Here is a 57671-nt window from a genome sequence, read left to right on the forward strand (position 1 = left end):
TTGATGTTTTCAGCTTCTAATTCGTTGAAGTATCTCAGCGTTTTAACTTTCAGCTCCATGGTGGATGGCTCATCGCACACCACGACGGCTTTCGGATGCAGCTGCAGACAGCTGATGGTCCACATATGGTTGACGTTGCCTTCCACTGCCGCCTGCAGCGCCAGCGCTTTGACGCCGCCCAGCACCAGGATCATCACTTCTTCTGCGTCCAGCAGCGTGCCCACGCCCACGGTCAGCGCATATTTTGGCACCTGATTAACATCGCCATCAAAGAAACGTGAGTTTGCCACACGGGTGTCATGCGTCAGGGTTTTGATACGAGTACGGGATGCCAGAGAAGAGGCCGGTTCGTTAAACGCGATGTGACCATCGTTGCCTACGCCGCCCATAAACAGGTGGATTTTGCCATAAGCACGGATTTTTTCTTCATAATGACGGCATTCAGCATCGATATCCGGGGCATTTCCGTCCAGCAGATTAATATTTGCCGGCTGAATATCAACGTGATCAAAGAAATTGCGGTGCATGAAGCTATGGTAGCTTTCCGGATGATCCTTTGGCAGGCCAACATATTCGTCCATGTTGAACGTAACAACGTGTTCGAAGCTAACCTGGCCCGCTTTATGCATCTCCACCAACGCTTTATACGCAGTGAGAGGCGTGCCGCCGGTCGGCAGACCGAGCACGAAAGGACGATCGGCTGTTGGTTTGAACGCGTTGATACGGTTTACAATATGGCGAGCAGCCCATTTACCGACTTGTTCTGCAGTTGCCAGGGGGATCAGTCTCATTATTCACCTCTGAAGATTAAGTAAAAAAGTGGGCGGATTGAATATCTGAGTATGATGTAAGCCTAACCTGGTTCACACCGTAAGGGATCAATCCGTCTTGATTTTTCGTATCATAAAATAAGTTTTCACTGTTTGCCAGTCTGAGGGAGGGTCTGAAACGATATTTGGTGACAAAAATCACAAAAAATACGCTTTTAATTTGCGATACGAATTAATTTTCCACACACTCAGAAAGCCAGTGAATCATCAACTGTATATATAAGTTAGTGACACAATAAAAACACAGCTGAGAACACACCTTAAAACGGGGTCTCAAAGGGGGAAGAAAGTGAGCATTTTAGGTTATTTACAAAAGGTTGGCCGCGCCTTAATGGTGCCGGTTGCCACGCTGCCAGCGGCGGCAATTCTGATGGGTGTCGGTTACTGGATTGACCCGGTGAGTTGGGGTGGAGACAACGCGTTAGCGGCGTTATTCATCAAATCCGGTGCTGCCATTATCGACAACATGTCTGTACTGTTCGCCATCGGTGTGGCTTACGGTATGTCCAAAGATAAAGACGGTGCTGCGGCACTGACCGGTTTTGTTGGCTTCCTCGTATTAACCACGCTCTGTTCGCCGGCCGCGGTTGCCATGATCCAGAAGATCCCGGCAGACCAGGTACCTGCTGCGTTCGGTAAAATCAGCAACCAGTTCGTCGGTATCCTCGTGGGTATTATCTCCGCTGAACTGTACAACCGCTTCAGTAGCGTAGAGTTGCCAAAAGCGCTCTCCTTCTTCAGCGGCCGTCGTCTGGTGCCGATTCTGACCTCCTTCGTGATGATCTTTGTCGCTTTCATCCTGATGTACGTCTGGCCGATGATTTTCGACGGTCTGGTGAACTTTGGTGAGCACATCCAGAAGTTGGGCTCCGCCGGTGCGGGCGTGTACGCGTTCTTCAACCGCTTACTGATCCCGGTTGGTCTGCACCACGCGCTGAACTCCGTATTCTGGTTTGACGTTGCAGGTATTAACGATATCCCTAACTTCCTCGGCGGCGCACAGTCCATCGAAGCAGGTAAAGCGGTTGTCGGTATCACCGGTCGTTACCAGGCGGGCTTCTTCCCAATTATGATGTTCGGTCTGCCGGGTGCAGCACTGGCTATCTACCACTGCGCGCGTCCTGAGAACAAAGCGAAGGTGCTGGGTATTATGATGGCGGGCGCATTCGCGGCCTTCTTCACCGGTATCACCGAGCCGCTGGAATTCTCCTTCATGTTCGTGGCACCGGTTCTGTATGTGATCCACGCCGTGCTGACCGGTATCTCGGTCTTCATCGCGGCATCCATGCACTGGATTGCCGGCTTCGGTTTCAGTGCGGGTCTGGTGGATATGGTGCTGTCGTCACGTAACCCGCTGGCAACACACTGGTACATGCTGATTCCACAAGGCCTGGTGTTCTTCGCTATCTATTACGTGGTGTTCCGCTTCACCATTACTAAATTCAACCTGATGACCCCGGGTCGTGAGCTGGCGGTTGCCGGTAGCGAAGCGGATGGTGAGGACGTCAATGTCAGCGCGGGCAACGCGGATGATGTTTCCGGTCTGGCACGTCAGTACATCGCCGCCATCGGTGGTTCCGATAACCTGACCGGTATCGATGCCTGCATCACCCGTCTGCGTCTGAACGTAAAAGACTCTTCGCTGGTTAACGAAGCGATGGCGAAACGCCTGGGTGCGTCTGGCGTGATCCGTCTGAACAAAACCAGCGTGCAGATTATCGTCGGCTTTGTGGCGGAGAAAATTGCTAACGCCATGAAAACCACCGGTCCTGTTGCCGCAGCAGATGTTGCGCCGGTCGCAGCTGTTGCACCAGCGGCGGTTAAACCGCAGGCTGTGGCCAATGCCACGACTATCGCGGCGCTGGTTTCTCCGGTAACGGGTGAGGTTGTGGCACTGGAACAGGTTCCTGACGAAGCCTTTGCCAGTAAAGCTGTCGGTGACGGCGTTGCGGTAAAACCAACCGATAAAACCGTGGTTTCTCCGGCTGCGGGCACCATCGTTAAAATCTTCAACACCAACCACGCGTTCTGTCTGGAAACCGAAAAAGGTGCAGAGATCGTTGTCCACATGGGTATCGATACCGTTGCGCTGGGTGGTCAGGGCTTCAAACGCCTGGTAGAAGAGGGCGCTGAAGTGGTGGCAGGTCAGCCGGTTCTGGAAATGGATCTCGACTTCCTGAACGCCAATGCGCGCTCGATGATTAGCCCGGTTGTCTGCAGCAATATCGACGACTTTAGCAGCCTGGTCATTAAGGCGCAGGGTCAGGTTGTGGCCGGTCAAACGCCGCTGTATGAAATTAAAGGCAAATAAGTGCTCCTGAGTTAGCGTTAATGCCTGAGCGGCGGGGATAATCCCCGCCGCTTTTTTTTGCAGCAATCGCCCCGATTATTCTCTGCGAAGACGTTTTTATACGTAACTAAGGGTTGTCACTACGCCCGGCTTATAAGATCATGTCCCGTTATACGTCGTTTACGCTTTGAGGAATCCACGATGAGTGAGGCAGAAGCCCGCCCAAGCAACTTTATTCGTCAGATCATCGATGAAGATCTGGCCACTGGTAAGCACACCACTGTTCATACCCGTTTTCCGCCGGAGCCGAACGGCTACCTGCACATTGGTCATGCGAAATCGATCTGCCTGAACTTTGGTATCGCGCAAGACTACCAGGGTCAATGCAACCTGCGTTTCGATGACACTAACCCGGTAAAAGAAGACATCGAGTACGTAGAGTCCATTAAGAACGACGTGCAATGGTTGGGCTTCAACTGGTCTGGCGACATCTGCTACTCCTCTGACTATTTTGACCAGCTGTATGCTTATGCCGTTGAGCTTATCAACAAGGGCCTGGCTTTCGTTGATGAACTCTCTGCTGATGAGATCCGTGAATACCGCGGCTCGCTGACTGCGCCGGGTAAAAACAGCCCGTACCGCGATCGCAGCGTAGAAGAGAACCTGGCGCTGTTCGAAAAAATGCGCGCCGGTGGCTTCGAAGAGGGCAAAGCGTGTCTGCGTGCCAAAATCGATATGGCATCGCCGTTTATCGTGATGCGCGATCCGGTGCTGTATCGCATTAAATTTGCCGATCACCACCAGACTGGCAGCAAGTGGTGCATCTACCCGATGTACGACTTCACCCACTGCATCAGCGATGCGCTGGAAGGCATTACGCACTCCCTGTGTACGCTGGAGTTCCAGGACAACCGTCGTCTGTATGACTGGGTTCTGGATAACATCACCATTGCGGTGCATCCACGTCAGTACGAGTTCTCTCGCCTGAATCTGGAATACACCGTCATGTCCAAGCGCAAGCTGAACGAGCTGGTAACCGACAAGCACGTCGAAGGCTGGGACGACCCACGTATGCCGACCATCTCCGGTCTGCGTCGTCGTGGCTACACAGCTGCGGCCATTCGTGAGTTCTGCAAACGCATTGGCGTGACCAAGCAGGACAACACCATCGAGATGGCGTCGCTGGAATCCTGTATCCGCGAAGACCTGAACGACAATGCGCCACGCGCAATGGCCGTTATCGACCCGGTTAAGCTGGTTATCGAAAACTACCCGCAGGGCGAAAGCGAACTGGTGACCATGCCGAACCATCCGAACAAGCCGGAAATGGGCAGCCGTGACGTGCCGTTCAGCGCTGAAATCTGGATCGATCGTGCAGACTTCCGCGAAGAAGCCAACAAGCAGTACAAGCGTCTGGTGATGGGTAAAGAAGTACGCCTGCGTAATGCCTATGTGATCAAAGCTGAGCGCGTAGAGAAAGACGCCGAAGGCAACATCACCACGATCTTCTGCACCTACGACGCTGAGACCCTGAGCAAGGATCCGGCGGACGGTCGCAAGGTAAAAGGCGTTATTCACTGGGTGAGCGCTGCACACGCGCTGCCGGTTGAAATCCGTCTTTACGATCGCCTGTTCAGCGTGCCAAACCCGGGTGCGGCAGACAATTTCCTCGAAACCATTAACCTGGATTCGCTGGTTATCAAGCAAGGTTTTGCCGAGCCGTCCCTGGATGCAGCCGTTGCCGGTAAAGCTTATCAGTTCGAACGTGAAGGTTATTTCTGCCTCGACAGCCGCTATGCAACCGCGGACAAGTTGGTGTTTAACCGCACCGTCGGTCTGCGCGATACTTGGGCTAAAGTCGGCGAGTAAGCGACACTCTCCCTGCTAAACGCCGCATAATGCGGCGTTTTTTTTGTTTATCATTCAAGCCATTACTGTTCCAAATCTTCGCGATGCGAATTAATTGCATTTCCCTCTGCTGTTTACCTTCCCTTACCTGAATTAAATTAATCGCGTTCTGTCGCGTATTCATTCAACCACTAAAAATAACTGGCTAATTTTGAAGATTATTTTAAGTGAATATTCTATCTGGTGCGCCTTGTTACAACTGGCAATCAAATATGTGCACTTCGTCATAATCCTGACTTTTGATCGCTAAAAAGGATTGATAATTCGCGTCGCGAAAAATAGTCTACAGGCAGTAGATGTAAACGAGTATTTCCGCTTACGTCGACTTTTTACTTTTTGTTTTTTCGCCGTTTTAGGCGCTTTTAATACGTCAAAGAGGATTAACTATGCGTACGTTTAGTGGCAAACGTAGTGCGCTTGCATTGGCTATTGCCGGTGTAACAGCAATGTCTGGCTGGATGGTCTCACCGAAGGCCCAGGCCGAAGGTTTTGTCGATGATTCAACGCTGACGGGCGGTGTCTATTACTGGCAGCGTGAGCGTGACCGTAAAGATGTCCAGGAAGATAAATATAAAACCAACCTGGCGCACTCCACCTGGAACGCCAACCTTGATTTCCAGTCCGGCTATGCCGCAGACATGTTCGGTCTTGATCTGGCCGCCTTCACCGCGATCGAAATGGCGGAAAACGGCGACAGCGGACACCCGAACGAAATTGCTTTCTCCTCCAGCAATAAAGCCTACAAAGAGGACTGGTCCGGCGATAAGAGCGGGATCAGCCTGTACAAAGCGGCAGCAAAATTTAAATACGGTCCGGCCTGGGCGCGCGCGGGTTGGCTTCAACCAACCGGTCAGACCCTGTTAGCACCGCACTGGAGCTTTATGCCGGGTACTTACCAGGGCGCGGAAGCCGGGGCGAATTTTGACTACGGCGATAGCGGGGCGTTGAGTTTCTCCTACATGTGGACCAACGAATACAAAGCGCCGTGGCACCTCGAGATGGACAAGTTCTATCAGAATGACAGAAAGACCCGCGTCGATTATCTCCACTCCCTCGGCGCGAAGTACGATTTCAAAAACAACCTGATTCTGGAAGCGGCATTCGGTCAGGCCGAAGGCTATATCGACCAGTACTTTGCCAAAGCCAGCTATAAGATGGATGTGGTGGGCGGCCCGCTCTCAACCAGCTACCAGTTCTACGGTACCCGTGATAAAGCCAACGATAACACCGTCAATGATATCTACGACGGCACCGCCTGGCTGCAGGCGCTGACCCTGGGCTACAAAGTGGGGCAAGTGGATTTACGCCTCGAAGGGACCTATGTCAAAGCGGAAGGACAGCAAGGCTACTTCCTGCAGCGTATGACCCCAACCTATGCCTCTTCTAACGGTCGTCTGGATGTCTGGTGGGATAACCGCTCCGACTTTAACGCCAACGGCGAAAAAGCGGTCTTCTTTGGCGCAATGTACGATCTGAGCAACTGGAACCTCGCAGGCTGGAGCGTCGGTGGCTCATATGCTTACGCCTGGGATGCGAAGCCCGCAGACTGGTTTATCAACAGCGCCGGCCAGCGTGAAGACAACCCGTCGAACAAAATCAAAGAGTCGGCTTACAGCCTTGACGCGATCTACGTCCTGCAGGACGGTCGCGCGAAAGGTACCATGTTTAAACTGCACTTCACCCAGTACGACAACCACTCCGATATCCCAAGCTACGGCGGGGGTTACGGCAACATCTTCCAGGATGAGCGCGACGTGAAGTTTATGGTTATCGCCCCATTCACTATCTTCTGATGATGCTTCTGGCGGGGCGAGCCCCGCCAGAACGGAGACCGCTATGTTGAAAAAAATCCTGCTTGTCGCGGCAATAGCCGCAGGGCTTACCGCTTGCGCAGAGCCGCAGACCCAGAAAGAAGATTCACGTCTGAAAGAGGCCTACAGCGCCTGCATTAATACCACCGAAGGATCGCCGGAGAAAATCGAAGCCTGCCAAAGCGTGCTCAACGTGCTGAAGCAAGAGAAGGCGCACCAGCAGTTTGCGACCCAGGAAACGGTCAGAGTGGCGGATTACCAGGCCTGTATTCAGGCGCGTAAAACCGGTAACGATCAGGAAGTCACAAAGCGCTGTGACCAAATCTGGAAGGAAATTCGCAGTAATAACAGCAAATAATCAGCTGTGTCTAAGCCCGGTATGCGTTTGCGCTGCCGGGCTTTTTTTATAAAAAAAAAGCCAACCGTCAGGTTGGCTCAGAGTGTGCGGATGATTTACTTCGCGTCGTGCGCGTGGTCATCTTCAGTACAGTCACCTTCGGCGCAGTGGCCGTACAGGTACAGACTGTGGTTGGTCAGACGAATGCCGTGACGTGTAGCAATTTCACGCTGACGGGATTCGATAGAGTCGTCGCTGAATTCAATCACTTTGCCACAATCCAGGCAAATCAGGTGATCGTGATGATGCTGCTGCGTCAGTTCAAAAACGGATTTCCCGCCTTCGAAGTTGTGACGCGTGACGATGCCAGCGTCATCAAACTGGTTCAGTACACGGTAGACCGTAGCCAGACCAATCTCTTCGCCCATGTCGATCAGACGCTTGTATAAGTCTTCCGCACTGACATGATGGTTATCCGGACCCTGAAGCACTTCCAGAATTTTTAACCGTGGAAGCGTGACTTTCAGCCCGGCCTTCTTTAATGCGGTATTGTTGTCAGTCATGCGGAATCTGTCCTGTTGCTAAACGATTCACTTCTATAGAAGAAGTGACAGAAAGTGCACCTGAGAGAATGCGTCTCATTATAGAATTGCCATGGCTGAATGAAAACTGCAAGTCTCAAGCAAAGTATGCTTATAAAAACGTGGTACCGCCAACAAACTTGTTACAGGGTGACCCGTTTGAACCTGGTTGATTGTACAGGTATGACAGCAAAAGTTAAAAATTTGTAGCAATTATTTTGATTGATAATACCTATCAATGCGGCGCAACCAGAGGTTACGCCGCCACAACATCAGGCGTTGAGGATGTCGTCGAGGTGCAGCTCTTCGCGGATCTGCTTAACCCATTTGTCCACGCGCTCTGCGGTCAGCTCCGGCTGGCGATCTTCGTCAATGGCCAGGCCTACGAAGTTATTATCATCAGCCAGACCTTTAGAGGCTTCGAAGTGGTAGCCAGCGGTTGGCCAGTGGCCCACGATCACTGCGCCACGCGGTTCAATGATGTCGCGAATGGTGCCCAGCGCATCGCAGAAGTACTCTGCGTAGTCTTCCTGGTCGCCACAGCCGAACAGGGCAACCAGTTTGCCATTGAAGTCGATCTCTTCCAGAGACGGGAAGAAGTCGTCCCAGTCGCACTGCGCTTCGCCGTAGTACCAGGTCGGGATGCCCAGCAGCAAGATATCGTAACCTGCGATGTCTTCTTTGCTGCTTTTCGCAATGTCATGCACATCGGCAACGTCTTTACCAAGCTGTTTTTGAATGTTTTTCGCGATGTTTTCGGTGTTACCGGTGTCGCTGCCGAAAAAAATGCCGATGATTGCCATGAGTAAAATAACCTCTTGAAACTTAATAGTATGGTGGCGCAATTTAGCCACGGATAAGGGCAATCATAGCAGAACAGAGAAGCCTGCGGAAACTGCTATCGCGCAGGACTGCACTCTGTGCTACATGAAAGCAACAAGAAGGGGAGTTTTCTGACTTACGCTTTGTCGTGCCATTTCTCGAGCTGCAGGATCAGCATCTCTTCGATAAGCTCACTGCGGCTGATGTCGCGGGCATTTGCCAGCTCGTTCAGCGCATCGACGGCGTCCGCATTGAGTTTCAGCTCGACGCGTTTAAGCCCACGACTTTTATCGCGTTTGAGCTGATTGCGCTTATTTATGCGCAGCTGTTCATCACGCGAATGCGGATTGGTTTTCGGTCGTCCCGGGCGCCGCTCATTCGCGAACAGATCTATTGTTGTGCGGTCCGTGTTTTCTTTGGCCATGATTCTGAGACTTCGGGGGAAACAAGACGCCCTGCTAAAGCCCGGGCGATAAGCGCGCCATCATACATCACCGAAAACGGCACGCCAACGACTGGTGGCCCGCAGGCGACCAGTCGCTCTCTTTTTAATCAATTTTCGATGTCAGCGAGGTAACGGCGGATGGCGCGCAGGACGGCGTCGGGTTTTTCGGCATGCACCCAGTGTCCGGCACCGGCAATCACGTGCGCCCGCGCCTGCGGGAATTGCGCCAGCAGCGCGTCCCGATACGCTTCGGTAACGTAGGGAGAATTGCCGCCGGGAATGAACAGCGCCGGGTGCGACCAGGCGGGGACCGGCTGCCAGCCAACGATGTTGTTGTACTGATCCCACAGCGCCGGCACGTTAAAGCGCCACTCACCGTCAACAAAGGATTTCAGTAAAAACTGCACCACGCCTTCTTCATCCAGATGCTCGCGCATAACAGCAGCGGCCTGCTGGCGGCTACTGACCCCGGCATCCGTCACGGCGTTGATGGCGGCGAAGATCTCATCGTGGCGGCGCACGGCGTAATCCACCGGGGCAACATCGATCACCACCAGACCGTCAATACGCTCTGGCGCGAGTGCGGTCAGCGCCATCACCGCTTTACCGCCCATGGAGTGGCCAATCAGCGTCGCCTTTTCAATATTGTTGGCGTCCAGCGTATCCAGCAGATCCTGGGCCATATCGGCGTAGGTCATCTGCGCCGAGCGCGGTGACTGACCGTGGTTACGCATATCCACCTGCAGGAGAGCGTGGTCCGTCATCAGATCCCGTGCCAGCACGCCCAGGTTGTCCAGGCTGCCAAACAGGCCGTGAACCAGCACAATGGGAGAATTATTGTGCGGCGATTGTGCAGATTGCGCTCGGGTATTCAATTTCATGGCAAAGTTCTTTTTTTACGTATGTCAGGTTAGGGTATTATGGTGACCATTCTGCCGCCCGGCTGCAAGGAAACAGTTAAATCTGACTTTTGCCGCCATCCTGGTTTGACGCTATCCGCTGTTGGGTTTAGACCTTATACTCCCAACGACTTGTATTCAGATAAGATATCGCACTGGATTAAGATGAAAACAATCGAAGTTGATGACGAGCTCTATCACTATATTGCCAGCCAAACCCGGCATATCGGCGAGAGCGCGTCCGACATTTTACGGCGCATGCTGAAAGTTTCCGCCGCCTCACAGTCCGCCGCGCCTGTTGCCAAAGACGTGCGCCAGCCCACCGTTGTCGCGCAGGAAAAGCCGCTGAACCCGGCAAAAGACAAGGTGCGTGCGATGCGCGAGCTGCTGCTGTCTGACGAATACGCGGAACAGAAAAAAGCCGTTAACCGCTTTATGCTGGCGCTGTCTACACTCTATTCACTGGACAACAAAGCGTTTGCTGACGCCACCGAGTCCCTGCACGGTCGTACTCGCGTTTATTTCGCCGTCGATGAGCAGACGCTTTTACAGAATGGTAATCAAACTAAACCCAAACAACTGCCTGGTACAACGTACTGGGTGATCACCAATACCAATACCGGGCGCAAGCGCGGCATGATCGAACACATCATGCAGTCGATGCAGTTCCCGGTGGAATTGACTGATAAGGTTTGCGGTACAATTTAACCCTTGCATCAGAAGGACCAGGCAATGGCAAATCACAATCGTGCGGGTCAACCTGCACAACAGAGCGATTTGATTAACGTCGCCCAGCTTACCGCTCAGTACTACGTGCTGAAGCCAGAAGTGGGCAATGCAGAACACGCAGTGAAGTTTGGTACGTCTGGTCACCGTGGCAGCGCGGTTCGCCAAAGCTTTAACGAGCCGCACATTCTGGCCATTGCCCAGGCCATCGCGGAAGAGCGCGCCAAAAATGGCGTCACCGGACCGTGCTACGTCGGTAAAGATACCCATGCCCTGTCAGAGCCTGCTTTTATTTCCGTACTAGAAGTGCTGGCGGCCAACGGCGTCGATGTGGTGATTCAGGAAAACAACGGCTACACGCCGACCCCTGCCGTGTCCAACGCGATTCTGGTGCATAACCAGAAGGGCGGTGCGCAGGCCGATGGGATTGTGATCACTCCGTCGCACAACCCGCCGGAAGATGGCGGCATCAAATATAATCCGCCAAACGGCGGCCCGGCGGACACCAACGTCACCAAAGTGGTCGAAGACCGTGCTAACGCTCTGCTGGCCGATGGCCTGAAAGGCGTGAAGCGAATGACGCTGGGCGAGGCGATGGCCTCAGGTCATGTTAAAGAGCAGGATCTGGTCCAGCCGTTTATTGAAGGGCTGGCAGATATCGTCGATATGGCCGCGATCCAGAAAGCCGGTCTGAAACTGGGCGTTGACCCGCTCGGTGGCTCCGGTATCGAATACTGGCAGCGTATCGCGGCGCACTACAAGCTGGATCTGACCATCGTTAACGATCATGTCGACCAGACCTTCCGCTTTATGCACCTTGATAAAGACGGCGCGATCCGTATGGATTGTTCCTCCGAGTGTGCGATGGCCGGTCTGCTGGCGCTTCGCGATAAGTTCGACCTCGCGTTTGCCAACGACCCGGACTATGACCGCCACGGTATCGTCACCCCTGCGGGCCTGATGAACCCGAACCACTATCTGGCTGTTGCCATTAACTACCTGTTCCAGCATCGTCCACAGTGGGGCAAAGACGTGGCCGTCGGCAAAACGCTGGTCTCCTCGGCGATGATTGACCGGGTGGTTAACGATTTGGGCCGTAAACTGGTTGAAGTGCCGGTTGGTTTCAAGTGGTTTGTTGACGGTCTGTTCGACGGCAGCTTCGGTTTTGGCGGCGAAGAAAGCGCGGGTGCCTCCTTCCTGCGCTTTAACGGCACGCCGTGGTCCACTGACAAAGACGGCATTATCATGTGCCTGTTAGCAGCAGAAATCACTGCGGTAACCGGTAAGAATCCGCAGGAGCATTACAACGAGCTGGCTGCCCGTTTCGGTGCCCCGAGCTACAACCGTCTGCAGGCATCGGCCACTTCTGCCCAGAAAGCGGCCCTGTCTAAGCTCTCTCCAGAAATGGTGAGCGCCAGCACCCTGGCCGGTGACCCCATCACCGCACGCCTGACGGCAGCGCCGGGTAACGGCGCGTCGATTGGCGGTCTGAAGGTGATGACTGACAACGGCTGGTTCGCGGCGCGTCCGTCCGGTACGGAAGATGCGTACAAAATTTACTGTGAAAGCTTCCTCGGCGAAGAGCACCGTCTGCTGATCGAGAAAGAAGCGGTTGAGATTGTCAGTGAAGTATTGAAGAACGCATAACAGCGATTCTGGTGCGGGCTGATGCCCTCACCCCGGCCCTCTCCCGCGGGGAGAGGGCGCAAACACAACAAAACGGCAACCTTCGGGTTGCCGTTTTGTTTTCCGTCATCAGAGCATAAAGCGATAGCCAATCCCGGTTTCAGTGAGTAAATGCCGAGGGCGCGCGGGATCGACTTCCAGCTTCTGGCGCAGATGCCCCATATAAATGCGCAAATAGTGGCTATGCTCCACCGCGTTCGGTCCCCAGACCTGGCTTAACAGCTGGCGCTGGGTGAGCACTTTGCCGTGATTGTTAAGCAGGACCGCCATCAGACGAAACTCAATCGGCGTCAGGTGAATTTCTGCTTCGCCATGCAGGATGCGGCGCGCGGCCAGATCAACGCGAATATCCGAAAAGGTAAACACCGGTTCGGAAGGCGCGGCGACGCTGTGACGGCGCAGAGCGACCCGCAGGCGGGCCTGCAGTTCGCCAATGCCAAAGGGTTTGCTGAGATAGTCGTCGGCACCGGCATCAAGGGCGGCAATTTTGTCTGTCTCTTCGAGACGCGCAGAGAGCACAATAATCGGCATCTGGCTCCACTGGCGCACCTCGCGGATAAAATCGAGGCCATCGCCGTCGGGCAGGCCGAGATCGAGGATCACCAGGTCCGGTTTGCGGGTCGCGGCTTCAATCAGGCCACGCTGGAGCGTACCGGCATCGTGGACGCGCAAGCCTTCACCTTCCAGCGCGGCGCGCAGAAAACGGCTGATAGCGAGTTCATCTTCAACAATCAGAACGTTAATCACAAATCCTCTGCAAATTCATCGAGTTCGGGCGGCGAATCGAGCGGCAGTGTAACACGAAAAACGGCGCCCCCTTCGGTGCGGTTATGGGCCGCAATGGTACCGCCGTGCACCTCCACAATCGCCTGGCAGATAGCCAACCCGAGGCCAACACCGGGGATAGCCGACTCTTTATGCCCACGGGCGAACTTATCAAAGATAGCCTGTTCTTGTCCTGCCGGTATGCCGGGCCCATTATCCCAGACCTCAAGCTGCAGGTGCTGCGTTGACACGCTGGCCTGAATGCCGATTTGTGCTTTACTGCCCGCATATTTGGCGGCGTTTTCCAACAGGTTAATCAGCACCCGCTCGAACAGCGGACCATCCACGTGGATCAGTGCCAGCGGGGCAGGCATATCCAGCGCAATATGGCGACCGCCCAGCCCCGGTTCCAGCGTTCTTAAGGCACTGCCTATGACCTCTTCCAGCGTCAGCCACTCTTTTTTGAGATTAAAACCGCCGGACTGGATCCGCGCCATATCCAACAGATTATTAACCAGCCGGGTGGTGTTGAGCACATGCTGACGGATTTCGCTGGCCTGCAAAGCGTGACGGGAGCCTTCTGCCGCCAGGTCCAGCGTCAGGATCTCCGACTGGCCAAACAGCACCGTCAGCGGTGTGCGCAGGTCGTGAGAAAGTGCCGCCAGCAGCGAATTGCGGATGCTCTCGCGCTCACTGGCTAGCCGCGCATGCTCTTCACTGGCGGTCAGCGCCAGTCGCTCCAGCGCGCTGGCAACCAGCAGGGTAAAGGTCTCCAGCAGGCGCTGCTGCTCGGGGATCATTAGCTGGCGTAAGTTTGAAGGCTCGACAATCACCACCCCCTGATTTTGCAGCGGCAGTATCTGATAGGGCACGCCGGGCAGGGTGTCGGTCCCGGCCCCGGCGGGCAGCCCTTTGTCAAAACTCCAGCGGGCGATGGCTTCATCCCACGGCGTGATCCCGGAGGTCGGGGTCAGCGGGCGCAGTTTGCCGTCATCGTCCGGGAGCAGGATCAGGCTGCGGGCATGAAAGGTGGAGTGAATAAACTGCTGGCTGGTCTGGACGATATCCTGCGGCGTGCGCCCAACCGCCAATGCTTTCGACATCTCATACAGATGGCGGGTGCGCTGCTCGCGATAGCGGGCAATTCGTGCCTGATAGCGCACGCCGGCCGTCAGATTACCGATTAATAATCCCACCGCCAGCATCACGGCGAAGGTCAGGAGATACTGCACATCCGACACGGCCAGCGTGCCGCGCGGGGCAATAAAAAACAGATCGAAGCTAGCAACGTTGATCACCGTCGCCAGCACCGAGGGCCAGCGTCCGTAAAACAGCGCCACGATCACCACCCCAAGCAGGTAGATCATCACCAGGTTGGCGGCATCAAAGTCGGGCAGCCACTGGCTGGCGATAACGGTAATTAACGCACAGAGCAGGACCGCCACCAGACAGCCGCGCAGCTGGACGCGCCATTTATCGCTGAAGGTGCGGGCATCCGGGGTTTTAGCCGGCAGGGCAGTGGGTTTGTCATCCAGGGCGACGATCAGCAGATCGAGGTCGGGCGCGCGCTGTGCCAGCCTGTCGGCAAAGGTCTCCCGGCTGAACCAACGACGACGCGCCCGTCGACCTATCACAATTTTGCCAAGGTTATGCTCCCGGGCGTAGCGCAGGATGGCCTTGTCTTCCGCCTGATCGGCGAGGGTCGCGGTTTCGGCGCCCAGCTCCTGGGCCAGACGCAGCGCGCTCAGAATGGCGCGGCGCTGGTTTTCCGGCAGGCGGTGCAGCTCGGGTGTTTCGACATACACCGCATGCCAGACGCTGCCAAACTTTGCCGCCAGCCGGGCGGCGGTGCGCACCAGCTTTTCATTGCCGCTGCCATGACCAATGCACAGCAGGATGGCGTCGCGGGTATGCCACACTTTTTCCTGCCCCTGGCTGTCGCGCCAGGCCCGCATCTGATCGTCAACCCGATCGGCGGTGCGGCGCAGGGCCAGCTCGCGCAGGGCGATTAAATTGCCTTTACGGAAAAAGTGCTCAATCGCCCGTTCGGCCTGCCCGGCGATATAGACTTTGCCTTCGTGCAGGCGCTGGCGCAGATCGTCCGGGGGCAGATCCACCAGCACCACCTCATCGGCGGCGTCGAAAAAGGGATCCGGGACGGTTTCCCGCACCTGAATCCCGGTCACACCGCTGACCACATCATTCAGGCTTTCCAGATGCTGGACGTTGACGGTGGTAAACACGTCGATCCCGGCTTCGAGCAACTCCTCCACATCCTGCCAGCGTTTGGGGTGGCGCGAGCCGGACGCATTGCTGTGCGCCAGCTCGTCCATCAGGATCAGTGCCGGGCGGCGGGCAAGTGCGCCGTCGAGATCAAATTCGGTTACCAGACGCCCACGGGAATGGCTACGTCGGGGCGGCAGAGCGGCCAGTCCGGTCAATAATGCGGCCGTCTCCTGACGACCGTGGGTTTCAACGACCCCAATGATGATATCGAGCCCCTGGGCGCGCAGTCGCTGCGCTTCAGCCAGCATGGCGAAGGTCTTCCCGACGCCAGCGCAGGCGCCGAAGAAGATTTTCAGCTTGCCGCGATGGGTGCTCGCGGTTTGCTCCAGCAGCCGGTCCGGGTCCGGGCGCAAAGGCTCATTGGTCATCAGGGTTTCCTTAGCGCGTCCAGCGCCAGATTCAACTCAACAATATTCACTATCGGCATGCCGAAGACGCCAGTCGGCGGTTTTTGCGTATGTTCGGCCACCAGTTGACTGAGCTGGCTGGTGGTTAACTGACGCGCCTGCGCCACGCGCGGGATCTGCCAGATAACGGCGTCAGGTGCCAGGCTGTAATCCAGCCCGCTGGCTGAGGTGGTCACCAGCTCAACCGGCACGCTGCGGCTGGCCTGCGGGTTGGCTGCGCGTAACGCCTCGACGCGGGCACGAACGACCCTATCCAGCTCAGGATTGCTGCCCGCCAGGTTACTGCCGCCGGAGGCCAGCGGATTATACGGGCTTTCTGCCGTGGCGGAAGGACGCCCATGGAAGTAGCCCGCACCGGTAAAGTTCTGCCCAATCAGGCGCGAGCCGCGGATCTCGCCCTGCTGGCGGATAAGGGAACCGTTGGCCTGATCGGCAAACCACCACTGGCCCAGCGCGGTGGTCACCAGAGGATAAAGGCCGCCGGTGATCAGGGCCAGCAGGATAAACAACAGTATAGCGGGACGTAATATAGCCATTTGATTTTCCTCTTAAACCAGCCCAAGCACAGTCAACAGCAGGTCGATGGCTTTAATGCCGATAAACGGCACCACCAGCCCACCGAGGCCGTAAATCCACAGATTGCGGCGCAGCATCGCTGCGGCGGTGAGCGGTTTGTAGCTCACCCCTTTTAGCGCCAGCGGGATCAAGAAAATGATGATCAGCGCGTTAAAAATCACCGCGCTCAGGATCGCTGAGGCGGGGGAGTGCAAGTGCATCACGTTCAGGGCGTTCAGCTGCGGATAGGTAGCGGCAAACGCTGCCGGGATGATGGCAAAATATTTCGCCACGTCGTTGGCGATACTGAAGGTGGTGAGCGAGCCACGGGTCATCAGCATCTGCTTGCCGATGTGCACCACTTCAATCAACTTGGTCGGGTTCGAGTCGAGATCGACCATATTGCCCGCCTCTTTTGCCGCCTGGGTACCGGAGTTCATTGCCACCGCCACGTCCGCCTGGGCCAGCGCCGGGGCATCGTTGGTGCCGTCGCCGGTCATCGCCACCAGCCGCCCCTCTGCCTGATACTGGCGGATCAGCGCCAGTTTGGCCTCCGGGGTCGCCTCTGACAGGAAATCGTCCACCCCTGCTTCGGCAGCAATGGCGGCGGCGGTCAGCCGGTTGTCGCCGGTGATCATCACCGTTTTAATGCCCATTTTACGCAGCTGGGCAAAGCGCTCTTTAATCCCGCCCTTCACCACATCCTTCAGGGCGATCACCCCCAGCACCGTCGCGCCTTCTGCAACCACCAGCGGCGTAGCGCCCTGACGAGCCACGTTCTCGACCAGCGTATCCACCTGCGGCGGGAAGTGGCCATTATTGGCTGCAATGTGGCGGCGAATGGCGTCCACCGAGCCTTTGCGGATTAATCGATCCTGAATGTTGATCCCGCTCATCCGCGTCTGCGCCGTAAAGGGCACGAAAGTGGCGTGCAGGCTCTGGACATCGCGCTGGCGCAGGTTAAAGCGCTGTTTGGCGAGGATCACGATGCTGCGGCCCTCCGGGGTTTCATCTGCCAGCGAGGCCAGCTGCGCCGCGTCGGCCAGCGTCTTCTCCTCTACGCCCGGCGCGGGCAGAAAGTCGGACGCCTGGCGGTTGCCCAGCGTGATGGTGCCGGTTTTATCCAGCAGCAGCACATCGATGTCGCCTGCCGCCTCGACCGCCCGGCCGCTGGTGGCAATGACGTTGGCGGCCAGCATCCGGCTCATGCCCGCCACGCCGATCGCCGACAGCAGGCCGCCGATGGTGGTTGGGATCAGACACACCAGCAGGGCGACCAGCACCGTGACGCTGACCGCCGTGCCGCCGTACGCTGAGAAGGGCCACAGGGTGGCGGTTGCCAGCAGGAAGACGAGGGTCAGCGCCACCAGCAGAATAGTCAGAGCGATTTCGTTAGGCGTTTTGCGGCGCTGCGCGCCTTCGACCATGGCGATCATCCGATCGAGAAAGGTCTCGCCCGGATTGACGCTGCACTGGATCACCAGCCAGTCGGAGAGAATGCGCGTCCCGCCGGTAACCGACGCAAAATCGCCGCCGGATTCACGAATAACCGGTGCCGATTCACCGGTAATGGCACTCTCATCGACCGAGGCCCCGCCTTCGATCACCTCCCCGTCGCAGGGGATAATGTCACCCGCCTCCACCAGCACGATGTCGCCTTTACGCAGCGTATCCGCCGGAACCGCATCCGTAGCGGCCCCGTATTGTGGCTCACGCAGCTTGCGGGCAAAGGCGGTTTTCTGTACGCCCTTCAGGCTGTTGGCTTGCGCTTTACTGCGCCCTTCGGCCAGCGCTTCGGCAACGTTGGCAAACAGCACGGTAAACCACAGCCACAGGCTGATGGCCGCGGTAAACGCCGCACTGCCCGCCAGCTGCCCGCTGGCCATGGCGAGGGCAAGCCCGGTGGTCAGCAGGCTGCCCAGCCAGACAATAAACATCACCGGATTGCGCCACTGCACGCGTGGATCTAATTTTTTAACCGCATCCATCAGCGCCTGGCGAACCAGAGACGGTTCGAGCAGGGCCAGTTGTTTACGACTCATGACGAATACTCCGCAAAATCAGCGTAAAGAGAGATGTTCCGCGACCGGGCCTAAAGCGAGGGCGGGAATAAAGGTGAGGGCGCCGACCAGCAGCACGGTACCGATTAACAGGCCGATAAACAGCGCCCCACAGGTTGGCAGCGTGCCGCTTGAGGCGGGTTGGATTTTCTTGCTGACCAGTGCACCGGCAATCGCCATCACCGGCACAATCACCCCAAAGCGACCGACCAACATGCAGAACGCCAGAAGGCAGTTCCAGAACGGCGAGTTGGCGCTCAGACCGGCGAAGGCGCTACCGTTGTTATTGGCGGCGGAGGAGACGGCGTACAACACTTCGCTAAAGCCGTGGATGCCGGGGTTGAAGATGCCGCTGCGTCCGGCTTCGGTCATCAGCGCCAGCGCGGTGCCGAGCAGCACCAGTGCCGGCGTGACGAGGATCGCCAGCGCGGTCAGCTTCATTTCACGGACGTCGATTTTTTTGCCCAGATACTCTGGCGTGCGACCAATCATCAGCCCGGCGATAAACACCGCCAGCAGCACAAACAGCAGCATCCCGTACAGACCCGAACCGACGCCGCCAAACACCACTTCGCCGATCTGCATCAGCCACATCGGGATCATGCCGCCCAATGCCGTGAAGGAGTCGTGCATTGCGTTTACGGCCCCGCAGGAGGCAGCAGTGGTGACCACGGCATACAGGCTGCTGGCGAGAATGCCGAAGCGGCTCTCTTTGCCTTCCATATTGATAGTGCTGTCCGCCCCGAGCAGGGTGAAATGGCTATTACCCTGCCACTCGGCCCACATCACCAGCGCGGCGCAGACCACGAAGATGAACGACATCGCCCACAGGATCGCATGTCCCTGGCGGCGATCGTTCACCGCATCGCCAAAGGCAAAGCACAGCGCAGTGGGGATCAGGAAGATCGCCAGCATCTGCACGGCATTGGTCAGCGCGGTGGGGTTCTCAAATGGATGGGCGGAGTTGGCGTTGAAAAAGCCCCCGCCGTTGGTGCCGAGCATCTTAATCGCTTCCTGGGAGGCCACCGGCCCCATCGGCAGCAGCTGTTTTGCCCCTTCCAGTGAGGTGAAAGGCTGATACGGCAGCAGGTTTTGCAGCACGCCCTGCTGCACAAACAGCAGCGCAATCACCAGCGACAGGGGCAGCAACACCCACAGCGTTATGCGGGTAATATCAACCCAGGCGTTACCCAGGGTCGTGACATTCTGGCGGGCGAAGGCGCGGGTCAGGGCGAAAATCACTGCGATGCCGCTGGCGGCAGAGAGAAAGTTTTGCACCGTCAGGCCCACCATCTGGCTGAAATAGCTCAGGGTGGTTTCACCGGCATAGGACTGCCAGTTGGTATTGCTGACAAAACTCACCGCCGTATTCAGCGCCAGATGCCAGGACAGGCCAGGCAGCTGCTGCGGATTGAGCGGTAAAGATCCCTGCAACATCAGCAGGGCAAACAGCACCACCAGGCCGATCCCATTCAGCAGCAGAATGGCACCCAGGTAGTGACGCCAGCCCATCTCCTGGGTGGGAACCCCTAACAGGCGCAGCAAACCGCTGTCGACGGATTGCAGTCCCGGCAGCGGCAGGCCGTTTATCATTCGTGAAAGCAGTAACCCCAACGGCCGGGCGAGCACGAACAGCACCAGCAGAAAGCCAGCGATAAGCAGAAATCCTTGTGCGGCCATCAGAATGCCTCCGCGTTAATCAGGGCATAAATCAGATAGCCCATTAACAGCAACACCAGCACGATGCCAGCAATTACACCTGCACTCACAATTCACCTCCCGGTGACATTAGTCATGCTGCAAAGGTAGGACTTTGGGCGCAAAGATTTTGCAAAAATCAGGCGGGGAGATATAAAAAAAGTATAAAAATGCCAAAGCCACGATTTAACTAATGGTTAGTATTAATTTAACTTTTATGTAACTTAGTTACGGAGGAAGTGTAAATATTCACTAAACCAATCAAAAAGAGTGGTCGGATGAGTAGTAAAATTACAGCCAAAGCGCTATTATTTTCGCCAGATAACCAGTTTCATTTCCCGGAGAGTGTTTCCGGCCAGAGAAAGGGGAGAAAATGATGGAATATTACAAAGAGTATCCGGCACATATCGTTTTTATTCGCCGCACCTTCGCCGTGATGGCCGGTGTTCTGGCGTTACCAGTGATGCTTTTCTGGAAAGATCGTGCTCGTTTTTATAGCTATTTACACCGCGTATGGGCGAAGACCAGTGAAAAACCGGTGTGGATGGATCAGGCTGAAAAAGCCACCTGTGATTTTTATTAAGTAAAGACTGCACACAGCAACAGTCATAAAAAAACCGCCAGCAGCAATGTTGGCGGTTTTTTTTTATCCCTCGGGATTCGCGGTCCGTTGGGATGGGCTACCAGGCTCTTCCAGAGAAAAACATCTTATACTTAACCGCCCTCAGGCGAAATGTGCGCAATCTAAATGAATTCTGAAAGGCCTGTGGCGGTCTGCCTATGACCCATGATGTTAACTATGATGTGTCGTCCCTTTTCGCTATCTCGCAAATGGGCACCGGTCCCGGGAAAGGTGTTTTCACAACCGTAAATCAGGTTCTTCCAGAACTTGTGTCTGCCGGATTATCACCGGTGGTGAACGGTAGAGCGGTTAGTTTGCAGGGACCGCATAATGAGACGCTATCTGTGTATCGCGTTCATTGTCGCCAGCGTTTTTGTGATTAAAGGTGACGATCCGGCTGGATACGTTGCTGTTACCCCATTCACGCAGGACAAGTAGCGTTAAGGCCGCCGTCAGGGCGGCCTTTTTTATTGCGTTATGGCGACACTTGTTAAGAAGAAGTATCCTCGGTGACTTGCATATGTTACTGACGATAGTCCCGGAGTGTTATGTCCACCCATCTGGTCTGGTTTCGCGCTGATTTACGCATCCACGATAACCTGGCGCTTGCCGCCGCCTGTCGCAGTCAAAACGCGCGCGTGCTGGCGCTGTTTATCGCCACGCCGCAGCAGTGGACGCAACACCATATGGCGCCGCGTCAGGCGGCCTGTCTGTATGCCCATCTCACAGATTTACAGCAGCAACTGGCCGACAAAGGTATCCCGCTAATTTATGCCCAGGTGAGCGATTTCGCCGCCCAGCGTCAGCAGGTTGTGCAGATTTGCGACCAGCACGACGTGACGCACCTCTTCTATAACTACCAGTATGAATTCAATGAGCAGCAGCGCGACCGGCAGCTGGAGCGCGAGCTGGAGACGGTTGTCTGTCAGGGATTTGATGACAGCGTGATGTTGCCGCCCGGCAGCGTGATGACCGGCAATCACGAGATGTACAAAGTCTTTACGCCCTTTAAAAATGCCTACCTGCGCCGCCTGAAAGAGGGGCTACCGGAGTGTGCGTCCGCTCCTGCGGTGCGCGAGGGCGAGAAGGTCGTGCCCGCTACGTTGGATTTTGACTACCCGCAGCAGGCGTTTGATCGCGACCTGTTCCCGGCCAGCGAAAAAGCGGCTATCGCCCAGTTGCGCCGTTTCTGCCAGCAGGGGGCGGGGGAGTACGAATCGCAGCGCGATTTCCCGGCCATTGAAGGCACCAGTCGGCTTTCCGCTTGCCTGGCGCTGGGGGTCTTATCGCCGCGTCAGTGCCTGCATCGTCTGCTGGTCGAACAGCCTCAGGCGCTGGAGGGCGGGCCCGGTGCGGTTTGGCTTAACGAACTTATCTGGCGTGAATTTTACCGTCACCTGATGACGTATCATCCTGATTTATGTAAATATCGCCCATTCATTCGTTGGACTGATAATGTCAGCTGGCAGCACGACGACGCGCTGCTGGAGGCCTGGCAAACCGGGCAGACCGGCTACCCGATTGTCGATGCAGCAATGCGTCAGCTGAATGGCACGGGTTGGATGCATAACCGTCTACGGATGATTACCGCCAGCTTTCTGGTGAAAGATCTGCTTATCGACTGGCGGAAAGGGGAGCGCTATTTTATCTCTCAGCTGATCGACGGCGATCTGGCCGCCAACAACGGCGGCTGGCAGTGGGCTGCGTCGACCGGAACCGATGCAGCGCCCTATTTTCGAATTTTTAACCCGACAACCCAGGGACAGAAGTTTGACGCCAGCGGCGAGTTTGTGCGCCGCTGGTTGCCGGAACTGAACGATGTGCCTGACAAGGCGCTGCACGAGCCATGGATCTGGGCGGATAAGCACGGCGTGACGCTGGATTATCCCCGCCCGGTTGTCGATCATAAACAGGCGCGCGTTGCCACTCTGGCAGCGTATGAAGCCGCCCGTAAAGCGTAAGGGAATCATGATGAAAAACAGCGAACTGGAAAGCCTGATTAACGACAAACTGAACAGCAGCAGCTTCAGTGATTATGCCCCGAATGGCCTGCAGGTCGAAGGGCGTGAAAAGATACACAAGATTATCACTGGCGTGACCGCCAACCAGGCGCTGCTGGATGAAGCCGTGCGCCAGCAGGCAGACGCCGTGATCGTCCACCACGGTTACTTCTGGAAAGGCGAATCCCCGGTTATCCGTGGCATGAAGCGCAATCGTCTGAAGACGCTGCTGGAAAACGACATCAATCTGTACGGCTGGCACCTGCCGCTGGATGCGCATCCGGAACTCGGCAACAACGCGCAGCTGGCCGCACTGCTGGGCATCACGGTGATGGGCGAAATCGAACCGCTGGTGCCGTGGGGCGAGCTATCAATGCCTGTCTCGGGCCTTGAGCTGGCCTCGTGGATTGAAGCGCGCCTGGGGCGTCGCCCGCTGTGGAGCGGCGATACCGGGCCAGATACGGTGAAGCGTGTGGCCTGGTGTACGGGCGGCGGGCAGAGTTTTATCGACAGCGCGGCGCGTTTTGGCGTCGATGCGTTTATTAGCGGCGAAGTTTCTGAGCAAACCATTCACTCTGCCCGGGAGCAGAACCTGCATTTTTATGCCGCAGGCCACCATGCCACCGAACGCGGCGGGATTCGTGCCCTCAGCGAATGGCTGACCGAAACCACTGACCTGGATGTCACTTTTGTGGATATCCCTAATCCAGCCTGATGAGAGGTGCGTAAGTGCAGCGAGCACGTTGTTATCTGTTAGGCGAAACCGCCGTAGTGCTGGAACTGGAGCCGCCGGTCACGCTGGCGACGCAAAAAAGGATCTGGCGTTTAACCCAGCGACTGGGCGAGATCCCCGAAGTGGTGGAAGCCATTCCGGGGATGAATAATATTACCGTGGTGCTGCGTAATCCGCACTCGGTGGCGCTGGATGCGATTGAGCGTTTGCAGCGCTGGTGGGAGGAGAGTGAGGCGCTGGAGCCGGACTCTCGCGCTATCGACATCCCCGTGGTGTATGGCACCGCAGCCGGGCCGGATCTCGGTGAGGTCGCCCGACATGCCGGATTGAGCGAAAAACAGGTCGTTGAGCTTCATTCATCGATCGATTATGTGGTCTGGTTTTTGGGTTTTCAGCCGGGCTTCCCGTATCTGGGTGGTCTGCCTGAACAGCTGGCAACCCCGCGCCGGGACGAGCCACGTTTGCAGGTGCCTGCGGGATCGGTGGGTATCGGCGGGTCGCAGACCGGTATTTACCCGCTGGTCACGCCGGGCGGCTGGCAGCTGATCGGTCACACGCCATTGCCGCTGTTTGATCCGAAACGAGACGAGCCGGTGCTGCTGCGTCCGGGCGATACCGTGCGGTTTATTCCGCAGAAGGAGGGGGTATGTTAAAAATCATTCGCGCGGGACTCTACACCTCGGTACAGGACGGCGGCCGGATCGGCTTTCGCCAGTCGGGGATCAGCTACTGCGGTGCGCTGGATAAACCGGCGTTGCAGATCGGCAACCTGCTGGTTGGCAATGACCCGGACGATGCCGCGCTGGAGATAACGCTCGGTCAGTGTACGTTTGAATTTGAGCGTGACGGCTGGTTCGCGCTGACCGGGGCTGGCTGTGATGCCCGTCTCGATGGCGCGGCGGTGTGGACCGGCTGGCGCCTGCAGGTGAAAGCAGGCCAGCGGCTGACCCTTAACCGCCCGGTGCATGGGATGCGCAGCTACCTGGCGATTGCGGGCGGGTTTGATGTGCCGCGGGTAATGAACTCGCTGAGTACCGACCTGAAGGTGGGGCTTGGCGGGCTGGAAGGGCGGTTGCTGAAAGACGGCGACCGGCTGGACGTGCGTGCTGGCGGGCGTGAATTCCTCGAAGCGCAGGGGATCAAACAGCTGCTGTGGGGCAACCGGGTGCGCGCGCTGCCGGGGCCGGAGTATCACGAATTCGATCAGGCCTCGCAGGATGCGCTCTGGCGTCTACCTTGGCAGCTCAGCCCGCAAAGTAACCGCATGGGTTATCGCCTGCAAGGGCAAAAACTGCAGCGCACCACCGACCGTGAAATGGTCTCGCACGGGCTGCTGCCTGGCGTAATCCAGGTGCCGCATAACGGGCAACCTATCATTCTGATGAATGACGCCCAAACCACCGGGGGCTACCCGCGCATTGCCTGCGTCATTGAGGCGGATATGTACCATCTGGCACAGGTGCCGCTCGGACAACCGATCCACTTTATTCCCTGTACGCTGGAAGAGGCGCTGGAGGCGCGGCGGGTGCAGAAGCACTACATCGAGCAACTGGCATGGAGGTTACATGATCGCCATTGATTTAAATGCAGATTTGGGCGAAGGCTGCGGCAGCGATGCCGCCCTGTTACAGCTGGTATCATCAGCGAACATCGCCTGCGGCTTTCACGCCGGGGATGCCGAAACTATGCTCGCGAGCGTGCGCGAGGCGCTGAAAAACGGCGTCGCCATCGGGGCGCATCCCAGCTTCCCTGACCGGGAGAATTTTGGCCGCACCGCCATGACGCTGCCGCCCGAGACGGTGTATGCCCAGATGCTGTACCAGATTGGCGCCCTGGCGGCCATCGTCCGTGCCGAAGGGGGGCAACTGCGCCACGTTAAACCCCATGGTATGCTCTACAACCAGGCGGCGAAAGAGCCGGCGCTGGCGGATGCCATTGCCCGCGCGGTGAGTACTGTTGATCCTGATTTGATCCTGGTAGGACTGGCGGGCAGCGAGTTGATCCGCGCCGGGACGCGCTTTGGCCTGATCACCCGGGAAGAGGTCTTCGCGGATCGCGGCTATCAGGCGGACGGCAGTCTGGTGCCACGCACCCAGGCCGGGGCGCTGATTAGCGATGAAAACCAGGCCCTGGCGCAAACGCTGGAGATGATCCAGCGCGGTCGGGTGAAAAGTATCACCGGTGAGTGGGCCCGCGTGCATGCGCAGACGGTGTGCATTCACGGTGACGGCGAACATGCGCTGGCCTTTGCGCGTCGTCTGCGCCATGAATTTGAAGTAAACAACATAAAAATCAGTGCGTAACGCACGGCTGTAAACACAACATACGTAACACAACAACAGGAACATTATCATGGCAGAGACGCTATCCCTCTGGCCACTCATCGGTATCGCGGTGATTGTGGTTGGATTTCTATTACGTTTTAACCCGGTGCTGGTGGTTATTGTCGCCGGGATCGTCACCGGCCTGGCGGCGCATATGCCTCTCGCCACCATTCTGGAAAAGCTGGGCGAAGGGTTCCTGAATACCCGTAACCTGCCCTATATCCTGCTGATCCCGCTGGCGGTCATCGGCCTGCTGGAGCGCCACGGTCTTAAAGAGCGCGCCCAGGCGTGGATTGCCAAAATTCGCAGCGCCACCTCAGGACGCCTGCTGATTGTCTACCTGTTCGTGCGTGAAGCCTCGGCGGCGATGGGGCTGACCAGCCTTGGCGGTCATCCGCAGATGGTGCGTCCGCTGCTGGCACCGATGGCTGAAGGGGCCGCAGAGCAGAAGTATGGCGAACTGCCAGGGGCCGTGCGCTATCGCCTGCGCGCGATGTCCGCCGCGACCGATAACGTCGGGCTGTTCTTTGGTGAGGATATCTTCGTTGCCTTCGGGGCGATCATCTTTATGCACAACTTTATGCTGGAGTCCGGCGGGATCCAGACCGAGCCGCTGCACATTGCCCTGTGGGGGATCCCAACGGCGATCTGCGCCTTTATTATTCACGCGACACGTCTCTGGCGACTGGATAAACATCTGGAACGCGAGCTGGGCAAAGTGCAGGGAGCGGTGAAATGAATTTCCAACAGAGTTACCTTTACTGGCTGGCAGGGCTGGTGCTGCTGATTGTCGCGCTGATGTCGTTCCGCGATAAGGCTAACCCGCGCCGGGTGACCACCGGGTTGTTCTGGGGCATTTACGGGCTGATGTTTTTACTCGGCGACTGGACCTACGCGCTGGTCGGGGACAAGCGCAGCGTGCATATCGCCGTCGGCGTGGCGGTGGTGGGGCTGGCGCTGATCGCCGGCTTTGGCGGCGTGCGCCTCGGCAGCTATCACCAGCGTCAACCGCAGGAGCGTGAGGCCAGTGCGAAGCGCCTTGGCAACCGACTGTTCTACCCGGCGCTGGCTATCCCGGTGGTTACCGTGGTGGGCGTTTTGATGTTTAACCATATTCCCGGTCTGCAGGAAGGTTTGTTCGGCCCGGGGAACCACTCGACGCTGGTCACCCTGTTCTCGATGACGGTCGGCTCGCTGATTGGCCTCGGGATGGCAGTCAAGATGACGCATGAGAAAGTGCATCAGCCGATCCAGGAAGCGCGTCGTCTGCTGGACTCCATCGGCTGGGCATTTATCCTGCCGCAAATCCTGGCCACCCTGGGGCTGCTGTTTACCGCCGCGGGCGTAGGCGACGGCATCTCCTGGCTGACCACAACCTATCTGGCGGTGGACAGTCGCTTTATTGCGGTGGCGGTTTATGCCATCGGTATGGCGCTGCTGACGATGGTGATGGGCAACGCCTTTGCCGCGTTCCCGATTGTTACCGCCGGGATCGGCATCCCGATCCTGGTGCTGCAGCACGGCGGTAATCCGGCAGTGATGGCGGCTATCGGCATGTTCTCGGGCTACTGCGGTACGCTGATGACGCCAATGGCGGCTAACTTTAACATCGTGCCCGCAGCGCTACTGGAGCTGCCGGATAAAAATGCGGTGATCAAAGCCCAGGTGCCGACCGGCGTGCTGCTGCTGATTACCAACGTGTTCCTGCTTTACTTCCTGATGTTCCTGTAAGGAGAGATGATGCGAACCGTATTAATGACCGGTTTTGACCCTTTTGGCGGTGAGAGCGTTAACCCTTCCTGGGAAGTGGTCAAACAGCTGGAAGGGATGCATATTGACGGCTGTCGTGTGGTGACGCGCCAGCTGCCGTGCGTGTTTGGTGAGGCGCTGACGGTGCTGAATGCGGCGATTGACGAACTCGACCCGACGCTGGTGATTGCCGTTGGGCAGGCAGGTGGCCGGGTTGACGTCACCGTCGAGCGCGTAGGGATCAATGTCGACGACGCGCGTATCCCGGACAATATCGGCCAGCAGCCGGTCGACGTTGCTATTGTGGCGGACGGCCCGGCGGCGTGGTTCAGCACCTTGCCGATTAAGGCAATGGTGGCGGCGCTGCGCGACGCTGGCGTTCCGGCATCGGTGTCCCAGACCGCCGGAACCTTTGTCTGTAATCACGTGATGTACGGCCTGCTGCACAAACTGGCCGACAAGCCGGGTGCGAAGGGCGGATTTATCCATATTCCGTACCTGCCGGAACAGGCTGCTGCCCATCCCGGTGCCCCGAGCATGGCGGCGCAGACGGTTAAGCAGGCGCTGGAGATCGCCATTGCGGTTGGGTTACGTCAGACGACGGACATCAAAGCGACTGGCGGTGCCACACATTAGATAAGGATGTAAACATGCCAGAAGGTCCGGAGATCCGCCGTGCGGCGGATAGCCTGGAGGCGGCGATCAAAGGCAAACCGCTCACAGACGTGTGGTTTGCCTTCCCGCAGTTAAAACCCTACCAGTCGTCGCTTGTTGGCCAGACGGTGACGCAGATGGAAACGCGCGGCAAAGCGCTGCTGACCCACTTTTCGAATCAGCTGACGCTCTACAGCCATAATCAGCTGTACGGCGTCTGGCGGGTGGTGGAGACCGGCGATGAACCGCAAACCACGCGGGTGCTGAGGGTGAAGCTGCAAACCGCAGAGAAAACCATCCTGCTGTACAGCGCCTCGGACATTGAAATGCTCACCCCCGAACAGCTCACCACCCATCCCTTTTTACAGCGGGTTGGGCCGGACGTGCTGGATTATCGGCTAACGGCAGAGGATGTCAAAGCCCGGCTGCTGTCGCCCCGATTCCGCAATCGGCAGTTTTCCGGCCTGCTGCTGGACCAGGCGTTTCTCGCCGGATTGGGTAACTACCTGCGGGTGGAGATCCTCTGGGCGGTGGGGCTGGCGGCGCAGCATAAAGCCGCTCAGCTAAGCGAGGCGCAGCTTGATGCGCTCGCCGATGCGCTGCTGGCGATCCCGCGTCTGTCGTATACCACGCGCGGCGCGGTGGATGACAATAAGCATCACGGGGCACTGTTTCGCTTTAAGGTTTTCCACCGGGAGGGCAAGCCGTGCGAGCGGTGCGGCGGGACGATTGAGCGAACCAACCTGTCGTCACGACCGTTTTACTGGTGCCCTGGGTGTCAGACATAAAAAAGGCCGGGTTAATCCCGGCTTGCTTCTGGAATTGCTCGGCGGCGCTGCGCTTGCACGGGCCTACTGGATGTGTAGGCCGGTTAAGCGCAGCGCCACCCGGCAAAAATGCGTAATCAGGCGTTAGCCACTGGCTTAGGTGCTTCTTTCACCTGGGCATTCGCCAGCATCCGGCGCACCGGAACTATCAGCACAATCAGCACCGCGGCGCAGATCAGCAGCGCAATGGAGCAGCGGGCGAACAGGTCAGGCAACATATCCAGTTGATCGGCCTTCACGTGACCGCCGATCAAGCCCGCAGCCAGGTTGCCGAGCGCACTGGCGCAGAACCACAGACCCATCATCTGACCGCGCATTCTCTCCGGTGCCAGCAGGGTCATGGTGGCCAGCCCAATCGGGCTCAGGCACAGCTCGCCGAGGGTCAGCATCAGAATACTGCCCACCAGCCACAGTGGCGATACGCCCGCACCTGCGCCATTGAGGACGTTTTGCGCGGCCAGCATCATCAGGCCAAAACCACCGGCAGCGAATAAAATACCGATAACGAACTTGGTGATGCTACCCGGACGCACGTTTTTACGCGCCAGCGCTGGCCAGGCCCAGCTGAAGATCGGTGCCAGAATAATAATAAACAGCGCATTAATAGACTGGAACCACACCGCAGGGATCTCAAAATCGCCGATCATGCGGTTGGTGTAGTCGTTGGCAAACAGGTTAAACGAGGTCGGTTTCTGTTCGAATGCCGACCAGAAGAAGGCGGCGGAGACCAGCAGGATAAAGCATACCAGCAGCCTGGCGCGCTCTTTACGGTTCAGCCCGGCAAACACAAACAGCCAGATAAAGTACAGCGCCACCGAGACGGCAATCACGTACACCAGCACGCTGGCAACCGCCACCGGGTTGATGACAATCACGCCCTGGGCAATCAGCGTTACAATCACCGCCACGCCGACGGCCAGCGCCAGCAGCCATGCGCCGACGCCGTTTTTCTTCGCCACCGGGTTATTCCAGGTCGAGTCGAGGCCCACTTCGCTGTCGTAGCGTTTCATCGCCGGAACGGCAAACAGGCGGAAGATGACTAACGCCACCAGCATCCCGATGCCGCCAATGCCAAAGCCCCAGTGCCAGCCGTGGGATTTAATCAACCAGCCGGAGATCAGCGGCGCGATAAACGACCCCATGTTAATGCCCATATAAAACAGCGAGAAACCGCCGTCGCGACGGGCATCGTCTTTCTTGTACAGCGTGCCGACCATCACCGAAATACAGGTTTTGAACAGACCGGAACCGAGCACGATAAACATCAGGCCGATAAAGAACAGGCTACTGCCCATAAAGGCGGAGAGGGCAATCGACAGATGGCCGAGTGCAATCAGAATCGAGCCGTACCACACCGCTCGCTGCTGGCCGAGCCAGTTATCCGCCAGCCAGCCGCCCGGCAGCGCGGCCAGGTACATGCTGCCGGCAAAGATCCCGACGATAGCCGAGGCGTTTTCGCGTGCCATTCCCATGCCGCCATCGTATACGGTTGCCGCCATAAACAGGATTAGCAGCGGGCGAATGCCGTAGAACGAGAACCGCTCCCACATCTCTGTGAAGAACAGCGAGCCCAGCGGATAAGGATGGCCGAAGAACGTTCGGCTTTCGTGTTGACTGGCAGAGGTTTGCATAAATACTCCCTAAAGGTTTGCCGTGATGTTGGTAGGCACTGAAGTGTTATTGACCATGGTTATAGGTCTTTCTTTTACATTCAGCGATATATTATTTAACCATTTGATAACTTGCTGGTGGTTTTGTCTAGTACCACCCGGGGGACTTTAAGACGAAAATCCAATAGATGTCTAGTTTTACGGATTTTATGCTAATGCGCCGTGAAAAGTGATTGACGGGCTTTATTGCCAGAATGGTGCAAAAAAACAAAAAAATGGCCGCCCATTGCCGGGCGGCCATTATGGTATTCAGATAGCACATGCCGGGGCATTCCCCGGCATTAAAGCTTAGCGTTTAGTGACGTTAGTTTTGAAATCGCGCTGATCGTAGCCGGTATACAGCTGACGTGGACGCGCAATTTTCATTCCGTCGGTGTGCATTTCGTTCCAGTGCGCAATCCAGCCCACGGTACGGGCCATCGCGAAGATCACGGTGAACATGGAAGACGGAATACCCATCGCTTTCAGGATGATGCCTGAATAGAAATCGACGTTCGGGTACAGTTTCTTCTCGATGAAATACGGGTCGTTCAGCGCGATGTGTTCCAACTCCATCGCCACCTGCAGCAGGTCGTCTTTGGTGCCCAACTCTTTCAGCACTTCATGACAGGTTTCACGCATCACGGTCGCGCGCGGATCGTAGTTTTTGTAAACACGATGACCGAAGCCCATCAGGCGGAAGGAGTCGTTTTTGTCTTTCGCGCGACGCACGAATTCTGGAATGTGCTCAACGGAACTGATCTCTTCCAGCATCTTCAGAGCCGCTTCGTTGGCGCCACCGTGTGCCGGTCCCCACAGGGAGGCAATGCCCGCTGCGATACAGGCGAACGGATTCGCGCCAGATGAGCCTGCGGTACGTACGGTAGAGGTAGAAGCGTTCTGCTCGTGATCGGCGTGCAGGATCAGAATACGATCCATCGCGCGTTCCAGAACCGGGTTGATTTCATACTCTTCGCACGGCGTGGCGAACATCATACGCAGGAAGTTACCTGAGTAGGAGAGGTCGTTGCGCGGATAAACGAACGGCTGACCAATAGAATATTTGTAGCACATCGCCGCCATGGTCGGCATTTTCGACAGCAGACGGAATGCGGCGATATCGCGGTGACGCTGGTTATTAACATCCAGTGAATCGTGATAGAACGCGGCCAGCGCGCCGGTAATACCGCACATCACGGCCATCGGATGTGAATCGCGACGGAACGCATGGAACAGACGGGTGATCTGCTCATGAATCATGGTGTGACGGGTTACGGTGGTTTTGAACTCATCGTACTGTTCCTGGTTCGGCTTTTCGCCGTTCAACAGGATGTAGCACACTTCCAGATAGTTGGACTCAGTGGCTAACTGATCGATGGGAAAACCGCGGTGCAGCAGGATACCTTCGTCACCGTCGATATAGGTGATTTTAGATTCACAAGATGCGGTAGAGGTGAAACCTGGGTCGAAGGTGAAGACACCTTTTGAACCCAGCGTACGGATATCAATAACATCCTGACCGAGCGTGCCTTTTAGCACATCCAGTTCAATAGCAGCGTCACCTTCGCGGGTGAGTTTTGCCTTTGTATCAGCCATTTACGGTCTCCTTAGCGCCTTATTGCTTAAGACTGCCCGTATACCGGATTTGCATTCAGCTGTTTAATCATTGTTACCAGTTTGTTATTGGGCTCGCCGCTCAGCTCACGAGGAGGAAACCTGGGTACAGAGCAATGGCGCTAGCAGGTAAACAAATGAGAAATCAGAGAAGTAACAGCAAATCAGTGTTTGCGCAGTCCGAATTATTCAAACCTGTATATCACTAATAACTGTCCTGATAACTTCGGTCAATACCGTCACACTGTTACATAACTTATTCTCAGGTGAAAGAGAGACCTCATAACTTTTGCGCATTATATGCCTTTTCTGGTGATGTTTGTAACAATAATGTTTAACATTTGTCAAATCAGATGATTAAAATTTAAAAAGATGTTGTTATCGTGACTCTGATCACTGTTCGGCATAAAACCCGACAAACTGTATGTAGGTTAATTGTAATGATTTTGTGAACACCCTATACTGCCGCCAGGTCTCCGGAAAACCCTGCAATCCCGAGCCAACCAGCGTTGTAATGCGTCTTTTTGACATCTGGAAGCGATGTTATACATGACGCGCAGTTATATAAAAGGCACGCTGTCTGACCCGCACGCAGTCCGGAGGAGGGAAACAATAAGAACAGCATGTGGGCGTTATTCATGATAAGAAATGTGAAAAAACAAAGACCTGTCAATCTGGATCTGAAAACGATCCGATTCCCAGTAACGGCAATAGCGTCAATCCTTCATCGTGTATCCGGTGTGATCACGTTTGTTGCGGTGGGTATCCTCTTGTGGTTGCTCGGTACCAGCCTCTCGTCTCCGGAAGGATTCCAGCAGGCCTCTGCCATCATGAACGGTTTCTTCGTGAAATTTATCATGTGGGGCATCCTGACCGCGTTGGCCTACCACGTCGTCGTGGGTGTTCGTCATATGATGATGGACTTTGGCTATCTGGAAGAGACGTTCGAAGCCGGCAAACGAAGCGCTAACATTTCATTTGTCATCACTGTCGTGCTTTCACTTCTCGCAGGAGTCCTCGTATGGTAAGCAACGCCTCCGCATTTGGACGCAACGGCGTACATGACTTCATTCTGGTCCGTGCTACCGCCATCGTTCTCACGCTCTACATCATCTACATGATCGGTTTCTTTGCCACCAGCGGTGACCTTACGTGGGAAATCTGGACCGGCTTCTTCGGTTCTGCTTTCACCAAAGTCTTCACGCTGCTGGCGCTGTTCTCCATCCTGATCCACGCATGGATTGGTATGTGGCAGGTACTGACCGATTACGTTAAACCGCTGGCTATTCGCCTTCCTCTGCAGCTGGCTATTGTCGTTGCACTGGTGGTTTACGTTATTTATGGATTCGTTGTGGTGTGGGGTGTGTGATGAAACTGCCAGTCAGAGAATTTGATGCAGTCGTAATTGGTGCCGGTGGCGCAGGTATGCGCGCGGCGCTGCAAATTTCCCAGAGCGGCCAGACCTGTGCGCTGCTCTCTAAAGTGTTCCCGACCCGTTCCCATACCGTTTCTGCGCAGGGTGGCATCACCGTGGCGCTCGGTAATACCCATGAAGATAACTGGGAATGGCACATGTACGACACGGTAAAAGGCTCCGACTACATCGGTGACCAGGACGCTATCGAATATATGTGCAAGACCGGCCCGGAAGCGATTCTGGAGCTGGACCATATGGGTCTGCCTTTCTCCCGTCTGGAAGACGGCACCATTTATCAGCGTCCGTTTGGCGGCCAGTCGAAGAACTTCGGCGGCGAGCAGGCGGCACGTACTGCGGCGGCAGCGGACCGTACCGGTCACGCACTGTTGCACACCCTGTATCAGCAAAACCTGAAAAACCATACCACCATCTTCTCCGAGTGGTATGCGCTGGATCTGGTGAAAAACGACGATGGCGCAGTGGTGGGTTGTACCGCCCTGTGTATCGAAACTGGTGAAGTGGTCTACTTCAAAGCCCGCGCGACCGTGCTGGCAACCGGCGGCGCAGGCCGTATTTACCAGTCCACCACTAACGCCCATATCAACACCGGTGACGGCGTCGGTATGGCGATCCGCGCTGGCGTGCCGGTGCAGGATATGGAGATGTGGCAGTTCCACCCAACCGGTATCGCCGGTGCGGGCGTGCTGGTGACCGAAGGTTGTCGCGGTGAAGGTGGCTATCTGCTGAACAAACATGGCGAGCGCTTTATGGAGCGTTATGCCCCGAATGCGAAAGACCTGGCGGGTCGTGACGTGGTGGCGCGTTCCATCATGATCGAAATCCGTGAAGGTCGTGGCTGCGACGGTCCATGGGGCCCGCATGCCAAACTGAAACTCGACCATCTGGGTAAAGACGTTCTTGAATCCCGCCTGCCGGGCATTCTCGAGCTGTCCCGTACCTTTGCCCACGTTGATCCGGTGAAAGAGCCGATTCCGGTTATCCCAACCTGCCACTACATGATGGGCGGTATTCCGACCAAAGTGAGCGGTCAGGCGCTGACCGTGAACGAGCAGGGCGAAGACGTGGTCATCCCGGGCCTGTTCGCGGTAGGCGAAATTGCCTGCGTATCGGTCCACGGGGCTAACCGCCTGGGCGGCAACTCACTGCTCGACCTGGTGGTGTTTGGTCGTGCGGTCGGTCTGCATCTGCAGGAATCTATCGCTGAGCAGGGTGACCTGCGTGATGCCACCGAAACCAATATCGATGCTTCTCTGGAACGTCTGAATCGCTGGAACGGTAACCGTAACGGTGAAGATCCGGTGGAAATTCGTAAAGCGTTGCAGGCGTGCATGCAGAATAACTTCTCGGTATTCCGCGAAGGTGATGCGATGGCGAAAGGGCTTGAAGAGCTGAAAGTGATCCGCGAGCGCCTGAAAAACGCCCGTCTGGACGATACCTCCAGCGAGTTCAACACCCAGCGCGTCGAGTGCCTGGAGCTGGATAACCTGATGGAAACCGCTTACGCGACGGCTGTCTCTGCAAACTTCCGTACCGAAAGCCGTGGCGCGCATAGCCGCTTCGACTATCCGGATCGTGACGATGCTAACTGGCTATGCCATTCCCTGTATCTGCCAGTATCGGAATCCATGACGCGACGTGAAGTCAACATGGAACCGAAACTGCGTCCGGCGTTCCCGCCGAAGATTCGTACTTACTAATGCGGAGACAGGATAATGAAACTCGATTTCTCAGTTTATCGTTATAACCCGGATGTAGATGACGCTCCGCATATGCAGGATTACACCCTGGAAGCGGAAGAAGGCCGTGACATGATGCTGCTGGATGCGTTAATGCAGCTGAAAGAAAAAGATCCGACACTGTCATTTCGTCGTTCCTGCCGTGAAGGGGTATGTGGCTCCGACGGTCTGAACATGAATGGCAAAAACGGTCTGGCCTGTATCACGCCAATCTCTGCCCTCACGCGTGCGGGACAGAAGATTGTGATCCGACCTCTGCCTGGTCTGCCGGTCGTTCGCGATTTGGTGGTGGACATGGGGCAATTCTATGCACAATATGAGAAGATTAAGCCTTACTTGTTGAATAATGGGCAAAATCCACCCGCTCGTGAGCATTTGCAATCGCCTGAGCAGCGTGAAAAACTCGATGGCCTGTATGAGTGTATTCTTTGTGCATGTTGTTCGACGTCCTGCCCGTCATTCTGGTGGAACCCGGACAAGTTTGTCGGCCCGGCCGGCCTGCTGGCCGCGTATCGCTTCCTGATTGACAGCCGCGATACCGAAACCGACAGCCGCCTTGAAGGGTTAAGTGATGCTTTCAGCGTATTCCGCTGCCATAGCATTATGAACTGCGTCAGTGTATGTCCGAAGGGGCTGAACCCGACGCGTGCCATCGGCCATATTAAGTCTATGTTGTTGCAGCGCAGTGCGTAAGTAACAAGAGGGGAGCGCGTTTCCCCTCACCCTAACCCTCTCCCCACAGGGGAGAGGGGATAGATTGCAGAAACCTTTAAAAACTGCCCTGAACGACTCTGAAGTGCAGACAGTTTCTAAAGGTTCCTTCGCGGGCCAAACGAAAAGAGCTCGCAGGTGAACCCCGGCACATACACGCGGTGTATGTGGTAGTTTCTACGGCGAAATAAGCATAAACATGCTTAAGGGATCACGATGCAGAACGGCGCAATGAAAGCCTGGCTGGACTCTTCTTTCCTCTCTGGTGCAAACCAAAGCTGGATCGAGCAGCTCTATGAAGACTTCTTAACCGACCCTGACTCAGTGGACGCTAACTGGCGTTCCATGTTCCAGCAGTTACCTGGAACGGGAGTCAAACCGGATCAATTTCATTCAAAAACACGTGATTATTTCCGTCGTCTGGCGAAGGATGCCTCACGTTACTCTTCCGCAATCTCCGACCCTGACACCAATGTAAAGCAGGTTAAAGTCCTGCAGCTGATCAACGCCTATCGTTTCCGTGGCCATCAGCATGCAAACCTCGATCCGCTGGGATTGTGGCAGCAGGATCGCGTGGCGGATTTAGATCCGTCTTACCACGATCTGACCGAGGCCGATTTCCAGGACAGCTATAACGTGGGCTCTTTCGCCATCGGCAAAGACACCATGAAGCTGGGCGAACTGCTGGAAGCGCTGAAGCAAACCTATTGCGGCTCCATCGGCGCGGAATACATGCACATCACCTCAACCGAAGAGAAACGCTGGATCCAACAGCGCATCGAGTCGGTTGCCGGTAAATCCACCTTTAATGCCGACGAGAAGAAACGCTTCCTCAGCGAACTGACCGCAGCAGAAGGGCTGGAGCGCTATCTTGGCGCCAAATTCCCGGGCGCAAAACGCTTCTCGCTGGAAGGCGGCGATGCGTTAGTACCGATGCTGAAAGAGCTGATTCGTCATGCGGGCGGCAGCGGCACCCGTGAAGTGGTGCTGGGTATGGCACACCGTGGCCGTCTGAACGTATTGATCAACGTGCTGGGTAAAAAGCCGCAGGATCTGTTCGACGAGTTTGCGGGCAAACATAAAGAACACCTCGGTACCGGTGACGTGAAGTACCATATGGGCTTCTCATCGGATATCGAAACCAAAGGCGGCCTGGTTCACATGGCGCTGGCGTTTAACCCGTCGCACCTTGAGATCGTAAGCCCGGTAGTTATCGGCTCGGTACGTGCACGACTGGATCGTCTGGACGAACCAAGCAGCAATAAAGTGCTGCCAATCACCATTCACGGTGATGCGGCGATCACCGGCCAGGGCGTGGTTCAGGAAACCCTGAACATGTCTAAAGCGCGCGGGTACGAAGTGGGCGGTACCGTTCGCATCGTGATCAACAACCAGGTGGGCTTTACTACCTCCAACCCTCTGGATGCGCGCTCTACGCCTTACTGCACCGACATCGGTAAGATGGTTCAGGCGCCGATTTTCCACGTGAATGCGGATGACCCGGAAGCGGTGGCGTTCGTTACGCGCCTGGCGTTGGACTTCCGTAATACCTTTAAGCGTGATGTGCTTATCGATCTGTTCTGCTATCGCCGTCATGGCCATAACGAAGCGGACGAGCCAAGTGCAACCCAGCCGCTGATGTACCAGAAGATCAAAAAGCACCCGACCCCGCGCAAAATCTATGCTGACAAGCTGGAAGCGGACAAGATCGTGACGCTGGAAGATGCGACCGAAATGGTCAATCTGTACCGCGATGCGCTGGATGCAGGCGAATGTGTGGTGAAAGAACTGCGTCCAATGAATATGCACTCCTTTACCTGGTCGCCGTACCTCAACCACGATTGGGATGAAAGTTACCCGAACAAGGTTGAAATGAAGCGCCTGCAGGAGCTGGCAAAACGCATCAGCACCGTACCTGACGCCATCGAAATGCAGTCCCGTGTGCAGAAAATCTACTCTGACCGTCAGTCGATGGCAGCAGGCGAGAAACTGTTCGACTGGGGCGGCGCAGAAAACCTGGCATACGCCACTCTGGTTGATGAAGGTATTCCGGTACGTCTGTCGGGCGAAGATGCGGGCCGCGGCACCTTCTTCCACCGTCATGCCGTGGTGCACAACCAGAGCAATGGTTCAACCTACACCCCGCTGCAGCACGTACATAACGGTCAGGGCCAGTTCAAGGTCTGGGACTCCGTGCTGTCTGAAGAAGCGGTACTGGCATTCGAATACGGTTACGCCACCGCAGAACCGCGCACCCTGACCATCTGGGAAGCGCAGTTCGGTGACTTCGCCAACGGTGCGCAGGTGGTTATCGATCAGTTCATCAGCTCCGGCGAGCAAAAGTGGGGCCGTATGTGTGGCCTGGCGATGCTGCTGCCGCACGGCTACGAAGGGCAGGGCCCGGAGCACTCCTCCGCGCGTCTGGAGCGTTATCTGCAGCTTTGCGCCGAGCAGAACATGCAGGTTTGTGTTCCATCTACCCCGGCACAGGTTTACCACATGCTGCGTCGTCAGGCGCTGCGCGGGATGCGTCGTCCGCTGGTGGTGATGTCACCGAAATCGCTGCTGCGTCATCCGCTGGCTGTGTCTACGCTTGATGAGCTGGCAAATGGCACCTTTATGCCTGCGATTGGTGAGATTGACGAACTGGATCCACAGGCTGTGAAACGTGTGGTGATGTGTTCTGGTAAGGTCTATTACGATCTGCTTGACCAGCGCCGCAAGAATGGCCAGAAAGATGTCGCGATCGTGCGTATCGAGCAGCTGTATCCGTTCCCGCATCAGGCGATGCAGGACGCATTAAAACCTTATGCTCACGTGCATGATTTTGTCTGGTGCCAGGAAGAGCCGCTCAACCAGGGCGCATGGTACTGCAGCCAGCATCATTTCCGTGAAGTGATTCCATTTGGGTCCGCTCTGCGTTATGCAGGTCGCCCGGCCTCTGCCTCTCCGGCGGTAGGATATATGTCCGTTCACCAGAAGCAGCAGCAAGATCTGGTCAATGACGCGCTGAACGTCGATTAATTAAAGGATAAATAATGAGTAGCGTAGATATTCTTGTTCCCGACCTGCCTGAGTCCGTTGCCGATGCAACCGTTGCGACCTGGCACAAAAAACCGGGCGATGTCGTCAAGCGTGACGAAGTGTTGGTAGAAATCGAAACTGACAAAGTGGTACTGGAAGTACCGGCTTCGGCGGATGGCATTCTGGATGCGGTACTGGAAGATGAAGGCACTACCGTGACCTCTCGTCAGATCCTCGGTCGCCTGCGTGAAGGTAACAGCGCAGGCAAAGAGTCCAGTGCTAAAACTGAAGAGAAAGCGTCTACGCCGGCCCAGCGCCAGCAGGCTTCTCTCGAAGAGCAGAACAACGATGCCCTGAGCCCGGCGATCCGTCGCCTGCTGGCAGAGCATAACCTCGACGCGGCGGCCATTAAAGGCACTGGTGTCGGTGGCCGTCTGACCCGTGAAGATGTGGAAAAACATCTGGCTAAAGCACCGGCGCAATCCGAAGCCAAAGCCCCGGCTGCAGCACCAGCCCCAGCGACTGCGCAGCCTGCACTGGGCGCACGTAGCGAAAAACGCGTCCCGATGACCCGTCTGCGCAAGCGTGTGGCTGAGCGTCTGCTGGAAGCGAAAAACTCCACCGCGATGCTGACTACTTTCAACGAAGTCAACATGAAGCCAATCATGGATCTGCGTAAGCAGTACGGTGACGCGTTTGAAAAACGTCACGGTATCCGTCTGGGCTTTATGTCCTTCTACGTGAAAGCGGTGGTTGAAGCGCTGAAACGCTATCCGGAAGTTAACGCCTCCATTGATGGCGAAGATGTTGTCTATCACAACTACTTCGACGTGAGCATGGCGGTGTCTACCCCGCGCGGTCTGGTGACCCCGGTTCTGCGTAATGTGGATACTCTGGGCATGGCCGACGTCGAGAAAGGCATTAAAGAACTGGCCCTGAAAGGCCGTGATGGCAAGCTGACCGTTGAAGACCTGACCGGCGGTAACTTCACCATTACCAACGGCGGCGTTTTCGGTTCGCTGATGTCTACCCCGATCATTAACCCACCGCAGAGCGCGATCCTGGGCATGCACGCCATCAAAGATCGTCCGATGGCGGTTGACGGTAAAGTAGAGATCCTGCCGATGATGTATCTGGCACTCTCTTACGATCACCGTCTGATCGACGGCCGTGAGTCTGTAGGCTTCCTGGTGGCGATTAAAGATCTGCTGGAAGATCCGACCCGTCTGCTGCTGGACGTCTAGTTTTAGTAGTCTTGCCCGGCGGCACTTTGCCAGCCGGGCCTATAAAAGCATGACCTAACGATTACCTGAAGGATGGATAGAACACATGAACTTACATGAATATCAGGCTAAACAGCTGTTTGCCAGGTCAGGCTTACCGGCTCCGGTGGGTTATGCCTGCAATACCCCACGTGAAGCAGAAGAAGCTGCATCTAAAATCGGTGCGGGTCCTTGGGTAGTGAAATGTCAGGTCCACGCTGGTGGCCGCGGTAAAGCAGGCGGCGTAAAAGTTGTTCATAGCAAAGAAGAGATCCGCACATTTGCTGAGCATTGGCTGGGCAAACGTCTGGTGACCTACCAAACAGACGCAAGCGGCCAGCCGGTTAACCAGATCCTGGTTGAAGCGGCGACCGACATTGCAAAAGAACTGTACCTCGGCGCAGTGGTAGACCGTAGCTCCCGTCGCGTGGTGTTTATGGCTTCTACCGAAGGCGGTGTGGAAATCGAAAAAGTGGCGGAAGAGACCCCGCACCTGATTCACAAAGTAGCAATCGATCCGCTGGCAGGCCCAATGCCTTACCAGGGACGCGAGCTGGCATTCAAACTCGGTCTGGAAGGCAAGCTGGTCCAGCAGTTCACCAAGATCTTCATGGGTCTGGCGAACATCTTCCTGGAGCGTGATCTGGCGCTGATCGAAATCAACCCGCTGGTGATCACCAAGCAGGGCGATCTGATCTGCCTCGACGGCAAACTGGGCGCTGACGGCAATGCGCTGTTCCGCCAGGCTGACCTGCGCGAAATGCGCGACCAGTCACAGGAAGATCCGCGTGAAGCGCAGGCTGCACAGTGGGAACTGAACTACGTTGCACTCGATGGCAACATCGGTTGCATGGTTAACGGTGCGGGCCTGGCAATGGGCACCATGGACATCGTTAAACTGCACGGCGGTGAGCCGGCAAACTTCCTTGACGTGGGCGGCGGCGCAACCAAAGAGCGCGTGACCGAAGCCTTCAAAATCATTCTCTCCGACGACAACGTGAAGGCCGTACTGGTTAACATCTTCGGCGGTATCGTACGTTGCGACCTGATCGCTGACGGTATCATCGGCGCGGTAGAAGAAGTGGGCGTTAACGTCCCGGTTGTGGTGCGTCTGGAAGGGAACAACGCTGAACTCGGCGCGAAAAAACTGGCTGACAGCGGCCTGAATATTATTGCAGCGAAAAGTCTGACGGATGCCGCTCAGCAGGTAGTTGCCGCAGTGGAGGGGAAATAATGTCCGTTTTAATTAATAAAGATACCAAGGTTATCTGCCAGGGCTTTACCGGCAGCCAGGGTTCATTCCACTCTGAGCAGGCGATTGCATACGGTACGCAGATGGTTGGCGGCGTTACCCCAGGCAAAGGCGGCACCACGCACCTGGGCCTGCCAGTATTCAACACCGTGCGTGAAGCAGTAGATGCAACAGGCGCAACCGCGACGGTTATCTACGTTCCGGCACCGTTCTGCAAAGACTCCATTCTGGAAGCGATCGACGCAGGCATCAAACTGATCATCACCATCACCGAAGGCATCCCGACGCTGGATATGCTGACTGTGAAAGTGAAGCTGGATGAAGCCGGCGTGCGCATGATTGGCCCGAACTGCCCAGGTGTGATCACCCCAGGCGAATGCAAAATCGGCATCATGCCGGGTCACATTCATAAGCCGGGCAAAGTGGGCATCGTCTCCCGCTCCGGTACGCTGACCTATGAAGCGGTTAAGCAGACCACCGACTACGGTTTCGGCCAGTCCACCTGTGTGGGCATCGGCGGCGACCCTATCCCGGGCTCTAACTTCATCGACATCCTTAAGCTGTTCCAGGAAGATCCGCAGACTGAAGCCATCGTGATGATCGGTGAAATCGGCGGTAGCGCAGAAGAAGAAGCGGCTGCATACATTAAAGATCACGTCACCAAGCCGGTTGTAGGCTATATCGCGGGTGTAACGGCGCCGAAAGGCAAACGTATGGGCCATGCGGGCGCCATCATCTCGGGCGGCAAAGGCACTGCGGATGAGAAATTCGCGGCGCTGGAAGCGGCAGGCGTGAAAACGGTTCGCAGCCTGGCGGATATCGGCGAAGCGCTGAAATCCATCATTAAGTAAATCCTCTCTGCTCCCCGTGCGGGGAGCTTTGACATAATAATGTCCGTTTCGACATGGTTGGCCATCGTAAGGTGGCCTTTTTTATTTTTTGTCGTCTAACAAAATGATAACAATGCGGTGTTAAATGCAGTGGAATTAAAAGTAAAATATTTGTTATTAAATTTTCGAATGTAAAGTGGCTTGATAGTTACTGCGGAGTTACTACGCTTAATGGTTTGCCAATTATTAAAATTCCTCGCCCACCTCACGTTAATTTAAATCACTTTTATTTATATTTCACAGCTGATTCAATAACTATTGGCCAATGGCGCCAACATAAAATTAACAAAAAAATCATCAGATTCACCATCAGGAAACACCTTTAACACCCCGGCTCGAGATTGATTTATATCAATATTTAATGCCTGGAAAAGGGCTCCAAAAGACGTTAAATTGTTCCCGATCAAACTGGTTGAAAAGTGATAAATTCGCTATAAGTTGATCACTGTCGTAAAACGTCAATCTCTTTCAATAAAAACCTGTTTATTGTAAGGGCTTTGCAGCGTAATATATTTGCGGGATCAATTTGAGTTTTAATTAACGCATCCGTAACCTTTCATCATGGCTTTTTCCTCCTGCGAAGATTAAGTAACGAAGAAAGGGTGCTGATAACTTTTGTATTGGGGCATGTGTGTGGATCCTTTCTAACGGGGTTCATTCTCGGAGTCTTCATGCGATGAGCAAGGAGTCATGATGTTAGATGTAGTCGAACTGTCGCGCTTACAGTTTGCCTTGACCGCGATGTACCACTTCCTTTTTGTGCCACTGACGCTCGGTATGGCGTTCCTGCTGGCCATCATGGAAACGGTGTACGTCCTTTCCGGCAAACAGATTTATAAAGATATGACCAAATTCTGGGGCAAGTTGTTTGGTATCAACTTCGCTCTGGGTGTGGCAACCGGCCTGACCATGGAGTTCCAGTTCGGGACTAACTGGTCATACTATTCCCACTACGTGGGGGATATCTTCGGTGCGCCGCTGGCCATTGAAGGTCTGATGGCCTTCTTCCTCGAATCCACCTTTGTAGGTCTGTTCTTCTTCGGCTGGGATCGTCTGAGTAAAGTCCAGCACATGGCCGTGACCTGGCTGGTCGCATTGGGCTCCAACCTGTCCGCACTGTGGATCCTGGTGGCCAACGGCTGGATGCAGAACCCGATCGCCTCTGACTTTAACTTTGAAACCATGCGTATGGAGATGGTCAGCTTCTCCGAGCTGGTGCTGAACCCGGTAGCGCAGGTGAAATTTGTTCACACTGTGGCTTCGGGCTATGTCTGTGGCGCGATGTTCGTGCTGGGCATCAGCGCCTACTACATGCTGCGTGGCCGTGACTTCGCCTTTGCAAAACGCTCCTTCGCCATCGCCGCGAGCTTTGGTATGGCAGCCATCCTCTCCGTTATCGTGCTGGGTGATGAATCCGGTTACGAAATGGGTGACGTGCAGAAAACCAAACTGGCCGCTATCGAAGCCGAATGGGAAACCCAACCGGCTCCGGCTGCGTTCACCCTGTTTGGTATTCCTGACCAGGATGCGCAGGAAAACCACTTCGCGATTCAGATCCCTTACGCGCTCGGCATCATTGCCACTCGCTCTGTGGATACGCCGGTTATCGGCCTGAAAGATCTGCTGGTGCAGCATGAAGAGCGTATCCGTAACGGGATGAAAGCCTATTCCCTGCTGGAGCAACTGCGCTCAGGTACCGCCGATCAGTCCGTTCGCGATCAGTTTAACGACGTGAAAAAAGACCTGGGTTACGGTCTGCTGTTGAAACGCTATACCCCGAACGTCTCTGACGCGACGGAAGCGCAAATTCAAATGGCAACCAAAGACTCGATTCCACGCGTGGCACCGCTGTACTTTGCCTTCCGTATCATGGTTGGCTGCGGCATCATCATGCTGTTGATCATTGGCGCCTCCTTCTGGTCGGTGATTCGTAACCGTATCGGTCAGCGTAAATGGCTGCTGCGAGCGGCGCTGTATGGTATGCCGTTACCGTGGATCGCCATCGAGTCCGGCTGGTTTGTTGCAGAGTATGGCCGTCAGCCATGGGCGATCGGTGAGGTACTGCCAACCGCGGTGGCGAACTCGTCTCTGACAGCCGGCGATCTGATTTTCTCGATGTTGCTGATTTGCGGTCTGTACACCCTGTTCCTGGTGGCTGAATTGTTCCTGATGTTCAAGTTCGCACGCCTTGGTCCAAGCAGCCTGAAAACCGGTCGCTACCACTACGAGCAGTCCACTGTGGCTTCTCAGCCGGCACGCTAAGACAGGAGTCGTCAAATGATCGATTATGAAGTATTGCGTTTTATCTGGTGGCTGCTGATCGGTATTCTGCTGATTGGTTTTGCGGTCACTGACGGTTTCGACATGGGGGTGGGCATGCTCACCCGCTTCCTCGGTCGTAATGACACCGAACGTCGAATTATGATTAACTCCATCGCCCCGCACTGGGACGGTAACCAGGTGTGGCTGATCACCGCCGGCGGCGCGCTGTTCGCAGCCTGGCCGATGGTCTACGCCGCAGCATTCTCTGGTTTCTACGTGGCAATGATCCTGGTGCTGGCAGCGTTGTTCTTCCGTCCGGTGGGCTTTGACTACCGCTCGAAAATCGAAGATCCGCGCTGGCGTAACATGTGGGACTGGGGCATCTTCATCGGCAGCTTCGTGCCGCCGCTGGTAATCGGTGTTGCGTTCGGCAACCTGCTGCAGGGTGTGCCGTTCCATCTCGATGAATATATGCGTCTGTACTACACCGGCAACTTCTTCCAGCTGCTGAACCCGTTCGGTCTGCTGGCAGGTATTGTCAGCGTAGGGATGATCCTGACCCAGGGCGCGACCTATCTGCAAATGCGTACCGTGGGCGAGCTTCATCTGCGCGCTCGTGCTGTTTCCCAGGTTGCGGCGCTGGTCACTATGGTGTGCTTCGCACTGGCTGGCGTTTGGGTGATGTTCGGTATCGATGGTTATGTGGTGACGTCGGCGATGAATCATGCTGCGCCGTCTAACCCGCTGACCAAAGAAGTGGCGCGTCAGGCTGGTGCCTGGATGGTGAACTTCAATAACATGCCAGCGCTGTGGGCGATCCCTGCACTGGGTGTTGTGCTGCCGCTGCTGACCTTGCTGACCTCCCGCATGGAAAAAGGCGCATGGGCGTTCGTCTTCTCTTCACTGACGCTGGCGTGCATCATCCTGACGTCCGGTATCGCGATGTTCCCGTTCGTGATGCCTTCCAGCACCATGATGAATGCGAGCCTGACGATGTGGGATGCCACTTCTAGCCAGTTAACGCTGAATCTGATGACGTATGTTGCGTGCGTATTCGTGCCAATCATTCTGCTTTACACCAGCTGGTGTTACTGGAAAATGTTCGGTCGAATCACGAAAGAACATATCGAAAGCAACACCCACTCTATGTATTAAGTAAGGAGCTGAATATGTGGTATTTCGCATGGATTTTAGGGACGCTTCTTGCTTGTGCATTTGGCATCATCACTGCCCTGGCGCTTGAGCACGTTGAAGCGGCCAAAGCAGGTGAAGAAAAACACTGATGAATATTATCGCAACGTTGTATGCGGTAATGGACAAGCGCCCGTTAAGGGCGCTTTCCTTAGTGATGGCTTTACTGCTGGCAGGCTGTATCTTCTGGGACCCGTCGCGTTTTGCGGCGAAGACCAGCGAGCTTGAAATCTGGCACGGCTTTCTCATGATGTGGGCGGTCTGTGCCGGGGTGATCCACGGCGTGGGTTTTCGTCCTAAAGCCGTTCACTGGCAGGGCATCTTCTGTCCGCTGATTGCCGATGTCATTCTGTTGGTTGGGTTGATCTTCTTCTTCAACTGAATAAGAATCATCCGTTAAAATTATGGGCTTACCCTGGCCCATAAATATTTACTCTCCGTTTACTTTCTCCCATTCCAAACCACCTTCCCCGCGCGTATAGTAACGACGTTTAAAAGCGCTAACTTTTGTTGGATGTAAAGTGAATACAACGCTGTTTCGATGGCCGGTACGTGTCTACTACGAAGATACGGACGCCGGTGGTGTGGTTTACCACGCCAGCTACGTTGCTTTTTATGAACGGGCACGCACTGAGATGCTGCGCCATCATCACTTCAGCCAGCAGGTTTTGTTGGCGGAACGCGTTGCCTTTGTGGTACGCAAGATGACGCTGGAGTATTTTGCACCTGCCAGACTCGACGATATGCTCGAAGTCCAAACAGAAATAACATCAATGCGCGGAACCTCACTGGTTTTCACGCAGCGGATCGTCAATGCAGAGAACACGGTACTGAACGAAGCTGAAGTCCTGATTGTCTGTGTTGATCCACTCATCATGAAGCCTCGTGCGCTTCCTAAGTCTATTGTCGCGGAGTTCAAGCAGTGACTGACATGAATATCCTTGATTTGTTCCTGAAGGCTAGCCTTCTGGTAAAACTTATCATGTTCATTTTGATTGGCTTTTCAATCGCATCCTGGGCCATCATCATCCAGAGAACCCGTATCCTCAATGCGGCAACCCGCGAAGCGGAAGCCTTTGAAGATAAGTTCTGGTCTGGTATCGAACTTTCTCGTTTGTACCAGGAGAGCCAGGGACGCCGTGAGAACCTCACCGGCTCCGAGCAAATGTTCTACAGCGGCTTTAAAGAGTTCGCCCGTTTGCATCGTGCTAACAACCATGCGCCGGAAGCGGTCGTTGAAGGTGCGGCGCGTGCGATGCGCATCTCAATGAACCGTGAGCTGGAAACACTGGAAACGCATATTCCTTTCCTCGGGACCGTGGGTTCCATCAGTCCGTATATCGGTCTGTTTGGTACGGTCTGGGGGATCATGCATGCCTTTATCGCACTGGGTGCGGTGAAACAGGCAACGCTGCAAATGGTGGCACCGGGTATCGCAGAAGCGCTGATCGCGACCGCTATCGGTCTGTTCGCCGCCATCCCAGCGGTTATGGCGTATAACCGCCTGAACCAGCGTGTGAACAAACTGGAACTGAATTACGACAACTTTATGGAAGAGTTCACCGCGATTCTGCACCGCCAGGCGTTTACCAGCACCGAGAGCAACAAGGGGTAAACCATGGCCAGACAGCGTGGACGGGGTCGTCGCGAACTAAAGTCCGAAATCAACATTGTACCGCTGCTGGACGTACTGCTGGTGTTGCTGCTGATCTTTATGGCTACAGCACCCATCATTACCCAGAGCGTTGAGGTTGATCTGCCGGATGCGACAGAATCTCAGGCCGTAAGCAGTAATGACAATCCGCCGGTAATCATTGAAGTTTCCGGAGTGGGGCAGTACAGCGTGGTGGTTGAAAAAGATCGTCTGGATCAACTGCCGCCGGAGCAGGTCGTAGCCGAAGCGCAACGACGTCTGCAGGCGGATCCGAAAACGGTCTTCTTGATCGGTGGTGCTAAAGATGTGCCTTACGATGAAATCATTAAAGCGCTGAACCTGTTGCATAGCGCAGGCGTCAAGTCAGTTGGCTTGATGACGCAGCCTATTTGATCATCTGCGTACACAACAGAGTTTTTGGGAACCCATAGTGTCAAAGGCAACCGAACAAAACGATAAGCTTAAACGGGCGATAATTGTCTCTGCCGTGCTGCATATCATTCTTTTTGCGGCACTGATCTGGAGTTCGTTCGATGAGCATATGGATGCTGCTGCGGGCGGAGGAGGCGGTTCATCCATCGATGCCGTGATGGTCGATCCCGGCGCGGTGGTGCAGAACTATAACCGTCAGCAACAGCAGCAGGCGAGTGCAAAACGTGCTGAAGAGCAACGCGAAAAACAGTCGCAACAGCAAGCGGAAGAACTGCGTGAAAAACAGGCCGCCGAGCAGGAGCGTCTGAAGGAGCTCGAGAAAGAGCGTTTGCAGGCGCAGGAAGCGGCCAAAGAGCAGGCGGAGCAGCAGAAACAGGCTGAGACCGCAGCGAAGCAAGCGCAGGAGCAGCAAAAGCAGGCGGAAGAAGCTGCAGCGAAAGCGGCAGCAGACGCAAAAGCGCAGGCTGATGCGCAGGCCAAGCAAGCAGCTGACGCTGCGAAGCAAGCCGCTGAAGCCGCCAAAAAAGCCGCCGCCGATGCGCAAAAAGTCGCGGAAGCCGCAGCAGCGAAAGCGGCAGCAGATGCGCAGAAGAAAGTAGAAGCAGAGGCCGCTAAAAAAGCCGCTGCTGACGCGCAGAAAAAAGCTGAAGCTGACGCGGCCAAAAAAGCCGCCCAGGACGCTGAGAAGAAAGCCACTGCCGAGGCGGCTAAGAAGGCCGCTGCAGCAGAAAAAGCCGCCGCTGACAAAGCTGCTGCCGAACAAGCCGCTGCTGATAAAAAAGCCGCGGCGGCAGAAAAAGCAGCAGCAGATAAAAAAGCGGCTGCAGCAGAAAAAGCCGCAGCTGATAAGAAAGCTGCTGCCGATAAGGCTGCTGCAGGTAAAGCCGCCGCAGCGAAGAAAGCGGCCTCTGATAAAGCGGCCGCGTCGGACGTTGACGACCTGTTCGGTGATTTAAGCTCAGGTAAGAATGCGCCGAAAGGGAGCAACAGCGGTAGCGCTGGTGGTAGTTCTCCTGCTAAAGGAAGTAAACCGGGGCAGGGTGGTGCATCTCAGGCTGAGATTGCTTCGTATATTTCGCAGGTACAGGCCGCCATTCGTGGACATCTGTACGACTGGGATAGCTTCCAGGGGAAAACCTGTACGTTACGCGTCAATCTGAGCGCGGATGGGACTATCCTTAGCGTCAAGCAAGAGGGTGGCGATCCGGCATTCTGTCAGCAGATGTTGTCTGCAACCAGCAGGATGACTAAGTTCCCGAAACCGCCTTCGCAGGCTGTGTTTGAAACGTTCAAAAACGCACCACTGGACTTCAAACCATAAGTTATATTTTCCCCGTGCGAACGGGGAAAAAGAGACCCGGCAGAGTCACAGAGTTCTGGTAGTTTTGTCGAATTGAGTTTGTTAACATTCTGCTAAATTATCGCGGGTAAGGTTACCCGGGTATGGGAGATATGATGAAGCAGGCATTACGTGTTGCAGTAAGTTTCCTTATGCTGTGGGCAGCCGTGCTGCACGCAGAAGTGCGCATTGAAATCACCCAAGGGGTGGACTCGGCGCGTCCGATTGGCGTGGTTCCGTTCCAGTGGGCAGGCCCTGGTGCAGCACCTGAAGACGTGGGGGGCATCGTTGCTGCCGACCTGCGTAACAGCGGTAAATTTAATCCGTTAGACCGTGCTCGTCTGCCACAGCAGCCGGGTACTGCCGCGGAGTTGCAGCCAGCAGCATGGTCTGCGCTGGGTATTGATGCCGTGGTCGTGGGTCAGGTGACCCCGAACCCGGACGGTGGTTATACCGTGGCTTACCAACTGGTAGACACCGGTGGCGCACCGGGTACCGTGCTGGCACAGAACAGCTACAAAGTGAACAAGCAGTGGCTGCGCTATGCGGGTCATACCGCCAGTGATGAAGTGTTCGAAAAGCTGACCAGCATTAAAGGCGCTTTCCGTACCCGTATCGCTTACGTCGTGCAGACCAACGGCGGTCAGTTCCCGTATGAACTGCGCGTATCTGACTACGATGGTTACAACCAGTTCACCGTGCACCGTTCACCACAGCCGCTGATGTCACCGGCCTGGTCTCCGGATGGCTCTAAACTGGCTTACGTTACCTTCGAAAGCGGTCGTTCTGCGCTGGTTATCCAGACGCTGGCGAATGGCGCAGTGCGTCAGGTGGCTTCATTCCCGCGTCACAACGGTGCCCCTGCGTTCTCGCCTGACGGTTCTAAACTGGCGTTTGCCCTGTCTAAAACCGGTAGCCTGAACCTGTACGTGATGGATATTGGCTCCGGCCAGATCCGCCAGGTCACTGACGGTCGCAGCAACAACACCGAACCTACCTGGTTCCCGGACAGCCAGAACCTGGCATTTACGTCTGACCAGGCTGGCCGTCCGCAGGTGTATAAAGTTAATGTTAACGGCGGTGCTCCGCAGCGTATCACCTGGGAAGGTTCACAGAACCAGGATGCAGACGTGAGTGCTGACGGTAAGTTTATGGTAATGGTCAGCTCGGCCGGTGGTCAGCAGCACATTGCTAAACAAGATCTGGGGGGTGGTGGCGTGCAAGTTTTATCGTCAACCTTCCTGGATGAAACGCCAAGTCTGGCACCTAACGGCACTATGGTTATCTACAGCTCTTCTCAGGGGATGGGATCCGTGCTGAATCTGGTTTCTACCGATGGGCGTTTCAAAGCGCGTATTCCGGCAACTGATGGACAGGTAAAATCACCTGCCTGGTCGCCGTACCTGTAATAATAATGAATTGAATAATAAAGGAATCATAGAAATGCAACTGAACAAAGTGCTGAAAGGGCTGATGATCGCTCTGCCTGTTATGGCAATCGCAGCGTGTTCTTCTAACAAGAACGCAAGCAACGACCAGAGCGGCGAAGGCATGATGGGTGCCGGCACCGGTATGGACGCTAACGCCAATGGCAATATGTCTTCTGAAGAGCAAGCGCGTCTTCAGATGCAACAGCTGCAGCAGAACAACATTGTTTACTTCGATCTGGACAAGTTCGACATCCGTTCTGATTTCGCTGCGATGCTGGATGCTCACGCTAACTTCCTGCGTAGCAACCCGTCTTACAAAGTGACCGTAGAAGGCCACGCGGACGAACGTGGTACCCCTGAGTACAACATTTCTCTGGGCGAGCGTCGTGCTAACGCAGTTAAAATGTACCTGCAGGGTAAAGGCGTTTCTGCTGACCAGATCTCCATCGTTTCTTACGGTAAAGAGAAACCAGCAGTTCTGGGCCACGACGAAGCGGCTTACTCTAAAAACCGTCGCGCTGTACTGGTTTACTAAGAGAATCGCATGAACAGTAACTTCAGACATCATCTTATGAGTCTGTCGTTACTGGTTGGTATAGCGGCCCCCTGGGCCGCTTTTGCTCAGGCACCAATCAGTAGTGTCGGCTCCGGCTCGGTCGAAGACCGCGTCACTCAACTTGAGCGTATTTCTAATGCTCACAGTCAGCTTTTAACCCAACTCCAGCAACAACTTTCTGATAACCAGACCGATATCGACTCTCTGCGCGGACAGATCCAGGAAAGTCAGTATCAGCTCAATCAGGTTGTGGAGCGTCAGAAGCAGATCATGCTGCAAATTGATAACCTGAATAATGGCGGCGCAGCAGCGCAACCGGCCGCAGGGGATCAAAGCGGAGCCGCCGGTGCGACGGCTACGCCTCCGGCTGACGCATCAGCCTCTACAGGCGCGCCTGTACAGAGCGGTGATGCGAATACTGACTACAACGCAGCTATTGCCCTGGTGCAGGATAAATCGCGCCAGGATGATGCAATAGCGGCGTTTCAGGCCTTCGTGAAGAAATACCCTGATTCAACCTATCAGCCCAATGCCAATTACTGGCTGGGACAGTTGAATTACAACAAGGGTAAAAAAGACGATGCGGCGTTTTATTTTGCCTCGGTGGTGAAAAATTACCCGAAATCGCCTAAAGCCCCTGACGCGATGTTTAAGGTCGGGGTGATCATGCAGGACAAAGGCGACACCGCGAAAGCGAAAGCCGTGTTCCAGCAGGTGGTCAGTAAGTTCCCAGGTACTGAAGGTGCAAAACAGGCGCAAAAACGTCTTTCTGCGATGGGATGATTGCCGGATGACCAGGAATCGTCTTTTTTCTGGTCTTGCCGCATAATTCCTAAGCAGTTAGGTGATCTTCCTCAAAATTTTAGTTGCGCTGAATTCTGAAATCAGTAATATATGCCGCCGTTGCCAAGGGATATCGAACAGCCCAAAAGCGGCAAAAATAGTGGGTCGTTAGCTCAGTTGGTAGAGCAGTTGACTTTTAATCAATTGGTCGCAGGTTCGAATCCTGCACGACCCACCACTAAAAGTTTCAAAGGGTGATTAGCTCAGTTGGTAGAGCACCTCCTTTACACGGAGGGGGTCGGCGGTTCGAGCCCGTCATCACCCACCATTGGGTCGTTAGCTCAGTTGGTAGAGCAGTTGACTTTTAATCAATTGGTCGCAGGTTCGAATCCTGCACGACCCACCAATTTTAATATCTGACTCAGGTATTAAGCGTGAAGGATAACGTTGCTTTAGCAACGGCCCGTAGGGCGAGGCGAAGCCGAGTCATCCTGCACGACCCACCAATCATTAGATTGGTACAGAGTAAAAATTTCAGGCGCACCCGAATGGGTCGTTAGCTCAGTTGGTAGAGCAGTTGACTTTTAATCAATTGGTCGCAGGTTCGAATCCTGCACGACCCACCAGCCTGAAAAGTAAAAGTAGTAAATCCCGAGAGGGGTCGTTAGCTCAGTTGGTAGAGCAGTTGACTTTTAATCAATTGGTCGCAGGTTCGAATCCTGCACGACCCACCAATTTAACATCGTATTCCGGTGTTAAATGTGAAGGATAGCGTTGCTTCAGCAACGACCCGAAGGGCGAGGCGAAGCCGAGTCATCCTGCACGACCCAGCAATGTAAAAAGGCGCCCTAAAGGCGCCTTTTTGCTATCTAACGTTCCTCAATCATCATGCCGACAAATGCTACCCGCACGCATTTGGTGTGACTTTTATCCTCAGATTCGCTATCTTGTTTAGTATATAAAACACAATTGCCATTACGTTGGTTTCCACCTAACAATAACGGCAAACTTGTTAAGCCAGTAAAACGAGAAGCCATAATGAGTGTGATGTTTGATCCTGAAGCCGCAATTTATCCCTTCCCGCCAAAGCCCGTTCCGCTGAATCACGACGAGAAGCAGTTCTACCGTGAGAAAATCAAGCGCTTACTTAAAGAGCGGGATGCGGTGATGGTGGCGCATTACTACACCGATCCCGAGATTCAGCAGCTGGCGGAAGAGACCGGCGGCTGTATTTCCGATTCACTGGAAATGGCGCGTTTTGGTGCGCGGCATCCGGCGTCGACGCTGTTGGTCGCCGGGGTGCGATTTATGGGCGAGACGGCAAAAATCCTCAGCCCGGAAAAAACCATACTTATGCCAACCCTGAATGCGGAGTGTTCTCTCGATCTGGGCTGCCCTATTGACGAGTTCACCGCCTTCTGCGATGCGCACCCTGACAGAACGGTAGTGGTGTATGCCAACACTTCGGCGGCAGTTAAAGCGCGCGCCGACTGGGTTGTCACCTCGAGCATCGCCGTCGAGCTGATTGAACATCTCGACAGCCTGGGCGAGAAAATCATCTGGGCCCCGGACAAACATCTGGGCAACTATGTTCAGAAGCAAACTGGTGCGGATATTCTATGCTGGCAGGGCGCTTGTATCGTGCATGACGAATTCAAAACTCAGGCGCTGGAGCGGATGAAAGGGCTCTACCCGGAGGCGGCGATTCTGGTGCACCCTGAATCGCCACAGTCGATCGTCAACATGGCCGATGCGGTAGGTTCAACAAGCCAGCTGATCAATGCGGCGAAAAGGTTGCCCCAGCGTCAGCTCATCGTTGCTACCGATCGCGGGATCTTCTATAAGATGCAGCAGGCGGTGCCAGACAAAGAGCTGCTGGAGGCACCTACCGCAGGCGAGGGTGCCACCTGCCGCAGCTGTGCGCATTGCCCGTGGATGGCCATGAACGGTCTTAAAGCCATTGCTGAGGGGCTGGAGTCAGGCGGCGTAGCGCATGAGATACAGGTCGATGCCGCGCTGCGGGAAGGGGCGTTAATTCCGCTTAACCGGATGCTGGATTTTGCGGCTACACTACGTCCTTAAGCAATGGTCCTTAAGCAACGCTAAAGCGTAACGTTACGCAAAGGAGAAGAGATGGATTTTTTTAGCACGCAAAACATTCTGGTCCATATACCGATTGGCGCTGGCGGCTATGATTTGTCATGGATTGAAGCCGTTGGGACGATAGCGGGTCTGCTCTGCATCTGGCTGGCCAGCCTGGAGAAGATCGTCAACTACGCGTTTGGCCTGGTCAACGTTACGCTGTTTGCCATTATCTTCTTCCAAATCCAGCTGTATGCCAGCTTGCTGCTGCAGCTGTTCTTCTTTGTCGCCAATATCTATGGCTGGTACGCCTGGTCGCGGCAGAACAGCCAGCAGGAAGCAGAACTGCAGATCCGCTGGCTACCCTTGCCAAAGGCGATGGCCTGGCTGGCGGCCTGCGTGGTGGCTATTGGCCTGATGACCGTCTTTATCAACCCGGTGTTTGCGTTCCTGACGCGGGTGGCGGTCACGGTGATGACCAGTCTCGGGCTAAATGTCACGATGCCACAGCTACAGCCTGATGCCTTCCCGTTCTGGGATTCCTGCATGATGGTGCTGTCCATTGCGGCGATGATCCTGATGACCCGCAAGTACGTCGAAAACTGGCTGTTGTGGGTGATCATCAACGTCATCAGCGTGGTGATCTTCGCCCGGCAGGGTGTCTACGCCATGTCGCTGGAGTACCTGATCCTCACCTTTATCGCCCTGAACGGCAGCCGGATGTGGATTAACAGCGCACGGGAACGGGGTTCTCACGCGCTGTCCAGCTAATGGTGATGATGGTGTGCATGACCGGCCTGCGCCTCGTTGAGGTGGCAGTCCGGTCCCTGACAGGCGGTGTATTCCATCTGGATGGTGACATGCGAAATGGCGTAGTTGTGCTCAAGAAAGTGCTGGATACGCCCCAGCAACGCATCATGATCGTGCGGCGGGATCACCTGCACATGCAGGGTCATCACCGGTTTTTCCCCAACCATCCAGACGTGAACATGATGCACGTCGCGTACTTCAGGAATAGAGCGATTCAAATTGCGCGTCAACGCCGCAATATCAAGCGAGGCAGGCGCACCTTCCAGAAGCTCATTGACGCTCTCCTGCAGCAACCGCCAGGCGCTGCGTAACACCAGACACGAGACCAGCACCGAAAGAATCGGGTCTACCGGCGTCCAGCCCGTCCAGAGGATCACCAGTGCCGCGACAATCGCCCCCACTGAACCCAGCAGGTCCCCGAGTACATGCAATGCCGCGGCACGCACGTTAAGGTTTTTCTCTTCACTGCCCCGGTGCAAAATCCAGAACGCCACGATATTCGCTATCAGTCCAGCAACGGCTACCACCATCATGGTGGCACCGGCGACCGGCTGCGGTTCCATGAAACGCTGAATCGCCTCCCAGACGATAAAAATCGTGATGACGACCAGCGCAATGGCGTTAACGAAGGCGGCCAGGGTGGTCAGGCGCAGCCAGCCAAACGTGCGGCCCCCGCTCGGGGGTTTGCGGGCAAAAATCACCGCCAGCAGGGCAAAAAGGAGTGCAGCCGCATCCGTCAGCATGTGACCGGCGTCGGCCAGCAGCGCCAGTGAACCAGAAACCAGTCCGCCAATGACCTCGATAACCATAAAGGAGGCGGTGATGCCGAACGCCAACATTAGCCGTTTAGCATTTTGATCCTGTGAAGACGGCTCGTGAGAGTGGGTGTGCGCCATGAAAAATGTCCCGATTCATTATTGTTGTAAGTGTAGAGTTTTTAACATTTTGCACAAAAAATAAAGGAGAGCCAGCGCTCTCCTCTTTTATACATTCATCGTTAATTACTGCGTGGTGCCATCCGTTTTACGTTCGGCATCGTTGCTGTTGTTATCGACTTTATTGTTCATGTCAGGACATTTACCGTCCTTACACATCGAGTTTTTATGCACTTCATCTTTATCTTTGGTCATGCCGTCATGATTATCCATGGTTGAGCTGGTGCCATTCGGATGAAGCATCGTCCCGCCGGTGCTGCTGTTGCCGGTATTGATCTGGTTGTTATCAACATTGTTAGGGGCAATGTTCTCATGTGCGCCAGGTGCAACTGCCCCGGCATCTGCGGCGGCATTGGCCTGACCGTTGCCGTTTGCAGATCCTTGCGCTTGATCGGCCGCCAGTGCCGCACCGCTTGCGAGAGTAAGGGTTGCGGTCAGGAAAAGGGTAGTGAGTTTAGTCATTTTCATCATGCTGCTCCTGTTCTGGTCATTATGTGCTGGATAACGTCTTTCCACAGTGCATATGCGAAATCGAGATACCGCTCAGTGGTCAAAGATGCCAGGATCCAAACTTAGGTCAGTATGGAATCGCGATAAAATTAATAAATGCAGTGTATACAGTTAAAAAGTTTAGGGTGGATCTCGTTTTTCGCTACTTTGTGGCGTTTTTTAAGTGAATTCCAGGATTTATCTGCCTGTAGTGTAAAAGGGCGTTTACACTTCCTGACTGAGCAGTTAGATTGAAAGCATTGCATTCAACTATAAAAGTATGGCAACGCTGGAAAGAACATGAATTATCAGAATGACGATTTACGTATTAAAGAGATCAATGAGTTATTACCGCCTGTCGCGCTCCTGGAGAAGTTTCCCGCCACCGAAAATGCTGCTAACACCGTGTCCCATGCCCGTAAAGCGATCCACAAGATCCTGAAAGGTAATGACGATCGTTTGTTGGTGGTGATCGGTCCGTGCTCAATTCACGATCCTGTTGCGGCCAAAGAGTACGCGACGCGCCTGCTGACGCTACGTGAGGCGCTGAAGGATGAGCTGGAAATCGTCATGCGCGTCTACTTTGAAAAGCCGCGTACCACCGTGGGTTGGAAAGGGCTGATTAATGATCCGCATATGGATAACAGCTTCCAGATCAACGATGGCCTGCGTATCGCGCGTAAGCTGCTGCTGGATATTAACGACAGCGGCCTGCCAGCGGCGGGTGAGTTCCTTGATATGATCACGCCACAGTACATGGCGGACCTGATGAGCTGGGGCGCTATTGGTGCGCGTACCACCGAATCCCAGGTACACCGCGAGCTGGCATCCGGCCTTTCCTGTCCGGTTGGCTTTAAAAACGGCACCGACGGCACCATCAAAGTGGCTATCGATGCTATCAATGCCGCCGGTGCGCCACACTGCTTCCTCTCGGTGACCAAATGGGGTCACTCCGCGATTGTGAACACCAGCGGAAATGGCGATTGCCATATCATTCTGCGCGGCGGTAAAGAGCCGAATTACAGCGCGGCGCACGTTGCTGAAGTGAAGACCGGGCTGGACAACGCCGGTCTGGCAGCCCAGGTGATGATCGATTTCAGCCATGCCAACTCCAGCA

At 55.4% G+C, this 57671-nt stretch carries 54 protein-coding genes and 5 tRNA genes (2 of these 59 only partly in view); 43 read left to right on the plus strand and 16 right to left on the minus strand.

The features are described from left to right. Positions 1–791, minus strand: the 5' portion of a protein-coding gene (gene nagB, locus M8013_RS18000; protein WP_271269159.1) for a glucosamine-6-phosphate deaminase. The gene continues 10 nt to the left of window position 1, outside the view; the window shows 791 of its 801 coding nt (coding positions 1–791); its start codon is at positions 789–791; the stop codon falls past the left edge of the window. 328 nt (positions 792–1119) lie between these two features. On the opposite strand from nagB, the gene nagE reads away from it, so the two are divergent. The 4 genes from nagE (at position 1120) to chiQ (ending at position 7197) form a co-directional block, all read left to right on the plus strand. Further along, a complete protein-coding gene (gene nagE / locus M8013_RS18005) occupies positions 1120–3141 on the plus strand; it encodes an N-acetylglucosamine-specific PTS transporter subunit IIBC (RefSeq protein ID WP_271269160.1) in 2022 nt (673 codons plus the stop codon). A gap of 180 nt (positions 3142–3321) precedes the next feature. Further along, on the plus strand, positions 3322–4989 hold the full coding sequence (glnS, locus tag M8013_RS18010) for a glutamine--tRNA ligase (protein WP_271269161.1): 1668 nt from the start codon (positions 3322–3324) through the stop codon (positions 4987–4989). 425 nt (positions 4990–5414) lie between these two features. Further along, positions 5415–6821: a chitoporin ChiP gene (chiP, locus tag M8013_RS18015; protein WP_271269162.1), complete on the plus strand. Its 1407-nt coding sequence runs from the start codon at positions 5415–5417 to the stop codon at positions 6819–6821. Between the two features lie 46 nt (positions 6822–6867). Then, the gene (gene chiQ / locus M8013_RS18020; RefSeq protein WP_271270148.1) at positions 6868–7197 is read left to right on the plus strand and encodes a ChiQ/YbfN family lipoprotein; all 330 of its coding nucleotides are present in this window, start codon (positions 6868–6870) and stop codon (positions 7195–7197) included. Between the two features lie 95 nt (positions 7198–7292). Here chiQ and fur read toward each other — a convergent pair whose 3' ends face one another. The 4 genes from fur to ybfF all read right to left on the minus strand — a co-directional run bounded on the left by fur (position 7293) and on the right by ybfF (position 9905). After that, positions 7293–7739 carry a ferric iron uptake transcriptional regulator gene (gene fur, locus M8013_RS18025; RefSeq protein ID WP_271269163.1) on the minus strand — a complete coding sequence of 149 codons (447 nt, stop codon included), beginning with the start codon at positions 7737–7739 and terminating at the stop codon, positions 7293–7295. Between the two features lie 290 nt (positions 7740–8029). Further along, the gene (fldA, locus tag M8013_RS18030) at positions 8030–8560 is read right to left on the minus strand and encodes a flavodoxin FldA (protein WP_271269164.1); all 531 of its coding nucleotides are present in this window, start codon (positions 8558–8560) and stop codon (positions 8030–8032) included. Between the two features lie 155 nt (positions 8561–8715). Then, the gene (gene ybfE, locus M8013_RS18035) at positions 8716–9003 is read right to left on the minus strand and encodes a LexA regulated protein (RefSeq protein WP_271269165.1); all 288 of its coding nucleotides are present in this window, start codon (positions 9001–9003) and stop codon (positions 8716–8718) included. A gap of 128 nt (positions 9004–9131) precedes the next feature. After that, positions 9132–9905 (minus strand): esterase, encoded by a 774-nt coding sequence (ybfF, locus tag M8013_RS18040; protein WP_271269166.1) that lies wholly within the window; start codon positions 9903–9905, stop codon positions 9132–9134. 183 nt (positions 9906–10088) lie between these two features. Between ybfF and seqA the strand changes: the two genes are divergently transcribed. Together seqA and pgm are read left to right on the plus strand one after the other, a co-directional pair. Then, positions 10089–10631: a replication initiation negative regulator SeqA gene (seqA, locus tag M8013_RS18045; protein ID WP_271269167.1), complete on the plus strand. Its 543-nt coding sequence runs from the start codon at positions 10089–10091 to the stop codon at positions 10629–10631. Positions 10632–10655: 24 nt separating this feature from the next. Beyond that, on the plus strand, positions 10656–12296 hold the full coding sequence (gene pgm, locus M8013_RS18050; protein WP_271269168.1) for a phosphoglucomutase (alpha-D-glucose-1,6-bisphosphate-dependent): 1641 nt from the start codon (positions 10656–10658) through the stop codon (positions 12294–12296). A gap of 108 nt (positions 12297–12404) precedes the next feature. On the opposite strand, the gene kdpE is transcribed toward pgm, so the two are convergent. The 6 genes from kdpE to kdpF are packed head-to-tail and all read right to left on the minus strand — an operon-like array spanning position 12405 to position 20177. After that, positions 12405–13082, minus strand: coding sequence for a two-component system response regulator KdpE (kdpE, locus tag M8013_RS18055; RefSeq protein ID WP_271269169.1), 678 nt, complete (start codon positions 13080–13082; stop codon positions 12405–12407). Further along, positions 13079–15754 (minus strand): two-component system sensor histidine kinase KdpD, encoded by a 2676-nt coding sequence (gene kdpD, locus M8013_RS18060; protein ID WP_271269170.1) that lies wholly within the window; start codon positions 15752–15754, stop codon positions 13079–13081. The genes kdpE and kdpD overlap by 4 nt, the downstream gene beginning before the upstream one ends. Next, on the minus strand, positions 15754–16329 hold the full coding sequence (gene kdpC / locus M8013_RS18065; protein ID WP_271269171.1) for a potassium-transporting ATPase subunit KdpC: 576 nt from the start codon (positions 16327–16329) through the stop codon (positions 15754–15756). Before kdpC ends, kdpD begins: the two co-directional genes overlap by 1 nt. Positions 16330–16341: 12 nt before the next feature. Next, positions 16342–18390: a potassium-transporting ATPase subunit KdpB gene (gene kdpB / locus M8013_RS18070; RefSeq protein WP_271269172.1), complete on the minus strand. Its 2049-nt coding sequence runs from the start codon at positions 18388–18390 to the stop codon at positions 16342–16344. An 18-nt stretch (positions 18391–18408) separates the two neighbouring features. After that, entirely contained in the window at positions 18409–20088 is a 1680-nt protein-coding gene (kdpA, locus tag M8013_RS18075) for a potassium-transporting ATPase subunit KdpA (protein ID WP_271269173.1), read from the minus strand. Then, a complete protein-coding gene (gene kdpF, locus M8013_RS18080) occupies positions 20088–20177 on the minus strand; it encodes a K(+)-transporting ATPase subunit F (RefSeq protein ID WP_271269174.1) in 90 nt (29 codons plus the stop codon). Before kdpF ends, kdpA begins: the two co-directional genes overlap by 1 nt. A gap of 305 nt (positions 20178–20482) precedes the next feature. On the opposite strand from kdpF, the gene M8013_RS18085 reads away from it, so the two are divergent. The 10 genes from M8013_RS18085 to nei all read left to right on the plus strand — a co-directional run bounded on the left by M8013_RS18085 (position 20483) and on the right by nei (position 28976). Then, the gene (locus tag M8013_RS18085; protein WP_271270149.1) at positions 20483–20689 is read left to right on the plus strand and encodes a YbfA family protein; all 207 of its coding nucleotides are present in this window, start codon (positions 20483–20485) and stop codon (positions 20687–20689) included. 587 nt (positions 20690–21276) lie between these two features. After that, on the plus strand, positions 21277–22689 hold the full coding sequence (gene phrB / locus M8013_RS18090; protein WP_271269175.1) for a deoxyribodipyrimidine photo-lyase: 1413 nt from the start codon (positions 21277–21279) through the stop codon (positions 22687–22689). A gap of 10 nt (positions 22690–22699) precedes the next feature. Continuing rightward, positions 22700–23443: a type 2 GTP cyclohydrolase I gene (locus M8013_RS18095; protein ID WP_271270150.1), complete on the plus strand. Its 744-nt coding sequence runs from the start codon at positions 22700–22702 to the stop codon at positions 23441–23443. 14 nt (positions 23444–23457) lie between these two features. Beyond that, the gene (pxpB, locus tag M8013_RS18100) at positions 23458–24114 is read left to right on the plus strand and encodes a 5-oxoprolinase subunit PxpB (protein WP_271269176.1); all 657 of its coding nucleotides are present in this window, start codon (positions 23458–23460) and stop codon (positions 24112–24114) included. Then, positions 24108–25040 carry a 5-oxoprolinase subunit PxpC gene (gene pxpC / locus M8013_RS18105; protein WP_271269177.1) on the plus strand — a complete coding sequence of 311 codons (933 nt, stop codon included), beginning with the start codon at positions 24108–24110 and terminating at the stop codon, positions 25038–25040. The genes pxpB and pxpC overlap by 7 nt, the downstream gene beginning before the upstream one ends. Then, positions 25030–25764, plus strand: coding sequence for a 5-oxoprolinase subunit PxpA (gene pxpA / locus M8013_RS18110; RefSeq protein WP_271270151.1), 735 nt, complete (start codon positions 25030–25032; stop codon positions 25762–25764). Before pxpC ends, pxpA begins: the two co-directional genes overlap by 11 nt. 49 nt (positions 25765–25813) lie before the next feature. Further along, the gene (locus M8013_RS18115) at positions 25814–26524 is read left to right on the plus strand and encodes a DUF969 domain-containing protein (RefSeq protein WP_271269178.1); all 711 of its coding nucleotides are present in this window, start codon (positions 25814–25816) and stop codon (positions 26522–26524) included. Next, positions 26521–27516, plus strand: coding sequence for a DUF979 domain-containing protein (locus M8013_RS18120; RefSeq protein WP_271269179.1), 996 nt, complete (start codon positions 26521–26523; stop codon positions 27514–27516). The genes M8013_RS18115 and M8013_RS18120 overlap by 4 nt, the downstream gene beginning before the upstream one ends. Before the next feature lie 9 nt (positions 27517–27525). Next, a complete protein-coding gene (gene pcp, locus M8013_RS18125; RefSeq protein ID WP_271269180.1) occupies positions 27526–28170 on the plus strand; it encodes a pyroglutamyl-peptidase I in 645 nt (214 codons plus the stop codon). Positions 28171–28184: 14 nt separating this feature from the next. Continuing rightward, a complete protein-coding gene (nei, locus tag M8013_RS18130; RefSeq protein WP_271269181.1) occupies positions 28185–28976 on the plus strand; it encodes an endonuclease VIII in 792 nt (263 codons plus the stop codon). A gap of 116 nt (positions 28977–29092) precedes the next feature. On the opposite strand, the gene M8013_RS18135 is transcribed toward nei, so the two are convergent. The 3 genes from M8013_RS18135 to M8013_RS23645 all read right to left on the minus strand — a co-directional run bounded on the left by M8013_RS18135 (position 29093) and on the right by M8013_RS23645 (position 32575). Then, a complete protein-coding gene (locus tag M8013_RS18135; RefSeq protein ID WP_271269182.1) occupies positions 29093–30646 on the minus strand; it encodes a peptide MFS transporter in 1554 nt (517 codons plus the stop codon). Between the two features lie 327 nt (positions 30647–30973). After that, positions 30974–32260 carry a citrate synthase gene (locus M8013_RS18140; RefSeq protein WP_271269183.1) on the minus strand — a complete coding sequence of 429 codons (1287 nt, stop codon included), beginning with the start codon at positions 32258–32260 and terminating at the stop codon, positions 30974–30976. Positions 32261–32467: 207 nt separating this feature from the next. After that, positions 32468–32575 (minus strand): hypothetical protein, encoded by a 108-nt coding sequence (locus M8013_RS23645; protein ID WP_418939547.1) that lies wholly within the window; start codon positions 32573–32575, stop codon positions 32468–32470. A 326-nt stretch (positions 32576–32901) separates the two neighbouring features. Between M8013_RS23645 and sdhC the strand changes: the two genes are divergently transcribed. The 26 genes from sdhC to pnuC all read left to right on the plus strand — a co-directional run bounded on the left by sdhC (position 32902) and on the right by pnuC (position 55091). Then, positions 32902–33306 carry a succinate dehydrogenase cytochrome b556 subunit gene (sdhC, locus tag M8013_RS18145; protein ID WP_271269184.1) on the plus strand — a complete coding sequence of 135 codons (405 nt, stop codon included), beginning with the start codon at positions 32902–32904 and terminating at the stop codon, positions 33304–33306. After that, entirely contained in the window at positions 33300–33647 is a 348-nt protein-coding gene (sdhD, locus tag M8013_RS18150; protein ID WP_271269185.1) for a succinate dehydrogenase membrane anchor subunit, read from the plus strand. Before sdhC ends, sdhD begins: the two co-directional genes overlap by 7 nt. Beyond that, positions 33647–35413, plus strand: coding sequence for a succinate dehydrogenase flavoprotein subunit (gene sdhA / locus M8013_RS18155; protein ID WP_271269186.1), 1767 nt, complete (start codon positions 33647–33649; stop codon positions 35411–35413). The genes sdhD and sdhA overlap by 1 nt, the downstream gene beginning before the upstream one ends. 15 nt (positions 35414–35428) lie before the next feature. Next, the gene (locus M8013_RS18160; protein WP_271269187.1) at positions 35429–36145 is read left to right on the plus strand and encodes a succinate dehydrogenase iron-sulfur subunit; all 717 of its coding nucleotides are present in this window, start codon (positions 35429–35431) and stop codon (positions 36143–36145) included. Between the two features lie 234 nt (positions 36146–36379). After that, complete coding sequence (sucA, locus tag M8013_RS18165) at positions 36380–39187, plus strand: 2-oxoglutarate dehydrogenase E1 component (RefSeq protein WP_271269188.1); 2808 nt, start codon at positions 36380–36382, stop codon at positions 39185–39187. Between the two features lie 14 nt (positions 39188–39201). Then, entirely contained in the window at positions 39202–40431 is a 1230-nt protein-coding gene (gene odhB, locus M8013_RS18170) for a 2-oxoglutarate dehydrogenase complex dihydrolipoyllysine-residue succinyltransferase (RefSeq protein WP_271269189.1), read from the plus strand. Between the two features lie 85 nt (positions 40432–40516). Further along, a complete protein-coding gene (sucC, locus tag M8013_RS18175) occupies positions 40517–41683 on the plus strand; it encodes an ADP-forming succinate--CoA ligase subunit beta (RefSeq protein WP_271269190.1) in 1167 nt (388 codons plus the stop codon). Continuing rightward, positions 41683–42552: a succinate--CoA ligase subunit alpha gene (gene sucD / locus M8013_RS18180; protein WP_271269191.1), complete on the plus strand. Its 870-nt coding sequence runs from the start codon at positions 41683–41685 to the stop codon at positions 42550–42552. The genes sucC and sucD overlap by 1 nt, the downstream gene beginning before the upstream one ends. A 732-nt stretch (positions 42553–43284) precedes the next feature. Next, a complete protein-coding gene (gene cydA / locus M8013_RS18185) occupies positions 43285–44853 on the plus strand; it encodes a cytochrome ubiquinol oxidase subunit I (protein WP_271270152.1) in 1569 nt (522 codons plus the stop codon). Between the two features lie 15 nt (positions 44854–44868). Further along, positions 44869–46008 carry a cytochrome d ubiquinol oxidase subunit II gene (gene cydB / locus M8013_RS18190; protein ID WP_271269192.1) on the plus strand — a complete coding sequence of 380 codons (1140 nt, stop codon included), beginning with the start codon at positions 44869–44871 and terminating at the stop codon, positions 46006–46008. Positions 46009–46022: 14 nt separating this feature from the next. Then, on the plus strand, positions 46023–46136 hold the full coding sequence (gene cydX, locus M8013_RS18195) for a cytochrome bd-I oxidase subunit CydX (RefSeq protein ID WP_271269193.1): 114 nt from the start codon (positions 46023–46025) through the stop codon (positions 46134–46136). After that, positions 46136–46426: a cyd operon protein YbgE gene (ybgE, locus tag M8013_RS18200; RefSeq protein WP_271269194.1), complete on the plus strand. Its 291-nt coding sequence runs from the start codon at positions 46136–46138 to the stop codon at positions 46424–46426. Before cydX ends, ybgE begins: the two co-directional genes overlap by 1 nt. Before the next feature lie 139 nt (positions 46427–46565). Then, on the plus strand, positions 46566–46970 hold the full coding sequence (gene ybgC, locus M8013_RS18205; RefSeq protein ID WP_032617092.1) for a tol-pal system-associated acyl-CoA thioesterase: 405 nt from the start codon (positions 46566–46568) through the stop codon (positions 46968–46970). Then, complete coding sequence (tolQ, locus tag M8013_RS18210; RefSeq protein ID WP_271269195.1) at positions 46967–47659, plus strand: Tol-Pal system protein TolQ; 693 nt, start codon at positions 46967–46969, stop codon at positions 47657–47659. Before ybgC ends, tolQ begins: the two co-directional genes overlap by 4 nt. Positions 47660–47662: 3 nt before the next feature. Then, the gene (tolR, locus tag M8013_RS18215; RefSeq protein ID WP_271269196.1) at positions 47663–48091 is read left to right on the plus strand and encodes a colicin uptake protein TolR; all 429 of its coding nucleotides are present in this window, start codon (positions 47663–47665) and stop codon (positions 48089–48091) included. A 37-nt stretch (positions 48092–48128) separates the two neighbouring features. Beyond that, the gene (gene tolA, locus M8013_RS18220; protein WP_271269197.1) at positions 48129–49451 is read left to right on the plus strand and encodes a cell envelope integrity protein TolA; all 1323 of its coding nucleotides are present in this window, start codon (positions 48129–48131) and stop codon (positions 49449–49451) included. Positions 49452–49585: 134 nt separating this feature from the next. After that, positions 49586–50878, plus strand: coding sequence for a Tol-Pal system beta propeller repeat protein TolB (gene tolB / locus M8013_RS18225; RefSeq protein ID WP_271270153.1), 1293 nt, complete (start codon positions 49586–49588; stop codon positions 50876–50878). Between the two features lie 34 nt (positions 50879–50912). Then, entirely contained in the window at positions 50913–51434 is a 522-nt protein-coding gene (gene pal / locus M8013_RS18230) for a peptidoglycan-associated lipoprotein Pal (RefSeq protein WP_106992384.1), read from the plus strand. A gap of 9 nt (positions 51435–51443) precedes the next feature. Beyond that, entirely contained in the window at positions 51444–52238 is a 795-nt protein-coding gene (cpoB, locus tag M8013_RS18235) for a cell division protein CpoB (RefSeq protein ID WP_271269198.1), read from the plus strand. 162 nt (positions 52239–52400) lie between these two features. After that, positions 52401–52476 (plus strand) — tRNA-Lys (locus M8013_RS18240). A gap of 14 nt (positions 52477–52490) precedes the next feature. Then, positions 52491–52566 (plus strand) — tRNA-Val (locus M8013_RS18245). Between the two features lie 2 nt (positions 52567–52568). Next, positions 52569–52644: transfer RNA gene (locus M8013_RS18250), tRNA-Lys, on the plus strand. Between the two features lie 144 nt (positions 52645–52788). Beyond that, positions 52789–52864, plus strand: a tRNA-Lys gene (locus M8013_RS18255). 32 nt (positions 52865–52896) lie between these two features. Further along, positions 52897–52972: transfer RNA gene (locus M8013_RS18260), tRNA-Lys, on the plus strand. A gap of 304 nt (positions 52973–53276) precedes the next feature. Next, the gene (gene nadA, locus M8013_RS18265; protein WP_271269199.1) at positions 53277–54320 is read left to right on the plus strand and encodes a quinolinate synthase NadA; all 1044 of its coding nucleotides are present in this window, start codon (positions 53277–53279) and stop codon (positions 54318–54320) included. Positions 54321–54371: 51 nt separating this feature from the next. Continuing rightward, positions 54372–55091 (plus strand): nicotinamide riboside transporter PnuC, encoded by a 720-nt coding sequence (gene pnuC / locus M8013_RS18270; RefSeq protein ID WP_271269200.1) that lies wholly within the window; start codon positions 54372–54374, stop codon positions 55089–55091. Here pnuC and zitB read toward each other — a convergent pair. Both zitB and M8013_RS18280 read right to left on the minus strand, forming a co-directional pair. Next, entirely contained in the window at positions 55088–56026 is a 939-nt protein-coding gene (gene zitB, locus M8013_RS18275; protein ID WP_271269201.1) for a CDF family zinc transporter ZitB, read from the minus strand. The genes pnuC and zitB overlap by 4 nt on opposite strands. Before the next feature lie 105 nt (positions 56027–56131). Next, positions 56132–56533, minus strand: a complete 402-nt coding sequence (locus M8013_RS18280) for a protein YbgS (protein WP_271270154.1) — start codon at positions 56531–56533, stop codon at positions 56132–56134. Positions 56534–56854: 321 nt separating this feature from the next. On the opposite strand from M8013_RS18280, the gene aroG reads away from it, so the two are divergent. Beyond that, positions 56855–57671 carry the 5' portion of a 3-deoxy-7-phosphoheptulonate synthase AroG gene (aroG, locus tag M8013_RS18285; protein ID WP_271269202.1) on the plus strand. The gene runs 236 nt beyond the window's last position, so 817 of the gene's 1053 nt are visible here — the first part of the coding sequence; the start codon lies at positions 56855–56857; the stop codon falls past the right edge of the window.

Origin of the sequence: Silvania confinis, assembly GCF_025564085.1 — a bacterium.
Taxonomy (GTDB): Bacteria; Pseudomonadota; Gammaproteobacteria; order Enterobacterales; family Enterobacteriaceae; genus Enterobacter; species Enterobacter confinis.

What these genes read in the sequence shown, in the direction of transcription:
- glnS (WP_271269161.1), top strand. Translation starts at nt 3,322, where the DNA reads ATGAGTGAGGCAGAAGCCCGCCCAAGCAACTTTATTCGTCAGATCATC.
- chiP (WP_271269162.1), top strand. Translation starts at nt 5,415, where the DNA reads ATGCGTACGTTTAGTGGCAAACGTAGTGCGCTTGCATTGGCTATTGCC.
- fur (WP_271269163.1), bottom strand. Translation starts at nt 7,739, where the DNA reads ATGACTGACAACAATACCGCATTAAAGAAGGCCGGGCTGAAAGTCACG.
- fldA (WP_271269164.1), bottom strand. Translation starts at nt 8,560, where the DNA reads ATGGCAATCATCGGCATTTTTTTCGGCAGCGACACCGGTAACACCGAA.
- ybfE (WP_271269165.1), bottom strand. Translation starts at nt 9,003, where the DNA reads ATGGCCAAAGAAAACACGGACCGCACAACAATAGATCTGTTCGCGAAT.
- ybfF (WP_271269166.1), bottom strand. Translation starts at nt 9,905, where the DNA reads ATGAAATTGAATACCCGAGCGCAATCTGCACAATCGCCGCACAATAAT.
- seqA (WP_271269167.1), top strand. Translation starts at nt 10,089, where the DNA reads ATGAAAACAATCGAAGTTGATGACGAGCTCTATCACTATATTGCCAGC.
- pgm (WP_271269168.1), top strand. Translation starts at nt 10,656, where the DNA reads ATGGCAAATCACAATCGTGCGGGTCAACCTGCACAACAGAGCGATTTG.
- kdpD (WP_271269170.1), bottom strand. Translation starts at nt 15,754, where the DNA reads ATGACCAATGAGCCTTTGCGCCCGGACCCGGACCGGCTGCTGGAGCAA.
- kdpC (WP_271269171.1), bottom strand. Translation starts at nt 16,329, where the DNA reads ATGGCTATATTACGTCCCGCTATACTGTTGTTTATCCTGCTGGCCCTG.
- kdpB (WP_271269172.1), bottom strand. Translation starts at nt 18,390, where the DNA reads ATGAGTCGTAAACAACTGGCCCTGCTCGAACCGTCTCTGGTTCGCCAG.
- kdpA (WP_271269173.1), bottom strand. Translation starts at nt 20,088, where the DNA reads ATGGCCGCACAAGGATTTCTGCTTATCGCTGGCTTTCTGCTGGTGCTG.
- M8013_RS18085 (WP_271270149.1), top strand. Translation starts at nt 20,483, where the DNA reads ATGGAATATTACAAAGAGTATCCGGCACATATCGTTTTTATTCGCCGC.
- phrB (WP_271269175.1), top strand. Translation starts at nt 21,277, where the DNA reads ATGTCCACCCATCTGGTCTGGTTTCGCGCTGATTTACGCATCCACGAT.
- M8013_RS18095 (WP_271270150.1), top strand. Translation starts at nt 22,700, where the DNA reads ATGAAAAACAGCGAACTGGAAAGCCTGATTAACGACAAACTGAACAGC.
- pxpC (WP_271269177.1), top strand. Translation starts at nt 24,108, where the DNA reads ATGTTAAAAATCATTCGCGCGGGACTCTACACCTCGGTACAGGACGGC.
- M8013_RS18115 (WP_271269178.1), top strand. Translation starts at nt 25,814, where the DNA reads ATGGCAGAGACGCTATCCCTCTGGCCACTCATCGGTATCGCGGTGATT.
- M8013_RS18120 (WP_271269179.1), top strand. Translation starts at nt 26,521, where the DNA reads ATGAATTTCCAACAGAGTTACCTTTACTGGCTGGCAGGGCTGGTGCTG.
- pcp (WP_271269180.1), top strand. Translation starts at nt 27,526, where the DNA reads ATGCGAACCGTATTAATGACCGGTTTTGACCCTTTTGGCGGTGAGAGC.
- nei (WP_271269181.1), top strand. Translation starts at nt 28,185, where the DNA reads ATGCCAGAAGGTCCGGAGATCCGCCGTGCGGCGGATAGCCTGGAGGCG.
- M8013_RS18135 (WP_271269182.1), bottom strand. Translation starts at nt 30,646, where the DNA reads ATGCAAACCTCTGCCAGTCAACACGAAAGCCGAACGTTCTTCGGCCAT.
- M8013_RS18140 (WP_271269183.1), bottom strand. Translation starts at nt 32,260, where the DNA reads ATGGCTGATACAAAGGCAAAACTCACCCGCGAAGGTGACGCTGCTATT.
- M8013_RS23645 (WP_418939547.1), bottom strand. Translation starts at nt 32,575, where the DNA reads ATGCGCAAAAGTTATGAGGTCTCTCTTTCACCTGAGAATAAGTTATGT.
- sdhC (WP_271269184.1), top strand. Translation starts at nt 32,902, where the DNA reads ATGTGGGCGTTATTCATGATAAGAAATGTGAAAAAACAAAGACCTGTC.
- sdhD (WP_271269185.1), top strand. Translation starts at nt 33,300, where the DNA reads ATGGTAAGCAACGCCTCCGCATTTGGACGCAACGGCGTACATGACTTC.
- sdhA (WP_271269186.1), top strand. Translation starts at nt 33,647, where the DNA reads ATGAAACTGCCAGTCAGAGAATTTGATGCAGTCGTAATTGGTGCCGGT.
- M8013_RS18160 (WP_271269187.1), top strand. Translation starts at nt 35,429, where the DNA reads ATGAAACTCGATTTCTCAGTTTATCGTTATAACCCGGATGTAGATGAC.
- sucA (WP_271269188.1), top strand. Translation starts at nt 36,380, where the DNA reads ATGCAGAACGGCGCAATGAAAGCCTGGCTGGACTCTTCTTTCCTCTCT.
- odhB (WP_271269189.1), top strand. Translation starts at nt 39,202, where the DNA reads ATGAGTAGCGTAGATATTCTTGTTCCCGACCTGCCTGAGTCCGTTGCC.
- sucC (WP_271269190.1), top strand. Translation starts at nt 40,517, where the DNA reads ATGAACTTACATGAATATCAGGCTAAACAGCTGTTTGCCAGGTCAGGC.
- sucD (WP_271269191.1), top strand. Translation starts at nt 41,683, where the DNA reads ATGTCCGTTTTAATTAATAAAGATACCAAGGTTATCTGCCAGGGCTTT.
- cydA (WP_271270152.1), top strand. Translation starts at nt 43,285, where the DNA reads ATGTTAGATGTAGTCGAACTGTCGCGCTTACAGTTTGCCTTGACCGCG.
- cydB (WP_271269192.1), top strand. Translation starts at nt 44,869, where the DNA reads ATGATCGATTATGAAGTATTGCGTTTTATCTGGTGGCTGCTGATCGGT.
- cydX (WP_271269193.1), top strand. Translation starts at nt 46,023, where the DNA reads ATGTGGTATTTCGCATGGATTTTAGGGACGCTTCTTGCTTGTGCATTT.
- ybgE (WP_271269194.1), top strand. Translation starts at nt 46,136, where the DNA reads ATGAATATTATCGCAACGTTGTATGCGGTAATGGACAAGCGCCCGTTA.
- tolR (WP_271269196.1), top strand. Translation starts at nt 47,663, where the DNA reads ATGGCCAGACAGCGTGGACGGGGTCGTCGCGAACTAAAGTCCGAAATC.
- tolB (WP_271270153.1), top strand. Translation starts at nt 49,586, where the DNA reads ATGAAGCAGGCATTACGTGTTGCAGTAAGTTTCCTTATGCTGTGGGCA.
- pal (WP_106992384.1), top strand. Translation starts at nt 50,913, where the DNA reads ATGCAACTGAACAAAGTGCTGAAAGGGCTGATGATCGCTCTGCCTGTT.
- cpoB (WP_271269198.1), top strand. Translation starts at nt 51,444, where the DNA reads ATGAACAGTAACTTCAGACATCATCTTATGAGTCTGTCGTTACTGGTT.
- nadA (WP_271269199.1), top strand. Translation starts at nt 53,277, where the DNA reads ATGAGTGTGATGTTTGATCCTGAAGCCGCAATTTATCCCTTCCCGCCA.
- pnuC (WP_271269200.1), top strand. Translation starts at nt 54,372, where the DNA reads ATGGATTTTTTTAGCACGCAAAACATTCTGGTCCATATACCGATTGGC.
- zitB (WP_271269201.1), bottom strand. Translation starts at nt 56,026, where the DNA reads ATGGCGCACACCCACTCTCACGAGCCGTCTTCACAGGATCAAAATGCT.
- M8013_RS18280 (WP_271270154.1), bottom strand. Translation starts at nt 56,533, where the DNA reads ATGAAAATGACTAAACTCACTACCCTTTTCCTGACCGCAACCCTTACT.